Source organism: Pseudomonas sp. PSKL.D1, assembly GCF_028898945.1.
GTDB lineage: Bacteria > Pseudomonadota > Gammaproteobacteria > Pseudomonadales > Pseudomonadaceae > Aquipseudomonas.
On record NZ_CP118607.1, the window covers coordinates 5,413,465 to 5,471,135 of the forward strand.

At 62.0% G+C, this 57,671-nt stretch carries 45 protein-coding genes (1 of these 45 running past the window's edge); 20 read left to right on the forward strand and 25 right to left on the reverse strand.

All coding sequences use genetic code 11. From position 1 onward, the window contains the following. Positions 1–3: 3 nt before the first annotated feature. From PVV54_RS24360 to bioB, 9 genes are all read right to left on the reverse strand, one after another. A complete protein-coding gene (locus PVV54_RS24360) occupies positions 4–1,782 on the reverse strand; it encodes an acyl-CoA dehydrogenase C-terminal domain-containing protein (protein ID WP_274907637.1) in 1,779 nt (592 codons plus the stop codon). A 125-nt stretch (positions 1,783–1,907) separates the two neighbouring features. Beyond that, positions 1,908–3,191: a GGDEF domain-containing protein gene (locus PVV54_RS24365; protein ID WP_274907638.1), complete on the reverse strand. Its 1,284-nt coding sequence runs from the start codon at positions 3,189–3,191 to the stop codon at positions 1,908–1,910. Between the two features lie 252 nt (positions 3,192–3,443). Then, complete coding sequence (locus PVV54_RS24370; RefSeq protein WP_274907639.1) at positions 3,444–5,249, reverse strand: phenylacyl-CoA dehydrogenase; 1,806 nt, start codon at positions 5,247–5,249, stop codon at positions 3,444–3,446. Between the two features lie 298 nt (positions 5,250–5,547). Further along, positions 5,548–5,844 carry a pyrroloquinoline quinone biosynthesis protein PqqE gene (locus PVV54_RS24375; RefSeq protein ID WP_274907640.1) on the reverse strand — a complete coding sequence of 99 codons (297 nt, stop codon included), beginning with the start codon at positions 5,842–5,844 and terminating at the stop codon, positions 5,548–5,550. Between the two features lie 113 nt (positions 5,845–5,957). Beyond that, on the reverse strand, positions 5,958–6,638 hold the full coding sequence (bioD, locus tag PVV54_RS24380; protein WP_274907641.1) for a dethiobiotin synthase: 681 nt from the start codon (positions 6,636–6,638) through the stop codon (positions 5,958–5,960). 10 nt (positions 6,639–6,648) lie between these two features. Next, the gene (gene bioC / locus PVV54_RS24385; protein WP_274907642.1) at positions 6,649–7,467 is read right to left on the reverse strand and encodes a malonyl-ACP O-methyltransferase BioC; all 819 of its coding nucleotides are present in this window, start codon (positions 7,465–7,467) and stop codon (positions 6,649–6,651) included. Further along, a complete protein-coding gene (locus PVV54_RS24390; RefSeq protein ID WP_274907643.1) occupies positions 7,460–8,191 on the reverse strand; it encodes an alpha/beta fold hydrolase in 732 nt (243 codons plus the stop codon). Before PVV54_RS24390 ends, bioC begins: the two co-directional genes overlap by 8 nt. Further along, complete coding sequence (bioF, locus tag PVV54_RS24395; RefSeq protein ID WP_274907644.1) at positions 8,184–9,356, reverse strand: 8-amino-7-oxononanoate synthase; 1,173 nt, start codon at positions 9,354–9,356, stop codon at positions 8,184–8,186. The genes PVV54_RS24390 and bioF overlap by 8 nt, the downstream gene beginning before the upstream one ends. A 1-nt stretch (position 9,357) precedes the next feature. Beyond that, a complete protein-coding gene (gene bioB, locus PVV54_RS24400) occupies positions 9,358–10,416 on the reverse strand; it encodes a biotin synthase BioB (protein WP_274907645.1) in 1,059 nt (352 codons plus the stop codon). Between the two features lie 89 nt (positions 10,417–10,505). Here bioB and PVV54_RS24405 point away from each other — a divergent pair, with 89 nt between their 5' ends. The 4 genes from PVV54_RS24405 to rarD all read left to right on the forward strand — a co-directional run bounded on the left by PVV54_RS24405 (position 10,506) and on the right by rarD (position 14,063). Further along, the gene (locus PVV54_RS24405) at positions 10,506–11,243 is read left to right on the forward strand and encodes a ComF family protein (protein ID WP_274907646.1); all 738 of its coding nucleotides are present in this window, start codon (positions 10,506–10,508) and stop codon (positions 11,241–11,243) included. 26 nt (positions 11,244–11,269) lie between these two features. Continuing rightward, positions 11,270–12,034 carry a TOBE domain-containing protein gene (locus PVV54_RS24410; protein WP_274907647.1) on the forward strand — a complete coding sequence of 255 codons (765 nt, stop codon included), beginning with the start codon at positions 11,270–11,272 and terminating at the stop codon, positions 12,032–12,034. A gap of 102 nt (positions 12,035–12,136) precedes the next feature. Continuing rightward, a complete protein-coding gene (locus PVV54_RS24415) occupies positions 12,137–13,111 on the forward strand; it encodes a serine/threonine protein kinase (protein WP_274907648.1) in 975 nt (324 codons plus the stop codon). A gap of 64 nt (positions 13,112–13,175) precedes the next feature. Next, positions 13,176–14,063: an EamA family transporter RarD gene (rarD, locus tag PVV54_RS24420; RefSeq protein WP_274907649.1), complete on the forward strand. Its 888-nt coding sequence runs from the start codon at positions 13,176–13,178 to the stop codon at positions 14,061–14,063. Positions 14,064–14,174: 111 nt separating this feature from the next. On the opposite strand, the gene PVV54_RS24425 is transcribed toward rarD, so the two are convergent. Next, positions 14,175–14,693, reverse strand: coding sequence for a glycine cleavage system protein R (locus PVV54_RS24425; RefSeq protein WP_274907650.1), 519 nt, complete (start codon positions 14,691–14,693; stop codon positions 14,175–14,177). A gap of 455 nt (positions 14,694–15,148) precedes the next feature. Here PVV54_RS24425 and PVV54_RS24430 point away from each other — a divergent pair, with 455 nt between their 5' ends. Next, a complete protein-coding gene (locus PVV54_RS24430) occupies positions 15,149–17,326 on the forward strand; it encodes a malate synthase G (protein ID WP_274907651.1) in 2,178 nt (725 codons plus the stop codon). Positions 17,327–17,402: 76 nt separating this feature from the next. Here the strand turns inward: PVV54_RS24430 and PVV54_RS24435 are convergent, their stop codons facing one another. Beyond that, positions 17,403–17,852 (reverse strand): response regulator, encoded by a 450-nt coding sequence (locus PVV54_RS24435; RefSeq protein ID WP_274907652.1) that lies wholly within the window; start codon positions 17,850–17,852, stop codon positions 17,403–17,405. Positions 17,853–18,038: 186 nt separating this feature from the next. Here PVV54_RS24435 and PVV54_RS24440 point away from each other — a divergent pair, with 186 nt between their 5' ends. The 8 genes from PVV54_RS24440 (at position 18,039) to PVV54_RS24475 (ending at position 29,155) form a co-directional block, all read left to right on the forward strand. After that, positions 18,039–19,976, forward strand: a complete 1,938-nt coding sequence (locus PVV54_RS24440) for a putative nucleotidyltransferase substrate binding domain-containing protein (RefSeq protein ID WP_274907653.1) — start codon at positions 18,039–18,041, stop codon at positions 19,974–19,976. After that, complete coding sequence (locus PVV54_RS24445; RefSeq protein WP_274907654.1) at positions 19,973–20,683, forward strand: 3'-5' exonuclease; 711 nt, start codon at positions 19,973–19,975, stop codon at positions 20,681–20,683. Before PVV54_RS24440 ends, PVV54_RS24445 begins: the two co-directional genes overlap by 4 nt. 124 nt (positions 20,684–20,807) lie before the next feature. Then, the gene (locus PVV54_RS24450) at positions 20,808–21,326 is read left to right on the forward strand and encodes an RNA polymerase sigma factor (protein WP_274907655.1); all 519 of its coding nucleotides are present in this window, start codon (positions 20,808–20,810) and stop codon (positions 21,324–21,326) included. Beyond that, a complete protein-coding gene (locus PVV54_RS24455; RefSeq protein ID WP_274907656.1) occupies positions 21,323–22,279 on the forward strand; it encodes a FecR domain-containing protein in 957 nt (318 codons plus the stop codon). Before PVV54_RS24450 ends, PVV54_RS24455 begins: the two co-directional genes overlap by 4 nt. Positions 22,280–22,418: 139 nt before the next feature. After that, on the forward strand, positions 22,419–24,854 hold the full coding sequence (locus PVV54_RS24460) for a TonB-dependent siderophore receptor (protein WP_274907657.1): 2,436 nt from the start codon (positions 22,419–22,421) through the stop codon (positions 24,852–24,854). A 156-nt stretch (positions 24,855–25,010) separates the two neighbouring features. After that, positions 25,011–26,123, forward strand: a complete 1,113-nt coding sequence (locus PVV54_RS24465; protein WP_274907658.1) for a PepSY-associated TM helix domain-containing protein — start codon at positions 25,011–25,013, stop codon at positions 26,121–26,123. Beyond that, entirely contained in the window at positions 26,120–26,305 is a 186-nt protein-coding gene (locus tag PVV54_RS24470) for a hypothetical protein (RefSeq protein WP_274907659.1), read from the forward strand. The genes PVV54_RS24465 and PVV54_RS24470 overlap by 4 nt, the downstream gene beginning before the upstream one ends. A gap of 72 nt (positions 26,306–26,377) precedes the next feature. Continuing rightward, complete coding sequence (locus tag PVV54_RS24475; RefSeq protein WP_274907660.1) at positions 26,378–29,155, forward strand: dermonecrotic toxin domain-containing protein; 2,778 nt, start codon at positions 26,378–26,380, stop codon at positions 29,153–29,155. Between the two features lie 2 nt (positions 29,156–29,157). On the opposite strand, the gene PVV54_RS24480 is transcribed toward PVV54_RS24475, so the two are convergent. The 8 genes from PVV54_RS24480 to glnE form a co-directional block, all read right to left on the reverse strand. Further along, positions 29,158–30,594 (reverse strand): lipopolysaccharide kinase InaA family protein, encoded by a 1,437-nt coding sequence (locus PVV54_RS24480; protein ID WP_274907661.1) that lies wholly within the window; start codon positions 30,592–30,594, stop codon positions 29,158–29,160. Continuing rightward, a complete protein-coding gene (locus tag PVV54_RS24485) occupies positions 30,594–31,346 on the reverse strand; it encodes a lipopolysaccharide kinase InaA family protein (protein WP_274907662.1) in 753 nt (250 codons plus the stop codon). The genes PVV54_RS24480 and PVV54_RS24485 overlap by 1 nt, the downstream gene beginning before the upstream one ends. Then, positions 31,343–32,077: a lipopolysaccharide kinase InaA family protein gene (locus PVV54_RS24490; RefSeq protein ID WP_274907663.1), complete on the reverse strand. Its 735-nt coding sequence runs from the start codon at positions 32,075–32,077 to the stop codon at positions 31,343–31,345. Before PVV54_RS24490 ends, PVV54_RS24485 begins: the two co-directional genes overlap by 4 nt. Beyond that, positions 32,077–32,883 (reverse strand): lipopolysaccharide core heptose(I) kinase RfaP, encoded by an 807-nt coding sequence (gene rfaP / locus PVV54_RS24495; protein ID WP_274907664.1) that lies wholly within the window; start codon positions 32,881–32,883, stop codon positions 32,077–32,079. Before rfaP ends, PVV54_RS24490 begins: the two co-directional genes overlap by 1 nt. Next, entirely contained in the window at positions 32,880–34,004 is a 1,125-nt protein-coding gene (locus PVV54_RS24500) for a glycosyltransferase family 4 protein (protein WP_274907665.1), read from the reverse strand. Before PVV54_RS24500 ends, rfaP begins: the two co-directional genes overlap by 4 nt. Further along, entirely contained in the window at positions 34,004–35,062 is a 1,059-nt protein-coding gene (gene waaC, locus PVV54_RS24505) for a lipopolysaccharide heptosyltransferase I (protein ID WP_274907666.1), read from the reverse strand. Before waaC ends, PVV54_RS24500 begins: the two co-directional genes overlap by 1 nt. Next, positions 35,063–36,112, reverse strand: coding sequence for a lipopolysaccharide heptosyltransferase II (gene waaF, locus PVV54_RS24510; RefSeq protein WP_274907667.1), 1,050 nt, complete (start codon positions 36,110–36,112; stop codon positions 35,063–35,065). Between the two features lie 223 nt (positions 36,113–36,335). After that, positions 36,336–39,269, reverse strand: a complete 2,934-nt coding sequence (gene glnE, locus PVV54_RS24515; protein ID WP_274907668.1) for a bifunctional [glutamate--ammonia ligase]-adenylyl-L-tyrosine phosphorylase/[glutamate--ammonia-ligase] adenylyltransferase — start codon at positions 39,267–39,269, stop codon at positions 36,336–36,338. A gap of 383 nt (positions 39,270–39,652) precedes the next feature. On the opposite strand from glnE, the gene aceE reads away from it, so the two are divergent. From aceE to PVV54_RS24540, 5 genes are all read left to right on the forward strand, one after another. Next, on the forward strand, positions 39,653–42,298 hold the full coding sequence (aceE, locus tag PVV54_RS24520) for a pyruvate dehydrogenase (acetyl-transferring), homodimeric type (RefSeq protein ID WP_274907669.1): 2,646 nt from the start codon (positions 39,653–39,655) through the stop codon (positions 42,296–42,298). Between the two features lie 13 nt (positions 42,299–42,311). Next, positions 42,312–43,946 (forward strand): dihydrolipoyllysine-residue acetyltransferase, encoded by a 1,635-nt coding sequence (gene aceF / locus PVV54_RS24525; RefSeq protein WP_274907670.1) that lies wholly within the window; start codon positions 42,312–42,314, stop codon positions 43,944–43,946. Positions 43,947–44,203: 257 nt separating this feature from the next. Further along, on the forward strand, positions 44,204–46,885 hold the full coding sequence (locus tag PVV54_RS24530) for a putative bifunctional diguanylate cyclase/phosphodiesterase (protein ID WP_274907671.1): 2,682 nt from the start codon (positions 44,204–44,206) through the stop codon (positions 46,883–46,885). 127 nt (positions 46,886–47,012) lie between these two features. Next, on the forward strand, positions 47,013–47,681 hold the full coding sequence (gene msrA / locus PVV54_RS24535; RefSeq protein ID WP_274907672.1) for a peptide-methionine (S)-S-oxide reductase MsrA: 669 nt from the start codon (positions 47,013–47,015) through the stop codon (positions 47,679–47,681). Positions 47,682–47,684: 3 nt separating this feature from the next. After that, positions 47,685–48,299: a glutathione S-transferase gene (locus tag PVV54_RS24540; RefSeq protein WP_274907673.1), complete on the forward strand. Its 615-nt coding sequence runs from the start codon at positions 47,685–47,687 to the stop codon at positions 48,297–48,299. Between the two features lie 40 nt (positions 48,300–48,339). Here the strand turns inward: PVV54_RS24540 and rloA2 are convergent, their stop codons facing one another. After that, the gene (gene rloA2 / locus PVV54_RS24545; protein ID WP_274907674.1) at positions 48,340–48,840 is read right to left on the reverse strand and encodes a retropepsin-like aspartic peptidase RloA2; all 501 of its coding nucleotides are present in this window, start codon (positions 48,838–48,840) and stop codon (positions 48,340–48,342) included. A gap of 181 nt (positions 48,841–49,021) precedes the next feature. On the opposite strand from rloA2, the gene PVV54_RS24550 reads away from it, so the two are divergent. After that, on the forward strand, positions 49,022–49,909 hold the full coding sequence (locus tag PVV54_RS24550; protein ID WP_274907675.1) for an acyltransferase: 888 nt from the start codon (positions 49,022–49,024) through the stop codon (positions 49,907–49,909). A 200-nt stretch (positions 49,910–50,109) separates the two neighbouring features. Next, positions 50,110–51,459 (forward strand): APC family permease, encoded by a 1,350-nt coding sequence (locus tag PVV54_RS24555; RefSeq protein WP_274907676.1) that lies wholly within the window; start codon positions 50,110–50,112, stop codon positions 51,457–51,459. A gap of 123 nt (positions 51,460–51,582) precedes the next feature. Here PVV54_RS24555 and PVV54_RS24560 read toward each other — a convergent pair whose 3' ends face one another. The 5 genes from PVV54_RS24560 to PVV54_RS24580 form a co-directional block, all read right to left on the reverse strand. After that, a complete protein-coding gene (locus tag PVV54_RS24560) occupies positions 51,583–52,158 on the reverse strand; it encodes a DUF2780 domain-containing protein (protein WP_274907677.1) in 576 nt (191 codons plus the stop codon). A gap of 131 nt (positions 52,159–52,289) precedes the next feature. Next, positions 52,290–53,489, reverse strand: coding sequence for a formaldehyde dehydrogenase, glutathione-independent (gene fdhA, locus PVV54_RS24565; protein ID WP_012270123.1), 1,200 nt, complete (start codon positions 53,487–53,489; stop codon positions 52,290–52,292). Positions 53,490–53,727: 238 nt separating this feature from the next. Further along, the gene (purU, locus tag PVV54_RS24570; protein WP_274907678.1) at positions 53,728–54,585 is read right to left on the reverse strand and encodes a formyltetrahydrofolate deformylase; all 858 of its coding nucleotides are present in this window, start codon (positions 54,583–54,585) and stop codon (positions 53,728–53,730) included. Positions 54,586–54,597: 12 nt separating this feature from the next. Then, positions 54,598–55,230: a sarcosine oxidase subunit gamma gene (locus PVV54_RS24575; RefSeq protein ID WP_274907679.1), complete on the reverse strand. Its 633-nt coding sequence runs from the start codon at positions 55,228–55,230 to the stop codon at positions 54,598–54,600. A 70-nt stretch (positions 55,231–55,300) separates the two neighbouring features. Continuing rightward, positions 55,301–57,671, reverse strand: the 3' portion of a protein-coding gene (locus tag PVV54_RS24580) for a sarcosine oxidase subunit alpha (RefSeq protein ID WP_274907680.1). Its footprint extends 647 nt past the window's final position; the window shows 2,371 of its 3,018 coding nt (coding positions 648–3,018); its start codon lies beyond the right edge, outside the window; it ends in the stop codon at positions 55,301–55,303.

The following is a 57,671-nucleotide window of genomic DNA, read 5'->3' on the forward strand; positions in this document are numbered from 1 at the left end:
ACTTCAGAACTGCTCTGCATCCAGCAGGTACAGTGACTCACTGCCCGCTTTCACCGAAGCCACCAGCGAATCCACACGCGGCAACAACCGCGCATAGTAGAACCGCGCCGTCCCCAGTTTGGCCGAGTAGAACGCCTCGTCCCCCTCACCCGCCTTGGCCGCACGCGCCATCAATGCCCACACGTAGGCATACGCCACGTAACCGAAGGCATGCAGGTACTCCACCGACGCTGCACCGATCTCGTTCGGGTTGCCCTTGGCCTGCTCCAGCACCCACTCCGTCAGCCCGTCGAGTTGATCCAGATAGGCACCCAGCGGTTTGGCGAACTCTTCCAGGTCGCTACCGGCACTGGCGATGAACTGGCGGATTTCATCGGAGAACAGCCTGTAATAGGCGCCACCGCTGGCCACTACCTTGCGCCCCAGCAAGTCCAGAGCCTGAATGCCATTGGTGCCTTCGTAAATCTGGGTGATGCGCACATCACGCACCAGTTGCTCCTGGCCCCATTCGCGGATGTAGCCGTGGCCGCCGAACACCTGCTGGCCATGCACTGTGCACTCAAGGCCCAGGTCGGTCAGAAACGCCTTGGCCACCGGGGTCAGCAATGCGACCAACTCTTCACTGCGCTTGCGCGTGGTCACATCCTCGCTGTACTTGGCGCTGTCCAGCTGCATTGCAACGTAGGTGGAGAATGCGCGGCCACCTTCAATCAGCGCCTTCATGGTAAGCAGCATGCGGCGCACATCAGGGTGGACGATGATCGGGTCGGCCACTTTATCCTTGGATTGCGGGCCGGTCGGGGCGCGGCTTTGCAAACGGTCACGGGCGTATTCGACGGCGTTCTGGTAGGAGCGCTCAGCCGAGGCCAGGCCCTGGATACCCACCCCGAGGCGCTCATAGTTCATCATGGTAAACATCGCTGCCAGGCCCTTGTTCGGCTCGCCCACGATGTAGCCAACCGCCTCGTCGAAGTTCATCACGCAGGTGGCCGACGCCTGGATGCCCATCTTGTGCTCGATGGAGCCACAGTTGGCCGGGTTACGCGCTCCCAGGCTGCCGTCTTCGTTAACGAGGAATTTCGGCACCAGGAACAACGAGATGCCTTTAGGACCTGCCGGTGCGTCCGGCAACTTGGCCAGCACCAGGTGGATGATGTTTTCGGTGAGGTCGTGCTCGCCACCGGTAATGAATATCTTGGTGCCACTGACTTTGTAGCTGCCATCAGCCTGAGGTTCGGCCTTGGTGCGGATAATGCCCAGGTCGGTGCCCGCATGCGGCTCGGTCAGACACATGGAGCCGGCCCACACGCCGGCGTACATGTTTGGCAGGTACTTTTCCTTCAACGCCTCGCTGGCGTGGGCATTGATCGACAGGCAAGCGCCTGCGGTCAGCATCGGGTAAAGGCCAAAAGCCAGGCTGGAGGCGTTGACCATTTCCTCGACCTGGGCCGAAATCGACTTGGGCATGCCCATCCCGCCGAACAGCGGATCGCCGCCCACGCCCACCCAGCCACCCTCGGCGTAGGTGTTGTAGGCCTCGATGAAACCGGCAGGGGTACGCACCGTGCCGTTCTCCCAATGGCAGCCTTCTTCATCGGCTGCGCGGCTGAGCGGGGCAATGGTCTTGCCGGTAACCTTGCCGGCCTCCTCCAGCACGGCAATGGCCGTCTCGGCGTCAACAGCCTCGGCCAACCCGGGCAATTGCGCCCACTGTTCAGCCACGTTGAAGACTTCATTCAGAACGAAGCGCATGTCGCGCAAGGGCGCTTTGTAGTCAGCCATGACAACCTCTCGCTGGTCGGGTCGGGGGCGGTCTGTGCAGACCGCGGCACGGGGATGAAATCCAGTGTAACCGAACAACGTTTGCGAGACATAGGGTCATCACGCGACCGCATAGTCCGTTATAGTCACGCCGTACGAACAGCCCCGCGCCTAGACTGTTGACCATAGACCATCACGCAGTTCCGGCCTGCCCCCTTGGCGCTGTAGAGCGCCTGATCAGCGGATTTGAGCACTTCTTCCGGATTGCGATGCTCCACAAGGCGCTCGGCAATGCCGATACTGATGGTCACCGAAACTGTGCTTGAGGGCGTACCCGCGCGTCGTTGGCGGCCAGCGCTGTCGTCTTGCGGGCGGCTGTTCTGATCACGCAGGTGCATCGCGTAATTGGCAATCATTTCGCGCACTGCCTCCACGTGTGGCACGCACTCTTCCGCCGTCTTGCCGGCAAACACAAGGGCAAATTCTTCACCGCCGTAGCGGTAAGCACGCCCTCCGCCAGTGACCTTTGACAGCCGACTGGCAACCAGCCGCAGCACCTGGTCACCGACATCATGGCCATGGGTATCGTTGAATTTCTTGAAGTGATCCACGTCGGTCATGGCGATCACATAATTACGGCCCAGGCGCTGCATGCGCTCATTGAGTGCCCGGCGCCCCGGCAGCCCGGTGAGTTCATCACGGAAGGCCATCTGGTATGCCTCGTGAGACACCGCCGCCGCAATCATCAACATCACCTGGCTGCACATGATGTTCAGGGTAAATGGCAGGATGAACGTCTTGGGCAGCATCCAGAAAATGCCGATAAGGCCAATTACCTGTGCGGCGTGCAACGGCCTGGGTTCACGTAGGTACTGAACGACCAGCAGGATAAATACGCCCAGAAACACGGGGTAGACCATCTGGATCAAGCTCATCCACTGGCCATGCAACGCCGGCCAGCGGATTTCAGCCAACCAACTCAGCAACGCCTCGGGGAAGCTCTGCTCCAGCGCTACCGCAACGCTGCCCACGGCAAACAACACGGCAAAACGCGCAAGCAGGTCCTGGGCGAGGTGCGTGCGCTCCTGCCAGGCACCGAACAGGCCGTACAAAGCAGGTAGCAGCAGGCACACCAAATGGAAGATCACGGCTGCGTCTTCACGCACGCGGCCATTGTCACGGTAGAAGTCAGTCTGGGTATCGAGCAGGAAATAGGCGATGTACACCGTCACCATCAAGAACAGCTCGCGCTGACGACGGTAAACCGCGCAATACGCACCGCCCAGCAGCAGCACCAAGGTGGGCAGCACGTTGAACAAGGATGTGAAGAAGACACTGAGGTCTCTCACATAGGCCGCCGCAAGCCCTGCCAGCAGAAGAATCAGCGAAGGCAGAAAGTGGCTCGCGCGTACAGCGTTAAGACGAAACAAGGGAATCTCCGACCCGGCAGATCAGTAATGGCATTGTGCCTTTAGTTTTTCGGCAGCGCACATGAATACATGAATGCTTGGGGGAGTTAACGGCAGGGGAGGCGGAGGGCTTGAGGTTTTGTTGTGTCTGGATTTGTGCGGGGGGCTGCTGTGCAGCCCATCGCGGCAAAAGGCCGCTCCTACAGGGAATCGCGTTCCCATTGTAGGAGCGGCCTTATGCCGCGATGGCCTGCAAAGCAGGCCCAACCGCTTTTAAATCGAAAGACCGAAGTCTTCTTCTTTCATCGCCATCAGGTTGCCAGCACCGGACAGCATGGTGGCCACATGGGTGCGGGTACGCGGCAGGATGCGCTGGAAGTAGAAGCGCGCCGTCTGCAGCTTGGCGGTGTAGAACGCTTCTTCCGACGTACCGGCCGCCAGCTTCTCGGCTGCCAGGCGGGCAATGTCTGCCCAGAAGTAGGCCAGGCACGCATAACCGGAATACATCAGGTAATCCACAGAAGCGGCACCCACTTCTTCGCGGTCCTTCATGGCGGCCATGCCCACTTTCATGGTCAGCTCGCCCCACTCCTTGTTGATCGCGGCCAATGGCTCGACGAACTCTTTGACCGCCTCGTTACCTTCCTGCGCCTGGCAGAACTTGTGCACGATCTTGGTGAAGCCCTTGAGCGCTTCGCCCTGGGTCATCAGCACTTTGCGGCCCAGCAGGTCGAGCGCCTGAATGCCGGTGGTGCCTTCGTACAACATCGAAATACGGCTGTCGCGAACGTTTTGCTCCATGCCCCATTCGGCGATGAAACCGTGGCCACCGTAAATCTGCACGCCGTGGTTGGCGGCTTCGAAGCCGACTTCGGTCATGAACGCCTTGGCAATCGGGGTCAGGAACGCCAGCAGGGCATCGGCCTTCTTGCGCTCTTCTTCGTCCTGGCTGTACTTGACGATGTCCACTTGCTTGGCAGTGAAGTACACCATCGCGCGGTTGCCCTCGGCGAAGGCCTTCATGGTCAGCAGCATGCGGCGCACGTCCGGGTGGACGATGATCGGGTCGGCTGCCTTGTCCGGTGCTTTCGGGCCGGTCAGCGAACGCATTTGCAGGCGGTCACGTGCGTACTTCAAGCCACCCTGGAAGGCCACCTCGGCGTGGGCCAGGCCCTGCAGCGCAGTGCCCAGACGAGCGGTGTTCATGAAGGTGAACATGCAGTTCAGGCCTTTGTTGGCCGGGCCGATCAGGTAGCCGGTAGCGCTGTCGAAGTTCATCACGCAGGTGGCGTTGCCGTGGATGCCCATCTTGTGTTCGATGGAGCCGCAGCTCACGCCGTTGCGCTCACCGATGCCACCTTCAACGCTCGGCAGGAATTTCGGCACGATGAACAGCGAAATGCCTTTGGTGCCCGCAGGCGCATCCGGCAGGCGGGCCAGCACGATATGGACGATGTTGTCGGCCATGTCATGCTCACCAGCGGAAATGAAGATCTTGGTACCAGACACCTTGTAGGAGCCGTCGGCCTGTGGCTCTGCCTTGGTACGCAGCATGCCCAGGTCAGTGCCGCAATGCGGTTCGGTCAGGCACATGGTACCGGTCCACTCGCCGGAAACCAGCTTGGTCAGGTAGGTTTCCTGCTGTTCATGGGTGCCGTGCGCGGAAATGGTGTTCATCGCGCCATGGGACAGGCCTGGGTACATGCCCCACGACCAGTTCGACTCACCCACCATCTCGCTCAGGGCCAGGCCCAGCGACTCGGGCAGGCCTTGGCCGCCGTGGGCAACGTCGTGAGCCAGGCTTGGCCAGCCGCCTTCGACGAACTGCTCGTAAGCTGCCTTGAAGCCAGTTGGCGTCTTAACACCCGATTCGCTCCAGGTGCAGCCTTCCAGGTCACCCACGCGGTTCAACGGGGCCAGCACCTGCTCACAGAACTTCGCGCCTTCTTCAAGGATCGCATCGACCATGTCGGGCGTGGCGTCCTGGCAACCCGGCAGGCTCTGATAGTGCGCCTCGTAGCCGAGCAGCTCGTCGCGCACGAAACGAATATCACGCAAGGGGGCTTTGTAATCAGGCATTGCGATGAACCTCTGTGATGAGTCCGGTGGGGTGACCGCTGATACCGACCAGCTCTTGGTGGCTTTCGGTCAAACAGTTGTTTGAAACTTACGTTTAGCAGTGCCCGATGTCAAGGAGGGACGATGGTGCCATTTGCGCCGCGAACGATGGCGTTTATGCCGCCGCCAGAAATCTATGTGCGATATAACGCCTGTGGGAGCGGGTTTAGCCGCGAATGCGGTGGTAAAACCACTGGTGCATTCGCGGGTAAACCCGCTCCCACAGAGATTACCTGTGCAAAAATCGAGCGATGGCGGCTCAGGCGTAGGTGTCGATAAACCGGCCGAGCATTTCGTCGGAAGCCTTGGCAACCTTTGCGCCGAGTTCGACTTCCTGCTTGCCCAAGGCCAGCTGCACCGTGCTGGTGGCCAGGTCCATTTGCTGACTGCGGTCGACCGCACGCAGGCGCTCGGCCTGATAGTCGCTGGACTGGCTGGTGGCGGCGCGTTCCACGCCGTTGTTGGCGATCTGGTCGGCCGCCTGGTAGATACGGTTCTGCCCGGTCTGGATGGCGCTTAGGCCCGCGTAGTAGGCAGAGCTTCCGGTGATTTCCATGTCAGGACTCCATTGACGCTGGATGTGAACACCGCCAATTAAAGCAGGCCACGGTGCAAAAGGCCCGTTTAAATCCCTAATGGCTCAGTGCCATTTGATAGGCCACGGGCATTTCAGTCCAGCAAGTCGAGCTGAAGATGCTCCGCCACCGCTTCAGCGCTCGGCTGCTTGAGCTTTGGCACCCGCCCCAAACAAGGCGCTGGCAGGCGCTCTGCAAGGCTGGCCAGGTTTTCTTCAAGGCGCGAGGTACGCGGCTCGACGATGTTGGCCACCCAACCCGCCAGTTGCAGGCCGTCGCGGGCGATGGCTTCGGCACTGAGCAACGCGTGATTGATGCACCCAAGGCGCACCCCCACCACCAGTATCACAGGCAGTTTCAAGGCAATGGCCAGATCTGACAGGTTGGCATGATTGGACAACGGCACCCGCCAGCCACCGGCCCCTTCGATCAGGGTGAAGTCTGCCCCTTGATCCAGCACATGGCGCATGGCCTTGAGCAACGCTGGCACCTCCAGCGCCACCCCCGCCTCGCGCGCGGCCACATGGGGGGCAATGGCGGGCTCGAAGGCGTATGGGTTTACCTCTTCATACGCCAGTTGCAGCGAGCTCTGGTCGATCAGTGCCTGGGCATCGCTATTGCGCAGCCCCTTCGGCGTCACCGTGCAACCGGACGCGACGGGCTTGGCACCCAGGGTACTAAGCCCTTGCAACCGCGCCGCATGCAGCAGCCCGGCAGCTATGGTGGTTTTGCCGACGTCGGTATCGGTTCCCGCGATGAAATAGGCTTGGCTCATTTCACTTCTCTCATGCCCGTGGCTTGCGCAACACACCATAGACCACCTGATAGGTGGCTGGCAGCCCTTGAGGCTGACGGAAGCCTTCGTACGCCTGCAACAGGCCTTGCATGCGCGCCCGGCCGGTGAGCCCGGAGGGGCGCCCCGGGTTCAGATTGTGAGCGCCTAGCGCCTTCAATTCGTGGGTCAGGCTGCGTACATCCGGGTAATGCAGTACATGAGCGCGCCGCTCCAGGGCAACCTGCTCAAGCCCACTGGCCGCGCACAGGCGCTGATAGTCCTCGAAGCGCCGGAAGCGGTTGACGTGCACCATGCCGTCCACGGCTTGCCAACTGGCACGCAGTTCATCGAGAGTACCAACGCACAAACTGCTGAATGCCAGCACGCCACCTGGGCGCAACACGCGCAGGGCCTCGTCAAGCACGCCTGCGAAGTGGCCGCACCATTGCACCGCCAGGCTGCTGAACACCAGATCGACGCTGGTATCACGCAAGGGCAGGCGCTCGGCATCACCCGCCACGTGGAACTGCGCCCCGCCCTGTTCGGCACGGGCGTGGCGCAACATGCCCTCTGCGATATCCACCGCAACGCCGCTGGCTGGCGCAAAACGCTCGGCCAACACTCGGCTGAAATACCCCGTGCCACTGCCAAGGTCGAGCCAGCGTGTCGGCGCCAGCGCTTCGGGCAACCGGTCCAGCAGGCTGATGCCCACCGCCCGCTGCAAGGCCGCCACGCTGTCGTAGCTGGCCGCCGCACGGGAAAACGACGCCGCAACCTGGCGTTTGTCGGGCAAAGTGCCAGGCAGGGTTGGGCGGGAAAGGTCAGTCATCACCACTCTCATGCAGGAAACTCTTGATGCCCTCCGCCAGCTCCTGTGGATACTCCATCAGGAACGCGTGGGAGCTTTCTTCAACCAGGCCGACTTCAACGTCAGGCAGCAACTCGCTCAGCGCCTTGGCGGCTTCGGGCGGCACCAGTGCGTCGCTGCCGGCAAACAGGTGCAACTGCGGGCCAGCGTAGGCCTGCAGCGCATCCCGGGTATCCAGCTTGGCCAGCACTTCCAGGCCGGTGGCCAGGTAAAGTGGATCGGTATCCGGCACGCCGACGCCCAACTGGCGCAGCAGCGTCCGCGGTTGCTGCGCGCCGTCGCTGCAGAGGGTACGGAAGCGTTTGAGGGTTACCGAGGTGTGGCTGCGGCAACCATCGAGGAATGTGCCAAACGTGTCTTCGGCCATACCGAAGGGCCAGTCAGGGCGCGCCACGAAGCTGGGGTTGCTGGCCAGCGTGAGCAAACCGCAGCAATGATCGCCCCGCTTGCGCGCCAGTTCGCTGGCGAGCATGCCGCCGAATGACCAGCCTCCCAACCAGGTATCGGTGGGCAATTTTCGGTCGAGATGGTCGACCCAAGCCTGGACATCAGCGTCGGCAAGCTCCGGCAGCGGCATCAGTTCGATTGTCAGGCGGGCGTCCTGGGCCCGCAGGCTCGCGGCCAAAGGCTCCAGTGCGGCGGTGCCCAGCCCCCAGCCAGGCAGAAGGATCAGTCGGTTACGCATCGGCGGGCTCCAGTTGTGGATAACACTCGGCCAATGCATTCAACAATAGCTGTACCTGAGCTTCACTGTGGGCGGCACTCAAGGTTACCCGCAGCCGCGCACTGCCCGCCGGCACGGTAGGCGGGCGGATTGCCGTCACCAGCAGCCCCCGCTCGCGCAGCATGCTGGAGAGGCGCAGCGCCTGGGCACTGTCACCGATCACGATCGGCTGAATCGGCGTGGGGCTTTCCATCAGTTGCAGGCCGATCTGCGCGGCGCCCTCGCGGAACTGGCGAATCAAAGCCGCCAGGTGCTCGCGGCGCCAGGTTTCACGGCGCAGCAGCTCCAGGCTCTTGAGCGTGGCGCAGGCCAGCGCGGGGGGCTGGCTGGTGGTGTAGATGTAAGGCCGGGCAAACTGCACCAGCGCGTCAATCAGTTCTTCGCTGCCAGCAACGAAAGCGCCCGCAGTGCCGCAGGCTTTGCCTAAAGTGCCGATCAGCACCGGCACATCTTCCACGCCCAGGCCAAAGTGCTCGACGATGCCCCCGCCCTGGCTACCCAAGGTACCCAGCCCGTGCGCATCATCAACCATCAACCAGGCGCCGCGAGCGCGTGCCACTTGCGCCAACGCCGGCAAGTCGGCCAGGTCGCCGTCCATGCTGAACACGCCGTCGGTAACCACCAGTGTGTTGCCGGTGGCTTTATCCAGGCGATTGCTCAGGCTGGCCGCGTCGTTATGCAGGTATCGGCTGAAACGCGCACCGCTGAGCAGCCCACCATCGAGCAAGGAAGCATGGTTCAGGCGGTCCTGCAGCACGGTGTCGCCCTGCCCCACCAGCGCGGTAATTGCGCCCAGATTGGCCATGTAACCTGTGGAAAACAACAGCGCCCGCGGGCGCCCGGTCAACTCGGCAAGCGCCTCTTCCACCTGATGATGCGGCGTGCTGTGGCCGATCACCAAATGCGAGGCGCCACCACCCACCCCCCATTGCTCGGCGCCTTTCTGCCAGGCGGCGATCACGTCGGGATGATTGGCCAGGCCCAGATAATCGTTGCTGCAGAAGGCCAGCAGGCGCTGGCCATCAACCACCACCTCAGGCCCCTGTGGGCTTTCCAGCAGTGGCCGCTGCCGAAACAGGTCTGCGGCGCGCCGTTCGGCCAGGCGCGCCGTTAGATCAAAGCCCATGTCAGGCCGTTGCTGCGTTATAGAACAGCTCGCTGTTGCGTTGCTCCACCAATGCCTGCTCAATGGCAGCCTGATGCACCTCATCGGCGTGCTCTTCGCGGGCTTCAGGCTTGATGCCGAGGCGGGCAAACAGCTGCATGTCCTTGTCAGCCTGCGGGTTGGCAGTGGTCAGCAGCTTCTCGCCATAGAAGATCGAGTTGGCGCCAGCCATGAACGCCAGGGCCTGCATTTGCTCGTTCATTTGTTCACGGCCGGCAGACAGGCGCACGTGCGACTTGGGCATGAGAAGGCGCGCAACGGCCAGCATGCGGATGAAGTCGAACGGGTCGACATCCTCTTCCTCGGCCAGCGGCGTGCCGGCAACCTTGACCAGCATGTTGATCGGCACCGACTCCGGGTGCTCCGGCAGGTTGGCCAGCTGAATCAGCAAGCCGGCGCGGTCGTCCAGCGATTCGCCCATGCCGAGAATGCCGCCCGAGCAAATCTTCATGCCGGCATCACGCACATAGGCCAGGGTCTGCAGGCGCTCACTGTAGGTACGGGTGGTGATGATGCTGCCGTAGAACTCCGGCGAGGTGTCGAGGTTATGGTTGTAGTAGTCCAGGCCCGCTTGGGCCAGGGCCACAGTTTGCTCTTGGTCCAGCTTGCCGAGGGTCATGCAGGTTTCCAGGCCCATGGCCTTCACACCTTTGACCATTTCCAGCACGTAAGGCATGTCCTTGGCGGACGGGTGCTTCCACGCAGCGCCCATGCAGAAACGCGTGGAACCAATGGCCTTGGCCCGTGCGGCTTCCTCCAGCACTTTCTGCACTTCCATCAGCTTCTGCTTTTCGAGCCCGGTGTTGTAGTGGCCGGACTGCGGGCAGTACTTGCAGTCTTCCGGGCAAGCGCCGGTCTTGATCGACAGCAGGGTGGAAACCTGTACGCGATTGGGGTCGAAATGCGCGCGGTGCACGGTTTGCGCCTGGAACAGCAAGTCATTGAACGGTTGCTGGAACAGCGCCTTGACCTCGGCCAGGGACCAGTCGTGACGTGTTGTTGCAGTTGTGCTGGCGCTCATCGGCGTTTCCTTGTTTAGGCTGTAACTGGCGCCGGGACAGGAAAGCCCACCAGCGCATCACGGATAGCTCGCATAGTCATGGATGGCCTATGAACTGTCAACCCAAGCCAAAACAACTGGTTTACAACTGGCTAAATTTCGATCAGTCGTGTTTGCTGTGTGATGCGCGCGCAGCTCAGGCTTACCCGATGTGCATGGCTTGCGAGCAGGAATTGCCTTGGCTGGAGGAATATTGCCTGCGCTGCGCCCTGCCATTGCCGATGGCCGATCTGGTCTGCGCCCATTGCAGCCGGCGTGCTCCTGCCTTCGAGCAGGTCATTGCACCGTGGCATTACGGGTTTCCGCTGGACACGATGATCAGCCGCTTCAAACACAATCGCCAATGGCCGCTGGGCCGGTTGATGGCAGAAATGCTGAGCATTAACCTGCAACACCGCTTTGCCGATGGCTTGTTGAAGCCCGGGTTGCTGTTGCCCGTCCCCCTGGCCAAGCGTCGACAGCGCGAACGCGGGTTCAATCAGGCCTCGATGCTTGCGGGCTGGGTCTCAAAGTGCCTTGATATCCGGTGCGATGAACGGCTGCTGCTACGCACCCGCGACACACCTGCACAACAAGACCTCAATGCCCGAGCCCGCCAGCGCAATTTGCGTGGGGCGTTCTCGCTGGCTGATCAACGCTCCCTTGAAGGACTGCATGTAGCAGTAGTCGACGATGTAATGACCACCGGCGCCACCGCTCAGGCCATCGCCAACCTGCTGCGCAAGGCCGGTGCGGGCCGGGTCGACATTTATTGCCTGGCACGCACGCCAAAACCGGGGCAAGCTTGACCGGTCAGTCCCACAAAGGCGCCAACATGTCCCTGCCCGCACTGCTCACCCAACACATCGCCCGCCGCCCCCAGCGCATCGCCCTGCTCCAGCACATCGCCGAGCAAGGCTCGATCACCAAGGCGGCGAAGGCCGCCGGCATCAGCTACAAGGCCGCCTGGGACGCCATCGACGAGCTCAACAACCTCGCCAGCCAACCGTTGGTTGAGCGCAGCACCGGGGGGCGCGGGGGCGGTGGTGCGCGGTTGTCGGCCGAAGGTGAGCGGGTGCTGAGGCTGTATCAGCGGCTGCAAACGCTGCAGGCTCAAATTCTTGAAGCCGCAGAAGAATCCAGCGACCTCGACCTGCTCGGGCGGCTGATGCTGCGCACCAGTGCCCGCAACCAATTGCAGGGCCAGGTCAATGGTTTGCGGCGCGAGGGGCGGCATGATCGGGTTAGCCTGGCACTGGGCGGCGGGCTGGAAATCGAGGCGCTGATTACCCATGACAGTACGGCACGGCTTGAGTTGAGCCTGGGTAGCGTCGTTATTGCGTTGCTCAAAGCAGGGTGGGTGCAGTTGCTGGGGGCTGGCGATGAGGTCGAGCCTGGCTGCAACGTGCTGCCAACCACGGTCGAGGAAGTGCTGGACGATGGGCATGAGTCGGTTGAGGTGCGTCTGGCGCTGGGTAATGGGCAAACGCTGTGCGCATTGACTGAAAGGCCGTGGCTGGTGCGCGAGGGCGTGGGTATCGGTAGCCAATTGCGTGCGCAGTTTCATCCGTCCTATGTGCTGCTGGGCGTACCTGCCTGAGTCGCCCGCGTCGCGGCTGAAGCCGCTCCTACAGGGGCAGCGTCATGCTGGGGTGGACAATGTGGGTTACCATGCTCCAACGCCGCCCACCCCGGAGCAATCATGTCTCACCCCTTCGACACCCTCACCCCTGACCTGGTCCTGGACGCCGTCGAGAGCCTTGGTTTTCTCAGCGACGCGCGCGTCCTGGCCCTGAACAGCTACGAAAACCGCGTTTATCAGGTGGGTATCGAAGATTCACAGCCGCTGATTGCCAAGTTCTACCGCCCTGGCCGTTGGAGCAATGAGGCCATCCTTGAAGAACACCGCTTCACCGCCGAACTCGCCGAACGCGAAGTGCCCGTGGTGGCGCCGCTGCAACATGAAGGCCAGACACTGTTCGAACACCAGGGCTTTCGCTTCACCCTGTTCCCCCGCCGTGGTGGCCACGCGCCGGAGCCTGGCAACCTCGATCAACTCTATCGCCTTGGCCAATTGCTTGGCCGCTTGCACGCCGTGGGCTCGATGCGCCCCTTCGAGCACCGTGAGGCGCTGGCTGTGGACAACTTTGGCCATGCCTCGCTGAACACGCTGCTCGACGGCGGCTTCGTCCCCAAAGAGCTACTCCCTGCATTCGAATCGGTCGCCCGCGACCTGCTCAAGCGCGTCGAGGACGTTTATGCACGCACGCCCCATCAGGTAATCCGCCTGCACGGCGACCTGCACCCTGGCAACCTCATGCACCGCGATGAGGTGTACCACATGGTCGACCTTGACGATTGCCGCATGGGGCCGGCCGTGCAAGACCTGTGGATGATGCTTGCGGGCAGCCGCGAGGAGCGCCTGGGGCAGTTGGCCGAACTGATCGACGGCTACAACGAACTCCATGACTTCGACCCGCGAGAGTTGGCACTGATCGAGCCTTTGCGCGCCCTGCGCCAGCTCCACTACAGCGCCTGGCTGGCGCGCCGCTGGGACGACCCGGCCTTCCCACCAAGCTTCCCCTGGTTTGGCCAGCCACGTTACTGGGGCGACCAGATTCTCGCCCTGCGCGAGCAATTGGCGGCACTGGATGAAGCGCCGCTGAAATTGTTCTAGATGTGTCAGCAGCTCTGTCTACAATAGGCGTCGCTTTATTTAGCTTCCTAAGCAAGGATTCTGCATGCACGCCGCAAACCCGCGCCGCGGGTACATTCTTGGCCTTACCGCCTACATCATCTGGGGCTTGTTCCCGCTGTATTTCAAAGCCATCCAGAGCATCCCGGCGGTGGAAATCATCGTCCACCGGGTGCTTTGGTCTGCCCTGTTCGGCTCGCTGTTGCTGTTGGTGTGGAAACACCCTGGCTGGTGGCGCGAGCTGCGTGAAAACCCTCAGCGCCTGGCCATTCTTGCCCTGAGTGGCGCACTGATTGCCTTCAACTGGCTGACCTATGTGTGGGCAGTGAACAACGGCCGCATGCTCGAAGCCAGCCTGGGTTATTACATCAACCCGCTGGTAAACGTATTGCTCGGCATGCTGCTGCTGGGAGAGCGCCTGCGGCGCCTGCAATGGCTGGCCGTGGGGCTGGCCGCGCTGGGCGTGGCGCAGCAGGTGTGGCAAGCCGGCAGCTTGCCTTGGGTATCGCTGGCGCTGGCGTTGAGCTTTGGTTTTTACGGCCTGATTCGTAAAAAGGCGCCGGTCGCAGCGCTGCCTGGCCTAGTGGTGGAAACCTGGATGCTGGTGCCGCTGGCCGCGGGCTGGCTGCTGCTCAACCCCACCGCCATGAGCGCACAGGGCGCCTTCTATACCAGCAGCGAGGCGCTCTGGTTGATGGCGGCAGGGCCGGTGACGCTGGTGCCGTTGGTATGCTTCAACGCCGCTGCGCGCCACCTGCCCTACACCACGCTGGGGTTCTTGCAGTACCTGGCGCCTACCTTGGTGTTGTTACAGGCGGTGTTGTTGTTTGATGAGCACTTGTCGCTGAGTAGCCTGGTGGCGTTCATGTGCATTTGGGCGGGGTTGGCGCTGTACAGCGTCGATGCTTGGCTGAGCCTGCGCAAACGCGCCTGATCAAAAAACAATCAACACCTTGCAGGCCACGCCGTTTGTGGCCTGCAGCATGATCTCCAAAGGTTATCCACAGGGCCTTCCCCGTTAAATCGGGATAACCCTAAAAGTTGCTCAATCCTCTGGTCGCAGCTTCAGTTCCACCATCAAGTCATCCGCCAGGCTTTCCAGCTTGCGCTGCAAGTCGTCCAGCGACAGCGTCAACGGCAACGCCAGCAGGGCATCGGCAACGAAGAGCGGCTCGCTGCTCATCGGCGCCGGGCGTACCTCCGTGGTGAACCGCTCCAGGTTCACCCCCTGCTCTGCCAGCAACCGGGTAATGTCCCGCACAATCCCTGGCCGGTCATTACCGACCAGCTCCATTGCAATCGGCTTCCAGGTGCACGAAGGTTCGATACCGCTTTCCGCGATCAGCACGCGAATGTCATGCTTTGAAAGTTTCTCTAAAGCCTTCACCAGATCTTCGTAATTCTCTGCCGGCACCGCCACCCGCAAGATCCCGGCAAACTGCCCGGCCATGCGCGACATGCGGCTCTCCAGCCAGTTACCGTTATGGTCGGCAATGCACTGGGCAATGCGCTCGACCTGGCCGGCCTTGTCAGGCGCAATCACAGTGAGTACAAGATGATCCACAGGGTTTTCCTCTGTGCCGAGCCGCGCCAGGCGGCATGAATGCGGGGCGTCGCATCAGTATAGGCAAGGCGCGGCAACCTGCCGCAGGGCAATCCGCGCAATTAATCGTGTACTGTTTCAAGATTTATCTGGAACAATCCACCAGTTTTTTGCGAACATACTGTCTCCCAGCGTGACCCCAAGCGACCACACGGTCGCAGAGCGACGCTTTTAGTCTGATGTTCACCTGCCTGCTGCTTCATGTAGTATGCGTCGACGCGGACTACAAAACGTCGTTTCGATGTCTGCCAAGGCGCCTGTGAAAATACGCCAACCGCCCGCCAGCCCGTCTGGCGAGCCGCACCCAGCCGCGCTCGTAGCCACGAGGGCAAGCACTGGTGCCGTGTTTAGAGAAGCGCTACAGGCTTAATAAAGAAGAGCGAAAGCGAAATAGCTGAGCAGAGGTGAGGCAAGCAATGACTGGATACGTTCAAGTCGGTGGCCTTCAGGTCGCCAAGGTCCTGTTCGACTTCGTCAACAACGAAGCCATTCCGGGGACCGGCATCGTCGCCGAGCAGTTCTGGGCGGGTGCCGAGAAGATCATCAATGACCTCGCTCCCAAGAACAAAGCCCTGCTCGCCAAGCGCGACGAGCTGCAGGCCAAGATCGACGCCTGGCACCAGGCACGCAAAGGCCAGGCCCACGACGCCGTAGCCTACAAGAGCTTCCTCCAGGAAATCGGCTACCTGTTGCCACAAGCCGACGATTTCCAGGCCACCACCCAGAATGTGGACGAAGAAATCGCCCACATGGCCGGCCCACAGCTGGTCGTGCCGGTGATGAACGCACGCTTCGCCCTGAACGCCGCCAACGCCCGTTGGGGTTCGCTGTACGACGCCCTGTATGGCACCGATGCCATCAGTGATGAAGGTGGCGCCGAGAAAGGTCAAGGCTACAACAAGCTTCGCGGCGACAAGGTTATCGCCTTCGCCCGCGCCTTCCTCGACGAAGCTGCGCCATTGGCGGCCGGTTCCCACGTCGACTCTACCGCTTACCGCATCGAAGGCGGCAAGCTGGTCGTTTCGCTCAAAGGCGGCAGCAACAGCGGCCTGCGTGACGACGCGCAACTGATCGGCTTCCACGGCGATGCCGCTGCGCCAACCGCCGTGTTGCTCAAGCACAACGGCCTGCACTTCGAAATCCAGGTCGATGCCAGCACCCCGGTCGGTAGCACTGATGCAGCCGGCGTGAAAGACATCCTGATGGAATCGGCCCTGACCACCATCATGGACTGCGAAGACTCTGTCGCCGCTGTCGACGCTGACGACAAGGTCATCGTCTACCGCAACTGGCTGGGCCTGATGAAAGGCGACCTGGCCGAAAGCGTGAGCAAAGGCGGTAAAACCTTCACCCGCACCATGAACCCGGACCGCGAGTACGCCGCACCTAACGGTGGCAGCGTAACCCTGCACGGCCGTTCGCTGCTGTTCGTGCGCAACGTTGGCCATTTGATGACCAACCCGGCGATTCTCGATGCCCAAGGCAACGAAATCCCTGAAGGTATCCAGGACGGCCTGTTCACCAACCTCGTCGCCCTGCACAACCTTAAAGGCAACACCAGCCGCAAGAACACCCGCACTGGCAGCGTTTACATCGTCAAGCCGAAGATGCACGGCCCTGAAGAAGTGGCGTTCGCCGCCGAGATCTTCAGCCGCGTCGAAGACCTGCTGGGTATGGCACGCAACACCGTCAAAGTCGGGATCATGGACGAGGAACGCCGCACCACGGTCAACCTCAAGTCCTGCATCAAAGCCGCCGCCGAGCGCGTGGTGTTCATCAACACCGGTTTCCTCGACCGCACCGGTGACGAAATCCACACCTCCATGGAAGCCGGCGCCGTCGTGCGCAAAGGCGCCATGAAGAACGAGAAGTGGATTGGCGCCTACGAAAACAACAACGTCGACGTGGGCCTGGCCACTGGCCTGCAAGGCCGTGCGCAGATCGGCAAAGGCATGTGGGCCATGCCGGACCTGATGGCCGCCATGCTCGAGCAGAAAATCGCTCACCCGCTGGCTGGTGCCAATACCGCCTGGGTTCCGTCGCCGACTGCTGCAACGCTGCATGCCCTGCACTACCACAAGGTCGATGTACAGGCCCGTCAGCGTGAGCTGGCGTCCCGCACCCCGGCGTCGGTTGACGACATTCTGACCATCCCGCTGGCCGCCGATACCAACTGGTCGGCTGATGAAATCCGCAACGAACTGGACAACAATGCCCAAGGCATTCTTGGCTACGTCGTGCGCTGGATCGACCAGGGCGTGGGTTGCTCGAAGGTGCCGGACATCAACGACGTCGGCCTGATGGAAGACCGCGCCACCCTGCGCATTTCGGCCCAGTTGCTGGCCAACTGGCTGCGCCATGGCGTGGTCAGCGAGGCGCAGGTGCTGGAAAGCCTCAAGCGCATGGCCGCGGTGGTCGACAAGCAGAACGCTGGCGATGCCTTGTATCGCCCAATGGCACCGAACTTCGACGATAACGTCGCGTTCCAGGCGGCCATCGAACTGGTGATTGAGGGTGCCAAGCAGCCGAACGGGTATACCGAGCCGGTTCTGCACCGCCGTCGTCGCGAGTTCAAGGCGCGTAACGGGCTGTAAGGCCCCTTCGCGGATAAATCCGCTCCTACAGGTACAACCTGTAGGAGCGGATTTATCCGCGAATGCCTCCACACAATCACTCGATCCGTAACTCTCTCTTCACCAACCCCAGCAACTCCTCCAAATCCACCGGTTTCAACAAGAAATCCACCACCCCCAGGTGCATCACGTCCACCGCCTCTCTCGCCTTCACATCGTTGTCGCCCGACACCACGATGATCGACAACGCAGCCCGCTCCGACTCCCGGATCTGCCGGATCAGATCCATGCCGTCCTCGGGTTTCATGCGCAGGTCGGTAATCAACAACGCAATACGTGGTTCGTAGTGGAGTTTGAACATGGCATCCTGCGCACCGTCAGCAGTCATGCATTCGATGCCCCTGCTCTTCAGATACCACTTGAGCGCGTCCCTGTTCACCGGGTTGTCATCAACGACCAGAACCATCGGCCGAGGCGAAACGGGGGCACTCAAATTAGCCAAGGCCTTACGCTCGGCGTCACTCAGGATGTCGTCATGCTCAACCATGGCCGTCTCGTCAGAAATTAGTATTCACCCGTAGGACCACACCTTGTGACGTTGTTCACACCACCCTCATAGACTTACGTCCAATGGGCACCGCACGGTCTCCAGCCGACCATGGGGGCCGAGAACAACAAGGCCGGCACCTATATATAGATATATATAGTTCGGCGTAGCGATACGGTCAGTTTCATGAGCAAAAAGGACGCCTACAACCAGGTGGGCAGAACCGCCGTTCTGCAGAACATTCAGGGTACCCTGCAATTTCTGCAGCGCTTCCCGCCGTTCAATCAGATGGAGCACAGCCACCTGGCGTACCTGGTGGAGCAGTGCCAGCTGCGGTTTTATGCCAGTGGCGAGAGCATCATCAAGCCAACCGACGGCCCCGCCGAGCACTTTTACATCGTCAAGCAGGGCCGTGTGGTCGGTGAGCGCCAGCATCTGGTCAAACCGGGTGTGGAAACCACCTTCGAGATCGCCACGGGTGAATGCTTCCCGCTGGCTGCGCTGCTTGGCGAACGCGCCACCCGTACCGAACACCTGGCCGGTGAAGACACCTTTTGCCTGCAACTGAACAAATCCGCTTTCATCCGCGTGTTTTCAATGTCCGATGTGTTTCGGGATTTTGCCCTGCGCGGGGTCAGCAGCCTGTTGGACCAAGTCAATCAACAGGTGCGTCAGCGGGCAGTGGAAACACTGGGTACCCAATACTCGTTAAACACGCCACTGGGCGAGTTGGCCATGCGCCATCCGGTGACCTGCACGCCGGAGACATCACTGCGTGAAGCTGTGCGCCTGATGCATGAGCAGCAGGTTGGCAGCATTGTCGTGGTCGACCCGCAGCGCTTCCCGGTAGGCATTTTCACCTTGCGTGACCTGCGCCAGGTGGTAGCCGCAGCCGATGCAGACCTTGGTGCTTGTATCGAACACCACATGACCACCCGCCCGTTCTACCTGAGCCCGCAAGCCAGCGCCTTCGATGCGGCCATGGCCATGACCGAGCGGCACATTGCCCACGTGTGCCTGGTGGACAACCAGCGCTTGTGCGGCGTGGTGTCAGAGCGCGACCTGTTTTCCCTGCAGCGGGTCGACCTTGTGCACCTGGCGCGCACCATCCGCCATGCGCCGCGCCTGGACTCGCTGGTATCGCTACGTGGCGAGATCGGGCAACTGGTCGAGCGCATGCTCGCCCACGGCGCATCCTCGACGCAGATCACCCAGATCATCACCCTGCTCAACGACCATACCGTGTGCCGCGTGATCGAACTGGTGTTGGCCGAGCGGGGTGACCCTGGCGTGCCGTTCAGCTGGCTGTGCTTTGGCAGTGAAGGGCGCCGCGAGCAGACGCTGCACACCGACCAGGACAACGGCATCCTGTTCGAAGCAGCCAACAGCACCGAGGCCGAAGCCATCCGCGCCCGCCTGCTGCCGCTGGCCCAGCACATCAACCAGTGCCTGGCCCAGTGCGGCTTTACCCTGTGCAAAGGCAACGTGATGGCCGGCAACCCGCAGTTGTGCCTGTCCCGCACGGAGTGGGCGTTGCGTTTTGCCGGTTTCATTCGCGAGGCCAGCCCGGAAAACCTGCTGGGTTCAAGCATCTACTTTGACCTGCGCGTCGTCTGGGGTGATGAGGCAGGCTGTGAGCAACTGCGCCAGCGTATGCTCGAGCAGGTGGCAGACAACCGCATCTTCCAACGCATGATGGCCGACAACGCTCTGCGGCAACGGCCACCGGTTGGGCGCCTGCGCGAATTCGTGCTGACGCGCCAGGGCAACGATAAAGCGGCCACCCTTGATCTGAAGGTTCAGGGGCTAACCCCATTCGTGGACGGTGCGCGCATATTGGCGCTGGCCAACGGCATAGGCGCATGCAACACCCTGGAGCGCCTGCGCCAACTGGTGGCCAAGGGCGTGATCGACACGCTCGATGGTGCGGCGTACGAGGAGGCTTACCACTTCATTCAACAAACCCGCATGCAACAGCACCAGCGGCAAACGCGCGACAACCTGCCCTACTCCAACCGCCTCGACCCGGACAGCCTCAACCACCTGGACCGCCGTATCCTGCGTGAATCGCTGCGCCAGGCCCAGCGCCTGCAAAGCAGCCTGGCCCTGCGGTATCAACTATGAGCCTGTTCACTTGGCTGCGCCCGGCGGCCCCATTGCTGGACGATAGCCTGCGCCATCGCCTGGCCGGCATGGCCAAGGCCAAGCCGCTGGGTGTGTGTGCCTTGCGCGAACAGCGCTGGGTGGTACTCGACCTGGAAACCAGCGGCCTGAACGCCAGCCGCGATCAGGTGCTATCCATTGGCGCGGTGGCGATCGAAGATGGTGCCATCGACTTTTCCCAGCAGTTCGAACGCACCTTGCGTCGCCCACTGCACAAGACCAATGCCAGCGTACTGATTCATGGGCTGGGCCCCAGTGCACTGGCTGCCGGCAGCGACCCGACCGAGGCGCTGCTCGACCTGCTCGACTTCATCGGGGACAGCCCGCTACTGGCCTTCCACGCTGCGTTTGACCAGCGCATGCTGGGCCGAACCCTTAAAGAAAGCCTGGGCTACCGCCTGCTGCACCCGTTCCTTGACGTGGCCGAACTGGCACCGATGCTCAACCCTGATACGGTGCTGCGCGAAGCGGGCCTGGACGACTGGGTGGCGCGTTTCGGCCTGCAAGTGGACGAACGCCACCACGCCAGTGCCGATGCCTTGGTTACAGCTGAGCTGGCACTGATCCTGTTCAGCCAGGCCCGTCGCCAGCAACTGGACAGCCCCTTGCAACTGGAGCAACGGCTACGCGGCTGGCGGCGCCGCAATGCCCACAACCACGGCCTCTAAGGCTGAATTGGCCGCGCAACGATAATGGCATTCCGATAGGCGTCCATTGCGCCCCGCCCCCGTCCTCTGCAACAATCGCGAATAATTATCGTTAGTTAATGCATTGGTTCCGGGGGGACTCGGCTTGTCTTCTGCACAACGCCCACATGCCGAGTTGGTCGGTGCGCTGTATCGCGATCACCGCGGCTGGCTGCTTGCGTGGCTGCAACGCAGCATGGCCTGCCGCCAACGTGCCGAAGACCTGAGCCAGGACACCTTCGTGCGCCTGCTAGGCCGTGAACAACTGGACACTCCACGCGAACCCCGCGCGTTCCTGGCCGCCGTTGCCAAGGGGCTGATGTTCGACCATTTCCGCCGCGCCGCGCTGGAGCAAGCCTACCTGGCTGAGCTGGCCCGGATGCCGGAAGCCGAACAGCCCTCTCCCGAAATCCAGCATCTGATCCTCGAAGACCTCAAAGCCATCGACCGCCTGCTCGGCAAACTGTCGAGCAAAGCCCGCGCCGCTTTCCTGCACAACCGCCTGGACGGCATGGGCCATGCGGAAATTGCCGAGCGCCTGGGCGTTTCGGTGTCGCGGGTGCGCCAGTACATTGCCCAAGGCATGCGCCAATGCTACGTGGCCCTTTATGGCCAACCGACATGAACAACACGCCCGTTTCTGCTCAGGTGCTCGAAGACGCCATCGCCTGGAAGCTGAGCCTGGATGACAACAGCGGCACAGCCGACGAGCAAAACGCCTTCATGCGCTGGCATGCCGCCAGCGAAGAACACGCCCGCGCCTGGCGCCAACTGAGCGTGCTCGACCAGCGCGTCAGTGCTGCCGCGGGGCCTGCGCGCCAAGCGCTGGTGCAATCTCGGGTAAGCCTGCGCAGACGAATCGGCAAGGCTGGCAGCGGGCTGGCATGCATGCTCCTGCTGGGCTCGCTGCTGAATTGGGTCGGTGCTCCATCACTGTCGCCCAGCTACTGGCTGGCCGACCAACGCACAGCCACTGGCGAACTGCGAACCTTGCGCCTGGAAGACGGCACGCTGTTGAGCCTCAATACCCACACCGCCGTAGACATCGACTACGAAGGCGACCAACGCGTGCTGGTACTGCACCAAGGCGAAATTTCGGTGGAAACCGGCCACGAAGACCCGCGCCCGCTGCTGGTGCGCACCGACGATGGCCGCCTGCGCCCACTGGGCACGCGCTTCCTGGTACGCCGCGAGGCCCAGGGCACGCGCCTTGAAGTGTTGCAATCCTCTGTGGCCGCCATGCCGCTCAACAGCGGTGACGAGCAGGTACTGCGCGAAGGCCAGCAGGTGCTGATGAGTGCCAACGGGCTGAGCCGGGTCACGCCAGTGCCCGCCGGGGCCGATGCCTGGACCCGCGGCATGCTGGTGGTCGACAACGTACGCCTGGCCGATTTGCTGGCCACCTTGGGCAAGTACCGCAATGGGCATCTGGGTGTGGCGGATGAGATTGCCGACCTGCGCGTAACGGGCAGCTTCCCGCTGACCGATACCGACCTGGCACTGGCTTCGCTGGTACCGGCGCTACCGGTGAAAGTCGAGCAACACACGCCATGGTGGGTGACCGTCGTCCCCAGATAAAACACCTGGGAGGTGCTGAGTTGCCTGTGCTGGCCCCTTCGCGGGGCCAACCCTGAAAAAATTATCCATCCCCCCTGTCACTTTCCAAATCTCGCTCGGCAAGGAAGCAGTTAGCACTTATCCGTCGAGGAGCCGCTGCATGTCCCGTGCTGTTGATCGTATCCTGCGCCCAAGCCTGATGGCCTTGGCCATCGCTGTTGCCGCCCCATTGGCCAGCCCTGCCCTGTTCGCCGCCGAGCAGTCCGCCCCGCGTGCCTACAACCTGCCCAGCGCACCGCTGGCCACGACCCTGAACCAGATCGCCAGCCAGTCGGGTATTGCCCTGGCCATCGACCCGGCGCTGGTCAGTGGCCGCACGTCGGCACCGGTGAACGGCCAGTTCAACGGCCTCAGCGCCCTGCAGGCGGCCTTGCGTGGCACCGGCCTGCAGTTGCAGCAAAGCAGCGTCGGCAGTTACAGCCTGGTTGCCGTACCGGAAGACAGCGTTGCGCTGCCAGCCACTACGGTTGATGCCTCCAGCATCAGCGAAAGCGCCTGGGGCCCGGTAGAGGGCTATGTCGCAAAGCGCACAGCCGCTGGCAGCAAGACCGACACCGCGCTGGTTGAAGCACCCCGCTCCATCTCTGTTGCCACCCGCGAGCAGATGAACGACCGCAACGTACACAGCCTGGATGACGCCGTGCGCTACATGCCCGGCATCGTGTCGGCCAGTTTCGGCAGCGACACCCGCTACGACTGGATGCGCGTTCGTGGCTTCGAACCGACCCAGTTCCTCGACGGGCTGCCGCTGCCGCGCGGTGTGTACGCCAACCCGAAACCGGAAACCTGGAACCTCGACCGCCTGGCCCTGCTGCGCGGCCCGGCTTCTTCGACCTATGGCCAGACCCCGCCAGGTGGCCTGCTCGACATGGTCAGCCGCCGCCCGCAAGCCCAAAGCAGCCACGAAATCGAAGTGCAGTACGGCAGCGACAATCATCGCCAGATCAACTTCGCCAGCACCGGCAAGATCGACGATGAAGGCAGGTTCCTGTACGGCGTCAGCGGCGTGATCCGTGACAGCGGCACACAAATCGATCACATCGATAACAAGCGCTACAACATCGCCCCGAGCCTGACCTGGAACATCGACGACGACACCACGTTGACCTTGCTCACCCAGTTCACCCGTGACGATACCGGCGTCACCAGCCAGTTCCGCCCGATTCAGGGCACCAAGCTGGACTCGCCGTTCGGCAAGATTTCCCACCACAAGAACCTGGGCGACCCAGACTACGAGTTCTACGACCGCACTTACTACGCGCTGGGTTACGCCTTCGAGCACCGCTTCAACGATGTGTGGAGCTTCCGTCAGAATCTGCGCTACACCAAGTCGGACCTGGCCTTCCAGACCGTCACCGTCAACAGCTATATCCCGGGCCTGGCGGGCTACGAACTGGACGCAGACGGCAACATCGGCCGTGGTACCACCAACGTCGATGAAGACATCAGCCAGTTCGCGGTGGACAACAACTTCCAGGGCAACTTCAGCACTGGCGAGATCCAGCACACGCTGTTGATCGGCCTGGACCACCAGCGCAGTAACACCAACTACCTGTCAATCTTCGGCAGCGCCTCGAGCATCAACGTCAACAACCCGGTGAACACCGTGCCGATCGTTCGCCCGGACCGCTCCACTGCGTACTACGATTACGACCAGAAAACCCGCCAGACCGGCGTGTATGTGCAGGACCAGATGGCCCTGGGCAACTGGCGCCTGACCTTGGGCGGCCGTGAAGACTGGGTGCACACCGGCACCAAGTTCTTCAACAAGGGCGATGCCACCAACACCGAACGCGACAGCAACTTCAGCGGCAACGCTGCAATCAGCTACGTCTTCGACAACGGTTTTGTGCCCTACCTGTCGTATGCCGAGTCGTTCCAGCCAACCAGCAATGCCAGTGCCGACCCGGTCAACTCGTTCAAACCAACCGAAGGCAAGCAGTGGGAGCTGGGCATCAAGTATCAGCCACCGGGCTCCAACACTCTGCTGTCGGCAGCGGTATATGACCTGACCCAGAAGAACGTCTCGGTTACCAACAACGTCGGCAACGTGACTGTCACCAGCCAGACGGGTGAAGTGAAAGTACGCGGCCTGGAGCTTGAAGCGGTCTCGGATGTCACCGAAAACCTGAAGGTGATCGCCGCCTACACCCTCGCCAAATCCGAAGTTCAGGACGGCCTGTACAAAGGCAATCGCCTGCAACTGATGCCGAACCAGCAAGCCTCCGTGTGGGCTGACTACACCTGGCACAGCGGCGTGCTTGACGGCTTCGGCATTGGTGCAGGCGCGCGGTACACCGGCAACACCTACGGCGACCAGGCCAATACCTACCTGGGCAAGGCCAACGCCTACACCGTGTTCGATGCGTCGGTGCATTACGACCTGGGCCGCCTGAGCAACAGCCTCGAAGGCGCGTCGGTAGCGGTTAAAGCCACCAACCTGCTCGACAAGGACTACATTTCCACCTGCGACAGTTACTACTGCTACTACGGAGATGAGCGTAGCGTTGTTGCCAGTGCCACCTATAAGTTCTGAGGTAGCAGGGGGGGCGCGTTGCGCCCCATTCCGACCGGTCCGGCGCCCCGGCAAGGCTGCTCCCACAGGTAATTGCGTTCGCCTGTGGGAACGGCCTTGTGTCGCGAAAAGGCTGCGCAGCAGCCTCCAGGCCTTCAGGCAAAAACCGGAACCAAGATGAAAAGCGCCACCATCCGCCGCTGGTCCCTCATCCACACCTGGAGCAGCCTGGTCTGCACGGTGTTCTTGCTGCTGCTGGCCCTCACCGGCCTGCCGCTGATCTTCCATCACGAAATTGAACACCTGCTCGGCGAAGCGCCCGAACTGCGCGAGATGCCCGCCACTACACCGCACCTCAACCTCGACCAGCTCGAGCTGAAGGCAGAGCAACATCGCCCTGGCGAAGCCATGCAGTTCTTCGGCTACGACGAGGACGAACCCAACGGGGTGGTGGCCATCATGGCCGCAACCGCCGGCACCGAACCCAACGCCTCGCACACCTTCATGCTCGACGCCCGTACCGGAGAGGCCGTGGCCATGCCCGCCGCCAACGGCGGCTTCATGATGCTGATGCTACGCCTGCATGTGGACATGTTCGCCGGCTTGCCCGGCAAGCTGATACTGGCGTTCATGGGCGTGCTGTTCGTGCTCGCGATCGTATCCGGGACTGTGCTGTACGCCCCCTTCATGCGCCGTCTGAAATTCGCCACCGTACGCCACGAAAAGTCCACCCGCTTGCGCTGGCTGGACCTGCACAACCTTATTGGTATCGTCACGCTGGCGTGGGCGCTGACCGTAGGCGTGACCGGTGTCATCAACGCCCTCTCCGACCTGGTCATTGCCGCCTGGCGCAATGACAGCCTGGCAACGTTGGTTGCACCGTATCAGAACGCCGCGCCACTCACCCAGCGCGCCTCGGCCACACACCTGCTGGAAATTGCCGAACGGGCAGCACCCGGTATGCGCCCGGACTTCATTGCATTCCCCGGTACGCGCTTTTCCAGCGAGCATCACTACGCAGTGTTCATGAAAGGTTCCACGCACCTGACCTCGCACCTGCTGACCCCGGTGCTGATTGATGCGCAAACCCTGGCTGTGACTGCCGTTGGCGAACGCCCCTGGTACATGGATGCCCTGCTGTTGTCACAGCCCCTGCACTTTGGCGACTACGGCGGGCGCCCCATGCAGATACTCTGGGCGATACTCGATGTGCTGACCATCATCGTGCTCGGCAGCGGCCTGTACCTGTGGTGGGGCAAACAGCGCAAATCAAAAGAGGCACGCACATGAGCCACGCTTCGCAATCGACACGACGCATTTTCGCCTGGCCACTGCTGATAACCCTGCTTGGCTTGGCCGGGTTGTTCGCCGCGCTGCTGGGCGACGGTGGTTGGGACGTGCTGGCGTGGGTCGGGCTGGGCCTGCCTGCCGCCTTGAGCTTGCGGGCGCTGTTCGGGTACCGACGCGCCTGAACTAGCTATCTACCACCTGCCACACCGCGCTTTTTCCAGCATGGCCGTCTTTGACCTCAAAGGAGCGGCCACATGCTACCTCTCGAACAACTGGAACAGATCGATCAGCAGATCCATGCGCTCTTGCGCGGCATGACATTCGCCGAGGGGGCAACCTCCGTAACGCGCGCGCAGTTGCATGGCGATCTGGCCAGTTTCTGGAGCACCGCCAATAGCGACGGCGTAACCCCCAAACAACAACTGCAGACCCTGCGCAGCGCTCAACTGACGGCGGAGGTACGCCTGCGACTGAACGACCAGACCTTGACGCCCGAGCATGCAGCTCTGTTATCCCACTGCCTGGCTTTGCCCCTTGCCCCACAGCGCAGGCACCTGCCGATGGCCGAGCGCCCACAGCTCTATCGCGTGTTACTCGAAGGGCATTCCCCCAATTGGCGCAGCTATTTGCCAGGCGCCTTCGTGATCATCGCCGGGCTGGATGAAGCCCGCATGCTCAGCTCACAAGACCCGACCGGCGCGGCGCTGCTGTGTTGCATGTCCCAAGGAATCGAGGCATTCGACTCACTCGCCGACCTGCATCAGGAACTGAGCGAACGCCTGGAAGACCCCTTGCAGAGCCGGCCACTGCTGCACTTGTATGCGCAAACTGAACAAGCCGAGCGAGCACGCCAAGCAGAACGCCTGCGTTACGACTGGTTTGCCGACAGCCTGGTCGAAGCCCAGGTCGAATGCTGCATTGAGGCACAGCGGCAACGCCTTAGTGAGCCTGCCGTGTGGAACAGTGAGCCGGCCTCCCTGCACCAGAAGATCACCAAAGCACTGGCATTAGGCCCGGACATTGATTGCCAGGCACTGCTCAAGACCCGCTACTCGCAGTTGCTGGAGAAAAACCTGCCTAACTGGCTGCGAAACACCCCCACGCAAGGCCTGAGCCATATCATGCAAACCATGCAGGAACTGGTGGCTGCCGCCGAATTGGCTGCCGCGCCGGGAATACTCGACATCACAGCGTTCAAGAAGAAGCACGACCTGCTCAGTTGGGCAAAACTTCAGCTACGCAAGCGCCTGCGACAAGACCTGGCACTGGATTGCGACCCCGAACACATTCTGGTCAGCGTCGTGCTTGCACGCCAGACCGGCGCATTCGTGCACCCCTTTGCTACATCGCCCCTTGTAGCATCGCTAGGCCTGAGACGCGTCGGCGACAGCATGATCGAAATGGTCAAGATAACCCAATCCCTGGATCAGCTAGCCCTGCACAACCTGCCATGGTTTGATTTCGACTACTGGCTGACGGCGAAGGTGACCCATGAGAATGCCATCGCCCTGCCGGCCGGGCTGACGCCGGAGTATCTAAAGGCATTGGTCCGCGACCTTGATGTAGGCGGCAACTACAACCAATACCTGCAAACCCAACTAATCACCTCCAGAGCCGGGAAATGGCGGCTGCAGGCACATGTCCGGATCAACCGCGCCAAAATGCGCGCCGATCTTGCCAAGGCCCGTTATGCCGGGCATTTCGCAGATGATCCGTTTGAACATGGGTTTCACTGGGCTTCGGCAGTACTCGATCAACCTCACAATGGGCTACGTCCACCCGTCGCGGGTTACACCGTCACGGCCAGGCAACTGAAAATCATGGGGCACACGTTGCAGGGTGTGCTGCTGCTCAATACCACTACCTACAAGTCTCAGGCATGTGTGCTTTACACGCCCGACGCGCCGGACCGAAGGGCTTGGCGCCGTTTTCGCAATACCCGTGAACTGCTGCGCGCCATACGCAAAACGCCCGCTTTGTGCGAATACGTGGTAGAGCGATTACCCCTGTTACCTGCCACCGAAGTGCGACACCTGCTACAAAAAGGCAGGCTGGGGCCCAATCTGAAAACCCCGGAAATCTCGGACGACTTGTTCTATGCCTGCTACATGGCCGAAGCCCGCGCCCTGATTGCACAGGCTAATGCAGGCAGCAAAAGCACTTGGGAAGTCGACGCTCAATCAATCGTCAACCTGAGCTGGCGTATTGTCGACTTCGTTAGCCTGATGCTGCCCAGTTCAACCCTGATGACGCTTTCAATCGGGCGCATGGCCATCGACATCTGGGACGGGGTGCAAGCCTATAAACAAGATGATGTCGAGGGCATCATGCGCCACGCCTATGAAGCACTCAGCCACGCCAACGACGCTGCCGTCATTTACATCGGCTCTGGGCTGTTGCGCCGTTCACTACGTAGCATGCCCAAACAACCGCCATTGCCTTTGCCCAAGCGCTATGAAGTACAACCGGACAGGGCCCACCTGCGCTACCGTATCGACGGCATTTACGGTGAAGGCGTGTATGAGCAAGTGTCGCCGTTCGGCGGCCTGTCACAATATTTTGTGAAGGACAACGATGATCGCCATTACAAGGTGAGCTTCAATGGCGAGCGATGGAGTGCGATAGACCCTGAACAACCCGATGCTTATCTTCAACAGCCGCTGAAACGAAAGGCCGATGGCCAGTGGGTGATCGACTCACCCGTGCTCTGGTATGACGGTTTACCGGACCTGGTGCAGTTGCTGAACGACTGCTACCTGAGCGAGCCGCTGACCGGAACAGTGCTCGATGCAGAAAAAGGGCTTTATCAGGCTGATGACAATCAGTTGTACCTGTCATTAAAGCGCGGGCAAGTCAGTATTCGAAGGCACCTGTTATCAGGTCGCTATCACCTGCCGATTCCCGAAGCCAGCACAGCCGGTGTCGTACCTTGGGCTGTGCTGAACTGGGAGCGCAATGCGTGGCGAATTCGCGTGCGCCAGGCTGGCCGCAGCAGCGACTGGCTGACGCTGCCCGATTCACCACTCAAATAGAGCTACAGCTTGGGCAGCAGGCGGTCGAGACGCTGATGCAGGGCACTGCTACCCGGCCAGTTGCGCAGCAGCCGCGCCCGGTCACGGGCATATGCTGGGGCAAAGCTGAGCTGGGTGGCGTGCTGGCACATGGCATCCAGGTCGATCAACGACCACTGGCCGTCGTGCCAGAACAGGTTATGCCCTTTGAAATCCCCATGGCTGATGCGCTCGCGAATGAGCTGCTGCATCAGGTGCACCAGGGCATCAACTTGCTCTTCGGGTGCATCGCCGTTCTCTACGAATGGCGCGAAGCAGGCTGCCAGGTCTGGGCCGTCGACATACTCGGTCACCAGATACGCGCGGCTGCGCAGGCCCATCACCCGTTGCTCCAACACCGCCAGCGGTTTGGGCGTGGCGATGTCGAGGAATGCCAGGCGGTGGCCTTCGATCCACGAGTGCCAGGCACGGCTCGGGCGCCAGAAGCGCTTGAACCAATGGGCGGTATTCTTGATGTTGTAGCGTTTGAGTACCAGCTTGCGCCCGCCTACCTCGATACGCGCCACACTGGCCGCACCACCGGTCTTGAACAGATGGCCCTGTTCGATCAGCGCATCGGCCTGCTCCAGCACTGGAAGCATGGCGTCCACTTCATCACGGCGGATCGCCCGCAGCCCGGACAGGTTACGCTGCACACTGAACAACGAACACTCGCGGCCTGCTTTTTCCAGGTAGTCCTTCTGGCGCCAGTTGCGCACCTTGTCCACTTGCTTCTGCAGCGCTTCCAAGGGCAACGCATGTTCGGCATTGGCCAACAGGTAATGCACCAGCAGCTCTTCGATAAACGGCTCCAGGCGCTTGGGCAACTGGGCGAAGAACACACCGAGGTTTTCCAGCACACGCTGGCGCGACAACTGCTGGCCAGGCGTTTCGGCTTTGATGCCAGCGCCATCGATCAGGTACAGCTTGCCATCATGACGCAACAGGTTGTCCAGATGCAGGTCTTCCTGCCACAACCCTTTGGCGTGCATCTGAGCCACGGCAGTGAGCGCTTCGCCCAGCACCAAGTGCTGCTCATCGGCCAGCACCGGCAGGTTTTCCACCGCCGCCCAGGCATCCGCCAGGCTTTCAGCACCGTCGAGGAATTCGAACAGCAGCCAACCGCCTTCACCTTCCTTGAGGCCATCAGCCAGTAGTTTCGGTGTGGTCAGGCCCTGCTCGGCCAGTAATTTCACACCCTCAAGCTCGCGCTGGAAATGCCGTGCGGCATTACCACCTACCAACAGCTTGGCCAGCACGGGGGTGCCGCGCCAGACACCTGCGCCCACATAGCGCTGGCCCGGCAATACCCGCAGCAGGCTGAGCAGCTGCAACTCTGCGCCTCCAGCCGCGTCAGCCAACTCAATGGCCAACGGCAACGAAGGGCTACGCCCGGCTTGTTTCAGTTCGGACAAACGCATCAGCGGGCCTCTTTTTCACGACGGCGTTGCGTCAGGCGCTGCAGCCAGGTGTCGACCAACGAACTGTCGGCCGGTTGAGTCAGGTAAGCCGCCAGCAACTGGCGTACATCGGCCTCGCTCCAGGCGCGGGCCCGGCGCAACAGCGGCTCCAGGTCCTTGAGCCGGTCACGCATGCCGAACAGCAATGGCCGGGTCTTTTCAAGGTCGATCAGTTGCGCCTCCCAGCCTTCCCGGCGCTGACGCAGGAAGATGTGTTTGGGGTAGAAGCAGCCGTGCACCTGCCCGGCACTGTGCAACGTACGCGCCAGCTCACCGCAGGCCTTGAGGATGCCGTTGCGCTCAGCATCGGACTGCTGAGGCCATTGGGCCAGCAGGCTTTCCAGGTCGCTCCAGTCGTCCAGCGCACGCGTCAGCAAAATCGCGCGGTGCTGGCCACCCTGCTTGCGCTCGCCGTAAAACACGGCCTGCAGCGCGGGGATATGCAATTTCTGGTAACGGCTGATATTACGGAACTCGCGGGCAAACGTCGGCTCGCCAAACGGCCGATGCAGGGTACGGGTCAGGTAATCGCTCTGGCGCTTGAGGTAGTAGCCTTTGCCCTCCAGCTCCAGGCGATACACGCTGCTCCAGCCGCCACGGCCGGTATTGGGTTCGTCCACGGCGTCAAGCTGCAGTGCCCACAGGGCCTCGAAATCGTTCAAGCCATGGCGCTTGAGCAGCGCAAGGTCCGCACTGGCCAGGTAATCGGTCATTCCCTTCCCTCGAAGAAGCTCAGTACCTGGCGAATGCGCCGCTTGTCACGCGCGTTCAGGCGCTGACGCCCGCGGTACTGCAAATAGAAGCGCAGGCGCTGGGTGGCCGACAGGTGATACTTGGCAACCTTGTCCAGGCACGCCAAGTCCTTGATCAGCCGATGGCGCCACATGAAGCCACGCCAGAAGTCGCCGGTGGGGCAGTCGATGAAGAATAGCGTGCCCAGGTCATCGACCAGCAAGTTGCGCCACTTCAGATCGTTATGGGCAAAGCGGTGCTCGTGCATGGTCCGCGTGTGCCGCGCCAGCTGCTGGCTGACATGCTCCACCCAGGCGGGGTCAGCCAGGCGCGGGTCGCTCCGCTCGGCCAGCGCCGACAGGTCTTCGGTGCGTGGCAGCTCGCGGGTGATCATTGCCCCACGGCCAAACGCCAGGCCTTTGCGCTCTAGCCCCCAAGCCACCACCTCGGCGGTGGGGATGCCCCACTTGGCGAACTGCTTGAGGTTCTGCCATTCGGCCTTGATGCGCGGCCTGCCCAGGTAGCGACGCATGTGTTTGCCGGCCCCGGTGTAGCGCTTTACGTAATAATTAACGCCGTCGCGCTCCACCCGCACCACCTCGCTCAGCGGGTCGCGGGTCAGGCGTTCGCCCTGCAGGGCGAACACCGCATCAAGGCTGCCAAAGTCCGCCGCCAGGTGCTCGTAGCCTGGCGCCAGTGTCCAACCCGCCATCAGAGTGCATCCCCATAACGTTGCTTGCGGTCATAGAGCTTCTGCGCCTTGCGCTCGAGCCAGGCGAGCAGCGTGGCTTCGTCCTTCAGAACCTGGCGCAGCGGGCGCTGGAAGTAGCCACGCAGGAAGCGCAGCTTGTCGCGACGGGTAAGGCCGATATCCAGCGCCGAGAAGTACAGCGCGGCCAAATCCTTGTCGCGCCAGCGACGGCTGATTGTGGCCCGGGTTTGTGCGCGGTGCAGGTCAATCACCGACAGCTTGAAATCTTCCGGCGTCACCGGGTGGTCGGTGTGCAGCAGGAAGTGGCAGATATAGCAGTCGCGGTGGTTGACTCCGGCGCGGTGCATGCCACCGGTCATCTTGGCGACTTCGGCAATCAGAGCACGCTTCAGGCGTGGCGCGGGCGGCTGCTTGACCCAATCGATGCTGAAGTCTTCCAGGCTGATGGTCGGTGCCAACTCTTCGGTGACGATGAACGAGTGCTGCGTCGCCGGGTTGCTGCCGCGCTCGCCGTAAGCCACGGCGGTCATGGTTGGCACGCCCACTTCATGCAAGCGCTGGATGGCTTTCCACTCCTGGCCGGCACCGAGCACCGGCAGCTTGGCAGTGAGCAGGTTCTTGAAGATCTCGCCCCAGCCGATGCCACGGTGGATCTTGACGAAGAAACCCTCGCCATCGACCTCGGTGCGCAGCGTGCGGCGGCCTTCCAGCTCGCGGTAGACCTCGCCCTGCAGCGCCTCAACAGCCTCGAAGGCGTCCCGCCCGGCCCACAGGCGCTTGAAAGGTTCGGCCAGTATCAGCTTCATGCGGTCTCCTGCCCCAGGATCACGTCGGCGGCATGCTGCGGCATGCTGTAGAGGTCAGCCGTTTCGGCGAAGGCCAGGCCGTTTCGCGACCAGTCGGCGCGGGCCTGTGGTGCTTCGAGCATGCGCTGCAGGTAGCCGTTGAGCTGTTCCTGTTCAAACGGCTCATCCAGCACCAGGCCGCTGTCGGCTTCTGCAATGTAATGCGCGTAACCGCACACCTTGGACACCAGTACCGGCAGCCCGGCCACCAGTGCTTCGAGCAGTACGGTGCCGGTGTTCTCGTTGTACGCCGGGTGGATCAGCAAGTCGGCGCCCAACAGGAAGCGCGGAATGTCGCTGCGGCCTTTGAGGAACTGCACCTGCTCACCCAGCCCCAGCGTTGCGCTTTGCAGCTGGAACACTTTGGGGTCGTCCTGGCCAATCACCATCAGCTTCGTGCGCTTACGCAGTGCCGACGGCAACGCGGCCAAGGCCTTGAGGCTGCGGTCCACGCCCTTGGTCTTGAAGCCCGAGCCGATCTGCACCAGCAACAAGTCATCATCGCCCAGGTTGAATTCCTTGCGGAACTCGGCGCGGATTTCGGCTGCGTTGGCCGGTGCGCGACGGTCTTGGGAAATCCCCGGCGGCAGCAAGTGGAAGCGCTCCACCGGGGTGCCGTAATGCTTGATGAACAGCGGCTGCTGCACCTCGGAAATCATCAGCACTTCGGTGCGGGCATCCTTGGCAAACACCGCGCGCTCGTACTCGGCGAAGTGCCGGTAACGGCCCCAACGACGGTAAAGGCCGCCACGCAGGGTTTGCGCTTTGTCCTCAAAGCAGCCGTCGGCGGCGTAGTACACATCCAGCCCCGGCATCTTGTTGAAGCCGATCAGCCGGTCGACCGGGCGCTTGGCCAGGTCCGCTTCCATCCACGCGCTCAACTTCTCGTTGCGACGGTGGTTGAACAGCGCCTTTACCGGCGCCACCAGCACTTCGAAACCTGGCGGCACGTCACCTTCCCAGATCAACGTGTACACACGGATCTGGTGGCCGCGCTTCTGGCATTCCAGGGCAATGCGCATGAAATCGCGCTGCAGCCCGCCGAAGGGGAAATACTTGTAAAGCACAAAAGCCAGTTGCATCAACGAACATCCTCAGCCAGCAGCAGCGCGCTCAAGCGGCTCGCTACATGCTCGGGATTCAGGCGAGTGAAGCACAGCGGCCACTCGCGTTTCAGATCGAACCGGCGCAGGTCGTCGGCGCTCGGTTTATAGGTACATTTCTTCTGCAGGCACGGGGCGCAGGGGAAGTCGCTGGCCTGGTGAACCTGCACCCGTCCATAAGCGCCAGTCAGGCCCGGGTTGGTCGGGCCAAACAGCGAAATGGTCGGCACGTCCAGCGCGGCGGCCAGGTGGCCGAGGCCGGTGTCCACCGCCACGCACGCCTTGGCCGCTGCCAGCACTCGGGCGACGCCGGCAAGGTTCAATTTGGGGAGTACCTGGCAGTTGTTCAAGCCTTGTGCGATGCGCTCGGCACGCGCCTTTTCTGCCGGGTTGCCCCATGGCAGGCGCACCTGCAGTTTGCGTTGGCCCAACCGCTCGGCCAGCTCGCGCCAGTAGGCCTCGGGCCAATGCTTGGTTGCCCAGGTGGTGCCGTGCAGGAACACGACATAGGGCGCCGCAGGCGGCAGTTGCAGGCGGTCGAGGTCCAGGCCGTAATTACCGATGCCTTCCGGCAAGTCATAGGCCAGGGCCATGGCAAACAGTTGGCGCACGCGCTCTACCGCATGCTGGCCGACCGCTACCGACAAACGCCGGTCGTAGAAACGGCTGGCCAAGCCTTCGCGGGCCGAATAGCGGTCCAGCCCCGCTACCGGGGCCTTGACGTAGCGGGTCAGCCAGGCGGATTTGACCAGCCCCTGGGCATCGATCACCAGGTCGTAGGTGTGCTCGCGCAAGCGTTGCTTGAACGCCTTCCACTCGCCACTTTTGATGGTCTGCCAGATGTTCTTGCGCCAGCGGCGGATCGCCACCGGGATGACCTGGTCGACGGCCGGGTGCCAACTGGGGATCTCGGCGAAGCCTTCTTCCACCACCCAGTCGAAACGGATGCCCGGGATCGCGTGGGCCGCGTCGGTAAGCGCCGGCAGGGTGTGAATCACATCACCCAGCGACGAGGTCTTGATAATCAGTACCCGCACTTAATCGGCCTCGGCCACGGTGTCGATCAGGTTTGGTCCACCCAGGCTGTGCAAGGCGGCGATGACTTTGCCAGGCTCCAGCAGACGCAGGCAGTTGTAGTGGCCGAAACGGCAGGTGCGCTCGAAACACGGGCTGCATTCGATACCGGTACGCACCACTTCGACCTGGTCCGCCAGTGGCGGGGTGAAGCCGGGGGAAGTCGAGCCGTACACGGCCACCAGCGGGCGGTTGAGTGCTGCGGCCACGTGCATCAGGCCGGAGTCGTTGGACACCACGGCACTGGCGCAGGACATCAGGTCGATGGCCTCGGCCAACGAGGTTTCGCCGGCCAGGTTGCAGGACTCTTCACGGAACCCCGGGATCAGGCGGTCGCGAATCTGCTCGCCCACCGGGTGGTCGTTCTTCGAGCCGAACAGCCACACCTGCCAGCCCTGACGGATCATTGCATCGGCCACTTCGGCATAGTGCTCGGCGGGCCAGCGTTTGGCCTCACCGAACTCCGCGCCAGGGCACAGGGCAAGCACCGGGCGGTCCAGCTCCAGGCCAAACTTGGCCAGGGCGGCATCGCGGCTTTGCGCTTCAATCTGCAGGCTCGGGCGCGGGTAAGGTTGTGGCAGCTCCGTGCCCGGCGCGTAGGCCAAGGCCATGAAGCGCTCGATCATCAGCGGGTAGCGCGCCTTGTCGAGCTTACGCACATCGTTGAGCAGGCCAAAGCGCATTTCGCCGCGCCAGCCGGTGCGTTTGGGGATGCCGGCAAAGAACGGCACCAGCGCCGACTTGAGCGAGTTGGGCAGCAGGATGGCCTGGTCGTACTGGCCGGCCAGGGACTTTCCGATGCGCCGCCGCGTAGCCAGCTCCAGTGCGCCGTGGCCGAGCGGGAAGCTCAAGGCCTGACGCACTTCGGGCATGCGTTCGAGGATCGGCCGGCTCCACTCGGGGGCCAGCACATCGATCAGGCAGTCGGGGTGCTGCTGTTTCAGGCACTGGAACAGGGTCTGCGCCATCACCATGTCGCCGACCCAGCTGGGGCCAATGATCAGTATTCTCATGCTTAGTCCAGAAACGCTCGGGGAGGCTGCAGGCTGCGGTACAGCCTGGCCTCCCCTCTTTATATTCAGGCTATGTGGCGGACAGTGTACCACTCAGGCAGGCCCATGGCTGATCGCGGCCCCTGTGGGAGCGGGTTCACCCGCGAACACCGGCACAGCCGGTGCCATCCACCGCGGTGCCTTCTTCGCGGGTGAACCCGCTCCCACAGGGCCGAAGTAGCCTTCAAGCAAGGCCCAATTCACCCCAGATCCGCCGCACCTCGCGGCGTTCATCGGCAAACTGCGCCGCATCGATCACCCCGGCCTGCTTCTGCAAGGCCTGGCGGTGCGAAGCCGAGCGGAACGCCTTGTACACCTCACGCAACAGCACCGCGTCACTGGCCGGCATCAACCCTGCCTGCTCCAGCTCTTCCAGAATGCGGATGTTATCGGTCCATCGCAGTATGGCCGGGTGGTCATGCGACCAGGCCAAAGCGGCGTATTGCACCATAAATTCGATGTCCACGATACCGCCGGCGTCCTGCTTGATATCGAACGCCACGCCCGCGTCGAAGGCATTGCCGGCAGTACCCGCAGCGGTGGCCTTGGTGCCCAGGTTGTCGCGCATCTTGGCGCGCATTTCACTGACTTCGGTACGCAGTTTTTCGAGGTCGCGCGGCTGGCCGAGCACGTTGGCGCGTACCGCTTCGAAGGCAGTGGCCACCTGCTTGCAACCCACCAGTACGCGGGCTCGCACCAGGGCCTGATGCTCCCAGGTCCAGGCTTCGTTCTGCTGGTAGCGCTCGAAGGCATTCAGCGAACTCACCAGCAACCCCGACGCGCCCGAAGGCCTCAGGCGCATGTCGACGTCATAAAGCTGGCCCGAGTTGGTCTGGGTGGTCAGCAGGTGGATGATGCGCTGGCCCAGGCGGGTGAAGAATTGGGCGCTGTCGATCGGCTTGGCGCCGTCGGTTTCGGCATGCGGGTCGCCGTCATGGATGAACACCAGGTCCAGGTCAGAGCCATGGCCCAACTCAAGGCCGCCGACCTTACCGTAACCAATGATGATGAACCCCGGGTCGCACAGGCTGCCATCGCTGCGTTTGGGTTGCCCGTGACGGGCCACGGTCTGGCGCCAGGCCAGGGCCAGCACCTGATCCAGAATGGCTTCGGCCAGCCAGGTGAGGTAGTCGCTGACTTTCATCAACGGCAGGTTACCGCTGATCTCCGAGGCCGCCACACGCAGGCTATGGGCCAGTTTGAAGTGGCGCAGCGCCTCCATCTGCTGCTCCAGGTCATCCTCGGGGATGCGGGTCAGCCGCTCGCGCAGCTCGGCGGCCAGCTCCGGCGCCAGTGGCGGGCTGAACAGTCGGCCTTCATTAAGCAGTTCGTCGAGCAGCAGCGGGTACCGGGCGATCTGCTCGGCAATCCATGGGCTGGCGGCGCACAAGGTCAGCAGGCGGCGCAGCGCGCCCGGGTTCTCGGTCAGCAGCACAAGATAAGCCGAGCGGCGTGCCACGGCCTCGACCAGCGGCAATACCCGCTCCAGCACCAGGTCCGGGTTATCGTGCTCAACGGCCTGAGCCAGCAGCCGTGGAATGAATGCATCCAGACGCTCGCGGCCGATGCGCTGCATCGAGCGCAGCTGTGGGCTGGCGTGCAGCCCCATCAACCGTCGCAAGGCTTCGGCAGGCTGTTTGAAGCCCGCCTCCTCCAGTTGCCGGCACGCAGAGTCTTCATCCTGTACCTGTTCCCACAGCGGTGACCATTCACCGCCCACCACCAGCTCACCTTCACCCTCTTCGTCATCGGGGTCGGCAATGACCTGCCGGAAGTGCCAGTCCACACGCCCGCGCCAGTGCATCAATTGGTCGTGGAAGCTTTGCCAGTCAGCGAAGCCCAGGATGTAGGCCACCCGTTCGCGGTCGAGGTCGTTGTCCGGCAGCATCTGCGTCTGGCGGTCGCCAATGGCCTGAATCGCGTGCTCGGTGTACCGCAAAAACTCGTAACCTTCACGCATCTCGGCCACCACGGCAGGCGGCAGGTAGCCTTGCCCTTCCAGGGTGGCCAGCACCTTGAGCAGCGGCCGTTGCTGCAGGCTGAGGTCACGGCCGCCGTGGATCAGCTGGAAGGCCTGGGCAATGAACTCCACCTCGCGGATGCCGCCGGCGCCAAGCTTGATATTGTCGGCCATGCCCTTGCGGCGCACTTCCTGCTGGATCAACTGCTTCATGGTGCGCAGTGCTTCGATGGCGGAAAAGTCCAGATAGCGGCGATAAACGAACGGTCGCAACATTTCCTGCAATTGCGCGCCAGCGGCCTGGTCACCGGCCACCACCCGCGCCTTGATCATGGCGTAGCGCTCCCAGTCACGGCCCTGGTCCTGGTAATACTGCTCCAGGGCATTGAAGCTGAGCACCAGTGAGCCGGCCGAACCGTATGGCCGCAGGCGCATGTCCACGCGGAACACGAAACCATCCACGGTCACCGGGTCGAGTGCCTTGATCAGGCGCTGGCCAAGCCGAGTGAAGAATTCCTGATTGTCCAGCGAGCGCTTGACCCCTTCCGTCTCGCCGCCCTCGGGGAAGGCGAAGATCAGGTCAATGTCCGACGACAGGTTCAATTCCACCGCGCCCAGCTTGCCCATGCCCAGCACTACCATATGCTGCGGCTGCCCGCTGCGGTTGCCGACCGGCGTGCCAAACTGCTGGCAGTGGCGCGGATACAGCCACTGATAGGCTTCGTCGATGGCCGCGTCGGCGAGGTCCGACAGGTCGCGACAGGTTTCGCCCAGCTCGGCCTGGCGGGTGATATCGCGCCAGATGATGCGCAGTTGCTGGCGATTGCGCTCGCGGCGCAGGTTGCGCGCCAGTTCGTCCTCGGTTTGCGCGGCCTGGGCTGCAGCGGCGACATGCCCACGCAACTCGCCGGGGGCATAGCGACGCTCCATCTCACCGCTGGCCAACAGGGCGAACAGCATGGCCGGCTCGCGCTGGGCCTGGTCGAGCACAAAATCGCTGGCGGCGGCCACCTGATCGAATTGCTGCCGCTGAGCCGGGCTCCAGGTAGCTACATCAAGGTCAGGCTGGCCAGCCAGCGCATCGAGCAAAAACTGCTGGTTACGCGCGACCAACGGTTGCAGGGCGGCAGGCAATTCGGACGGCAAAGGCAGGCGCATGGTCTATCCTTGATCGGCGTGAAAGTGAGGGGAAAAAGCGGCCACGGGGATGCTGGACCACGGTTGGACTGTCATACAAAAGTTGGAAATAGCTGAAAAAAACGAATCATTGGCAAGAATCATCAAGAACCACCCGTCAGCGGCACCCCGCCAACCAACATGAACGTTTTTCCTCACAAGCGAGGGTGCGACCAAACGTCGCATTTATGTAGTTTTACTACTACCCCGAACGTGCAAAAGCATGAAATGCGAAAGCAAATGTAGTAAAACTACACGCCGCCGGTTCATACCCCGGTAATCCAAGAATTCACGACGTCTGCCCATAAGGCCAGTCGCAAACTCAGGCCCCCGATTCTGGTGGCCTTTCCGCCCTGGAGCAAGCCATGCAAGACCTCGATCCAATCGAAACCCAGGAATGGCTGGATGCCCTGGAGTCGGTCCTCGACAAAGAAGGCGAAGACCGCGCTCATTACCTGATGACCCGCATGGGCGAGCTGGCCACCCGTAGTGGCTCCCAGCTGCCATACGCGATCACCACGCCATACCGCAACACCATCCCTGTCACCCACGAAGCACGCATGCCTGGCGACCTGTTCATGGAACGCCGCATTCGCTCGATGGTGCGTTGGAACGCCCTGGCCATGGTCATGCGCACCAACCTGAAAGACTCGGACCTGGGCGGACACATCTCCAGCTTCGCCTCCAGTGCCACCCTGTATGACATCGGCTTCAACTACTTCTTCCAGGCCCCGACCGAAGAACACGGCGGCGACCTGATCTTCTATCAAGGCCACGCATCGCCAGGCGTTTACGCCCGTGCCTTCATGGAAGGCCGCATCAGCGAAGAGCAGATGAACAACTTCCGTCAGGAAGTGGACGGCAACGGCCTGTCTTCGTACCCGCACCCATGGCTGATGCCTGACTTCTGGCAGTTCCCGACCGTTTCGATGGGTCTGGGCCCGATCCAGGCGATCTACCAGGCGCGCTTCATGAAGTACCTGGAAGCCCGCGGCTTCATCCCGGCCGGCAAGCAGAAAGTCTGGTGTTTCATGGGCGACGGCGAGTGCGACGAGCCGGAATCCCTGGGTGCAATCGCCCTGGCCGGCCGCGAGAAGCTGGACAACCTGATCTTCGTCATCAACTGCAACCTGCAGCGCCTCGACGGCCCGGTTCGCGGCAACGGCAAGATCATCCAGGAACTCGAAGGCGTGTTCCGTGGCGGTGGCTGGAACGTCAACAAAGTCGTTTGGGGCCGTTTCTGGGACCCACTGCTGGCCAAGGACACCAACGGTGCCCTGCAGCGCCGTATGGACGAAGTCATCGACGGCGAGTACCAGAACTACAAAGCCAAAGACGGCGCGTACGTTCGTGAGAACTTCTTCAACACTCCAGAGCTCAAGGCCATGGTCGAAGACCTGTCCGACGACGAGATCTGGAAGCTCAACCGTGGCGGCCACGACCCGTACAAGGTCTACGCGGCTTACCACCAGGCTGTTAACCACAAAGAACAGCCGACCGTCATCCTGGCCAAGACCATCAAGGGTTACGGTACCGGTGCCGGCGAAGCCAAGAACACCGCGCACAACACCAAGAAGGTCGACGTCGACAGCCTGCGTCACTTCCGTGACCGCTTCGACATCCCTGTCAAGGATGCCGACCTGGAGAACCTGCCGTTCTTCAAGCCGGAAGAAGGCTCCGCCGAAGCCAAGTACCTGGCCGAGCGCCGTGCAGCCCTGGGCGGTTTCGTACCTCAGCGCCGCGCACAGAGCTTCAGCGTGCCAACCCCACCGCTGGAAACGCTGAAAGCGATCCTGGACGGCTCGGGCGACCGCGAAATCTCCACCACCATGGCCTTCGTGCGTATTCTGGCGCAGCTGGTCAAGGACAAGGACATCGGCCAGCGCATCGTCCCGATCATTCCGGACGAAGCCCGTACCTTCGGTATGGAAGGCATGTTCCGCCAGCTGGGCATCTACTCGTCGGTCGGCCAGCTCTACGAGCCAGTCGATAAAGACCAGGTGATGTTCTACCGCGAAGACAAGAAGGGCCAGATCCTCGAAGAAGGCATCAACGAAGCCGGCGCCATGTCGTCGTTCATCGCTGCCGGTACTTCGTACAGCTGCCACAACCAGCCGATGCTGCCGTTCTACATCTTCTACTCGATGTTCGGCTTCCAGCGTATCGGCGACCTGGCCTGGGCCGCTGGCGACAGCCGTACCCGTGGCTTCCTGATCGGCGGTACCGCCGGCCGTACCACCCTGAACGGTGAAGGCCTGCAGCACGAAGACGGTCACAGCCACATGATGGCGGGCACCATCCCGAACTGCCGCACCTACGATCCTACCTACGGCTACGAGCTGGCGGTGATCATCCAGGACGGCATGAAGAAGATGACCGAAGAGCAACAGGACATCTTCTACTACATCACCGTGATGAACGAATCCTACCAGCAGCCAGCCATGCCGGCCGGTGTCGAGGAAGGCATCATCAAGGGCATGTACCTGCTGGAAGAAGACACCCGCGAAGCCGCGCACCACGTACAGCTGATGGGCTCCGGCACCATCCTGCGTGAAGTCCGCGAAGCCGCGAAGATCCTGCGTGAAGAGTTCAACGTCGGTGCCGACGTGTGGAGCGTCACCAGCTTCAACGAACTGCGTCGCGACGGCCTGGCCGTGGAACGCGCCAACCGCCTGAAGCCTGGCCAGAAGCCACAGCAGACTTACGTCGAGCAGTGCCTGAACGGTCGCAAAGGCCCGGTCATCGCCTCCACCGACTACATGAAGCTGTTCGCCGAGCAGATTCGCCAGTGGGTACCGAGCAAAGAGTTCAAGGTCCTGGGTACCGACGGTTACGGTCGCAGCGACAGCCGCAAGAAGCTGCGTCACTTCTTCGAAGTCGACCGCCACTTCGTGGTGCTGGCTGCCCTGGAAGCCCTGGCTGACCGTGGCGAGATCGAACCCAAGGTTGTCGCTGACGCCATCGTCAAGTTCGGTATCGACCCGGACAAGCGCAACCCACTGGACTGCTGAGGAGTATTTTTAAGTGAGCGAACTCATTCGCGTACCTGACATCGGCAGCGGTGAAGGTGAAATCATCGAGCTGTTCGTCAAGGTCGGTGACCGTATCGAGGCTGACCAGAGCCTGCTGACCCTGGAGTCCGACAAGGCCTCCATGGAGATCCCGGCCCCCAAGGCCGGCGTCATCAAAGAGCTGAAGGTCAAGCTGGGCGATCGCCTGAAAGAAGGCGACGAGCTGCTGGTGCTGGAAGCCGAGGGCGCCGCTGCGGCGCCTGAGGCTCCGGCCGCGGCCGCCCCGGCTCCAGCGGCTGCCGCTCCGGCGCCGGCTGCCGAAACCGCCCCTGCCCCGGCCGCAGCCCCGGCTGCCGCCAGCGTGCAAGACATCCACGTGCCGGACATCGGCTCGTCGGGCAAGGCCAAGATCATCGAAGTGATGGTCAAGGTCGGCGACACCGTCGAAGCAGACCAGTCGCTGATTACCCTGGAGTCCGACAAGGCTTCCATGGAGATCCCGTCGCCTGCTGCTGGCGTGGTCGAAGAAGTCCTGTGCAAGCTGGAAGATGAAGTCGGCACTGGCGACCTGATCTTCAAGCTGAAGGTCGCAGGCGCTGCCCCGGCTGCTGCTCCGGCCCCGGCCGCTGCACCTGCCCCGGCCAAGGCCGAAGCCCCTGCAGCCGCGCCTGCCGCTGCTCCAGCTGCTGCCCCTGCTCCGGTTGCAACTGCACCGGCTGCCGGCAGCAACGCCAAAGTGCACGCTGGCCCAGCCGTTCGTCAGTTGGCCCGTGAATTCGGCGTCGACCTGGGTGCAGTTGCTGCCACCGGCCCGCACGGCCGTATCCTGAAAGAAGACGTTCAGGTTTACGTCAAGTCGGTCATGCAGAAGGCCAAGGAAGCACCGGCAGCCGCTGGTGCTACCGGCGGCGCCGGCATCCCGCCGATCCCGGTCGTGGACTTCAGCAAGTTCGGTGAAGTGGAAGAAGTGGCCTTGACCCGCCTGATGCAGGTTGGTGCTGCCAACCTGCACCGCAGCTGGCTGAACGTGCCGCACGTGACCCAGTTCGATTCCGCCGACATCACCGAGCTGGAAGCCTTCCGCGTTGCGCAGAAGGCCGTGGCCGAGAAGGCTGGCGTCAAGCTGACCGTACTGCCACTGCTGCTCAAGGCCTGCGCCTTCCTGCTCAAGGAACTGCCGGACTTCAACAGCTCGCTGGCGCCAAGCGGCAAAGCTGTCATCCGCAAGAAGTACGTGCACATCGGCTTCGCTGTGGACACCCCGGACGGCCTGCTGGTCCCTGTGATCAAGAACGTTGACCAGAAGAGCCTGCTGCAACTGGCTGCCGAAGCCGCTGCGCTGGCCGAAAAAGCACGCACCAAAAAGCTGTCGGCCGACGACATGCAAGGCGCTTGCTTCACCATCTCCAGCCTCGGCCACATTGGCGGCACCGGCTTCACGCCGATCGTCAACGCGCCGGAAGTGGCGATCCTGGGCGTCTCCAAAGCGACCATGCAGCCGGTCTGGGATGGCAAAGCCTTCCAGCCGAAGCTGATGCTGCCGCTGTCGCTGTCCTACGATCACCGTGTGATCAACGGCGCTGCCGCCGCGCGCTTCACCAAGCGCCTGGGCGACGTGCTGGGCGACATCCGCACCATGCTGCTGTAACGCAGCCCGCTGCCCCTGCTTGCAGGGGCAGTACCCTTTTCGAGCTGCCACGCTCGTACCTCAACCCCGTCATTTGGCGGGGCTTTTTTTTGCCAGCTACAACCCCAAATTCTCAGGTTGAATTACAGTTTTCCGCCCCGAGGCCGAAAACATATACATGACACCCCAATGGCCGCTTGCCAGCCTCGGGGACATGATGCAACCTTGCCAGATGCGCCGCCGCCCAGGCCGCGTCTCCCTCTTCAAGCGAGCCTTCGATGAAAAGCCAACCCGATGCCGCCAGCCGTGTGGCGGCCGAGGTCGTCACGCAGCTTCCCGTGCCTTCGCGGCTCGGCATGCTGCGTTTCGAACGGCTCAACGAAGCCTCGTGGTCGATGCTTTACCTCGACCCGGCTTGCGAACGCCAGTTCGGGGTACCTGCCGCTGACTTGTGCGCATTGATCGACTCGCCGTATGCGAGCCTGATGGAGCCCGAGACCCGCTACCGCCTGCACGATGAAATCCAGCAGCAGCTGAACGGGCGCGGTTACTACCGTGTGCGCTACACCCTGCATACCCAGTCGCTCTCCTTGAGGCTGCTGGAAGCCGGTGAAGCCTACAAGCAGCACAACCGCCAGCTTTTGCGTGGTTTCCTCACCGTACTGGACGATGAAAGCGACGCTGAGGACGCCAACGAGCTGGAATCGCGCAACAACCGGTTGCAGCTGGCGCTGCAAATGAACCAGCGCGCCCAGGAAGAACAACTCGAGCACCTTGACCGTGTACGTGGCCAGCAAGACTTGATCCTGCGCCTGGCGCGACAGCGTTACAGCGCTGAAAACTCGCTGCTTGAAGCCGCCGAACTGATCACCCGCAGCGCCTGTGAAATCTACAAGGTTGACTGCGCCAGCATCTGGCACCTCGAAGATCAGCGCCTTGAGCCTATCAGTGCCTGGTTCAGCCGTGAGCAGGCGCACCGCTTGCCAGCCCCGATCGATGCCAGCCGCTTCCCGGATTACCTCGAAGCCCTGCACGCCAGCCGCGCGATCGATGCCCACAACGCCAACCACGACCCGCGTACCCGAGAACTGGCCGAAACCCTGCTCGGCGACAACAACGCCATGCTCGATGCCAGTATCCGCGTGGATGGCCAGGTGGTAGGCGTGCTGTGCCTGGAACAAACCGGCCAGCCCCGGGCCTGGCAGTCAGATGAAATCGCCTTTGCCGGTGAATTGGCCGACCAGTTCGCCCAGGTCATCACCAACCACAACCGCCGTACTGCCGCCAGCGCGTTGCACCTGTTCCAGCGCGCGGTAGAGCAAAGTGCCAGCGCTTTCCTGCTGGTGAACCGTGATGGCGTGGTCGAGTACGTAAACCCAAGCTTTACCGCAATTACCCAATACAGCACCGAGGAAGTACAGGGCTTCCACCTGGCGGAACTGCCAGCGCTGGAAAACCTCAGCGAACTGCTGTTCGACTCGCCATCCAGCCTGGCCATGGGCAATAGCTGGCAAGGCGAGTTCAAAAGCCGGCGCAAAAGCCTGGAGCCTTACTGGGGTCAGTTGTCGATCTCCAAGGTCTACGGCGATAACCGCGAACTGACCCACTACATCGGCATTTACGAAGACATCACCCAGAGCAAGCTGGCCCAGCAGCGCATCGAGCGGTTGGCCTACACCGACAACCTGACCAACCTGGGCAACCGCCCTGCGTTCATCCGCAGCCTCGACGAGCGCTTTGCCCGTGCAGGCGATAACCCGATCTGCCTGCTGCTGGTGGACATCGACAATTTCAAGCGGATCAACGACAGCCTCGGCCACCAAACCGGTGACAAGCTGCTGATCAGCCTGGCGCGCCGCCTGCGTAACAGCCTGGGTGCAAGTGACATCCTGGCTCGCTTTGCCAGTAACGAGTTCGCCGTACTGCTCGACGACACCAGCCTGGAAGACGGCCAGGGCGTGGCCCAGCAACTGCTGCGCACCCTCGACAAACCCATGTTCGTCGACAACCAGCTGATCAACGTCACCGCTTCCGTAGGCCTGGCATGCGCGCCACTGCATGGCAGCGACCCGACTTCACTGATGAAAAATGCAGGCCTGGCCCTGCACAAGGCCAAGGCCAACGGCAAACATCAGGTGCAGGTGTTTACCGAAGTGCTCAATGCCGAGGCCAGCTACAAGTTGTTCGTCGAAAACAACCTGCGCCGCGCGCTGACACAGAACGAGCTGGAGGTGTTCTACCAGCCCAAGCTGTGCCTGCGCAGTGGTCGTCTGCTGGGCCTGGAAGCGCTGCTGCGCTGGAACCATCCCGAGCGCGGCATGATCCGCCCGGACCAGTTCATCAGCGTGGCCGAAGAAACCGGCCTGATCATTCCGATCGGCAAATGGGTGGTGCGCCAGTCGTGCCGCATGAGCCAGCAATTGCGCGAGGACGGCATGGGCAATTTGCACGTGGCCATCAACCTTTCGCCCAAGCAGTTCTCCGACCCCGACCTGGTCGCCTCGATCGGCTCGATCCTCAAGGAAGAAGCCCTGCCCCCGCACCTGCTGGAGCTGGAGCTGACCGAAGGCCTGCTGCTGGAAGCCACCGAAGATACCCACCGCCAGCTCGACGAGCTGAAAGCGCTGGGCCTGACCCTGGCCATGGACGACTTCGGCACCGGTTACTCGTCGCTCAGCTACCTGAAAAAATTCCCGATCGACATCATCAAGATCGACCGCAGCTTCATCAACGAAATCCCGGACAACCAGGACGACATGGAAATCACCTCGGCGGTAGTGGCCATGGCGCACAACCTGAAGCTCAAGGTGGTGGCCGAGGGTATCGAGACGCCCGAGCAGTTGGCGTTCCTGCGTCGGCACCGGTGCGATGTGGGGCAAGGTTACCTGTTCGACCGGCCAATCCCGGGCAGCGAACTTTCCGAGAGGCTGAAGCGCTATCCGCGCGGCCCAATGGACTGACATCAGCGTCAGGGTCGGGCACTATAGAGTCCATCCGGCCCTTCGCGGGCAACCTCGCCCCTTGTAGGAGCGGATTCATCCGCGATGGCCCCACCCCTATCCCACAGAAAAACACAGAGGAACGGCCATGGTCCTGCGTTCTGAAATCCTGGTGAACAAAAACGTCATGCCTACCGCGGAACAAGCCCTGCCCGGCCGCGAAACCCCGATGACCCTGCCCGAGTTCCACTACGTGTTCGAAGGCACCCCACTGCTCGGCCCGTTCTTCGAAGGCAGCATCGACTTCGCCATCTTTGGCCTGGGCTGCTTCTGGGGCGCCGAGCGCCGCTTCTGGCAGCGCGAAGGCGTGGTCAGCACCGTGGTCGGCTACGCCGGCGGCTTTACCCCCAACCCCACGTACGAAGAAGTCTGCTCAGGCCTGACCGGCCACACGGAAGTGGTGCTGGTGGTGTTCGACAAGGACAAAGTCAGCTACCGCGAGCTGCTGGCCATGTTCTGGGAGCTGCATAACCCGACCCAAGGCATGCGCCAAGGCAATGACGTGGGCACCCAGTACCGTTCGGCCATCTACTGCACCAGCCCCGAACAACTGGAGCAGGCCAAGGCCAGCCGTGACGCCTTCCAGGCCGAGCTGAACAAGGCCGGCTTCGGCGAAATCACCACCGAGATCGACCAGGCCCCGACCGTGTACTTCGCCGAGGCCTACCACCAGCAGTATCTGGCCAAGAACCCGGACGGTTATTGCGGTATCGGTGGCACCGGTGTCTGCCTGCCGCCAAGCCTGCAAGGGAACTGAGCCATGATCCTGTTCCATTCACCATTGTCGCCATTCGTGCGCAAGGTCATGGTCGTGCTGCACGAGACCGGCCAGCTTGATCGTGTCACCTTGCTGCCGGTGAACATCAGCCCGGTGAACGGCGACGAGGAACTCAACCGCGACAACCCGATCGGCAAGGTGCCGGCCCTGCGCCTGGAAGACGGCACCGTGCTGCACGACAGCCGGGTAATCTGCGAGTTTCTGGACCTGCAGCATGTCGGTACGCCACTGCTCCCGCGTGAAGGTTCGGCACGCTGGCGGCGCATGACGCTGATGGCACAGGCCGACGCAATCATGGATGCATCGGTTTCGTCGCGTTACGAAAGCTTCCTGCGCCCCGAGGACAAGCGCTGGGACGGCTGGTTGAACGCACAAAGCGAGAAGATCAGCCGCAGCCTGGCCAACCTGGAACAGGAACACCTGGCGGAGCTGGCTTCCGGGTTTGACCTGGCGGCGATTGGCGTGGCCTGCGCCTTGGGGTATCTGGACCTGCGTCAGCCGGAGTTTGGCTGGCGTGAGCGCCAGCCTGGGCTGGCCGCCTGGTATGCCCAGGTGGCTGAGCGGCCGTCAATGATCGCCACAGCCCCTCCAGCCTGACCTATCCACCGCTCCTACGTTGGGGCCAATCCGTTTCAAATCAGCAATCAGGCTTATCAGCGGTAAACTTCTTCGCAGGGTTTACCGCTGCCTTGAACTCGCGCAGGGCCTTGGCGCCGATCAACAGCGGGTAGTTGAAGCTGCTGCGGTCAACCAGGTTGACCTCCACGGTACGCTTCACATCGCCAAGGCACAGCTCAAGATCGACCACCGGGCGCTTGGAGATCTCCGGCGCATCGCCCTCTTCCTCTTCATCCGCACGATTCTTGATCTTGCTGATGCGCGCCAGCTTGTGCTCATACACCTTGCCGTCGGCGTCCTTGGTCGCCAGGCGGAAGCGTACCCATTCATCGCCATCACGGGTAAACAACTCGATGTCCTTGGCCGACAGCGATGCGGTGTAGGCGCCAGTATCCATCTTGGCCTTCAGGGTTTCGCCCAGCTCAGGCAGGGCGATGTTCTCGTAACGGCCATACAGCGTAGGCTCGGCGGCCATAACCGGCAGCGCCAGTAGCGACAACAGGGCAAGCAGAGATTTCACAGGGCAGGCTTCCTTGAAAAGGGTCAGTGCTTAGACTGCACTGGCAGGATAGGTTCGCTGTCACAAGGTTAAACAACATAATGTGAAACATTTGTCTGTGCCGCCGGGCATTGGACATTTGGCGTAGGGCACCGCCCTGCTTATCATTGCCAACCGTTTTTCCCACAACAAGAGTTTCTTTATGCGTCGCCTGCTGATCGGCATTCTCACGACCACCCTGCTGCTGCTCAACACTCTGGTGATGATCGGGCCGCTGCTGGTCTTCGCCCTGCTCAAACTGGTACTGCCAGGCCGGTGGCGTGACTATGCGTCCGCAGCAGTGATGTGGTTTGCCGAAGCCTGGTCGGAAGTCGACAAGGCCATTTTTGCCCTGTGCATTCCCACCCAATGGGACATTCGTGGTGTCGAGAACCTGCGCAAGGACACTTCTTACCTGGCCGTCAGCAACCATCAGACATGGGTCGACATCCCGGCACTGATCGAAAGCCTCAACCGCCGCACGCCGTTCTTCAAATTCTTCCTCAAGAAGGAGTTGATCTGGGTTCCGCTGCTGGGCCTGGCCTGGTGGGGCCTGGATTACCCGTTCATGAAGCGCTACAGCAAAGCGTTTCTGGAGAAGCACCCGGAGCTCAAAGGCAAGGATCTGGAAATCACCAAAGCCGCCTGTGAGCTGTTCAAGCGCCAGCCGGTGACCGTGGTCAATTACCTTGAAGGCACAAGGTTTACCGAAGCCAAGCACCGCGAACAGCAGTCGCCGTATCGCTACCTGCTTAAACCCAAGGCCGGCGGCGTTGCCTTCGTGCTGGCGGCGCTGGGCGAACAGCTGGATGCCCTGCTGGATGTGACCATCGTGTATCCGGGCAACAAGGCACCGGGGTTCTGGGACTTGCTCAACGGCAGTATCAGCCGGGTGATTATCGACATTCAGGTGCGTGAACTGGACCCTGCACTGTGGGCTGGGGATTACGAGAATGATCCTGAATTCCGCCAGGCTGTGCAGGCGTGGGTGAACCAGTTGTGGGTTGAGAAAGATGAGCGCATCGAGCAGTTGCGTGGCGAAATGAGCTGATCGCGGATAAATCCGCTCCTACAGCTTGAACCCCTGTAGGAGCGGATTCACCGAGACGTCGGACCGCCGCGATGGCCTCAGTACTCTTCCCAATTAAAACCCTGCCTAATAATCCACATAAGGATTACTTTTTTGTAACAACCCACCCAAGTGGATAAAAATCGACCAAAGCACAACTACAAAAATGCCTGGATCGATCAATGGCCAATCAACCTAGCTCCGCCCCCGCCCAACTCCGCCGCGTTCTGGGCCTGCCCGCCCTGGTGTTCTTCGGCCTGGTGTACATGGTCCCGCTGACCATTTTCACTACTTACGGCATCGTCACCGAAATTACCGGTGGCCGCACCGCCGGGGCTTATCTGGTCACCTTGCTGGCCATGCTGTTCACCGCCGCATCTTACAGCTTCATGGTCAAACGCTTCCCAGTGGCGGGTTCAGCGTATTCCTATACCAGCATGGCATTTGGCCCGAATGCGGGCTTCCTTGCTGGCTGGTCGCTGCTGCTCGACTACCTGTTCCTGCCGATGATCAATTACCTGCTGATCGGCTTGTTCCTGAATATCGCTTTCCCGCAGGTTCCCGCCTGGGCCTTCGTACTTGCCACAATTGCCCTGGTAACGCTGCTCAATGTGGTTGGCATCAACTCGGTAGCGAAGACCAGCAACCTGATTGTCGGCGCACAGATCGTCTTCATTGGGGTGTTCGTCGCGTTGTCCTGCAAGACCGTTGCCGGCCAGCCGCTGGACCTGCTCTCGCCCTTGCTGGGCGATGGAACCAAACCTGGCTTCAGCCACCTCATGGCTGGCGCGGCGGTGCTGTGCTTATCGTTCCTCGGGTTTGATGCCGTTTCGACATTGGCCGAAGAGTGCCGCGATGCACGTCGTGACGTTCCACGGGCCATCATCCTTACCACCCTGTTTGCCGGCCTTCTGTTCACCTTGCTGGCCTACGTCAGCCAACTGGTACTGCCAGGCAGCAGCTTCGCCAACGCCGATGCCGCAGCTAACGAGGTCATGTTCAAGGCCGGCGGCCAGTTCCTCACCAATTTCTTCACAGCTGCGTACGTTGCTGGCAGCCTGGGTTCGGCGCTGGCCTCGCAGGCGGCAGTTTCGCGCATCCTGTTCACGATGGGCCGTGACAAGGTACTGCCGCAACGCAGCTTCGGTTACCTGTCGCCGCGCTTCGGCACACCAGTGGTAGCCGTTCTGTTGGTCTCGGCGTTCTCGCTGCTGGCTCTGGTGATTGACTTGGCGACCCTTGCCTCACTGATCAGCTTCGGCGCATTGGTGGCATTTTCGGCAGTTAACCTGGCGGTGGTGAAAACGCATTTGATGAATGACAACAGCCAGCGCCACCTCAAAGGCCTGTTGCAGTACGGGATGGTTCCACTGGTCGGCCTGGGGCTGACCCTGTGGCTGTGGACCAGCCTGTCCGCGTTGACGCTGGTTATTGGCCTTTGCTGGTTTGCGCTGGGCCTTGCTTACCTCGCCGCACTCACCTCAGGCTTCCGCCGCCCGGTGGGGATGATGGACTTTTCCGAACCCGCCTGAATGACTCGGCCCTTGTAGGAGCGGATTCACCGAGACGTCGGACCGCCGCGATGAAGGCATTGCGGTACATGGCACCGGCGTTGCCGGTGATCGCGGCGGTCCGACGTCTCGGTAAATCCGCTCCTACACCGAGGGTTGGGTCAACGGTGCCGGGGTAGTCCACAGGCTACCCAGGTTTTGCAGCAGCGTCGCGGCGATGCCCTGTTGGCCCAAATACTGGAGGATCAGCGGGGCAAACTGGCCGATCATGCCAGTATCCATCCCCAACGCCTTGAAGGCGTTGTCCAGATCGGTGGTGCTCTTTACGTCGTTACCCAGTGCCTTGCTCAGCGCCGATGGGTTTTCGCTGCTCTCGCCCAGCAAATCGCCCAACCCGCTCAAGCTGCCCAACGCATTGGCACCAGAAAGCAGATCAAGCCCCGGTACAGCCTTGGTCAACTGCCCGTAGTCGTCGCTGCTCAGGTTGTTACGCGCCAGCCCCAGCATCGCCCCTGCCCCGCCAACAGCCTGTTCAGGAGTAATGTTCAGCTCACTGCCAAGGGTGTTGAGCAGGTTGGCCTGCCCCTCGGGCGCCTGCACCTGGCCCTGCTGCTTCTGGGTTTGCATGGCCGATACGGCATTGGCCGCATCGCTGAGGTTAAAGGCGAACACCGGGCTCGCGGCCAGGGTCATCAGGGTTGCCAGGGTGAATGCTTTCATCAGGAGGGACCTCGTCGGCCGGAATGGCCGGGGAAACGAGGCTTTGGACTGGAGGGCCGTAAAAATGTTCCGGCCTGTCATCGGCCAACTTGCAGTACAACGCCCCCGTTCGGGGGCGTTGCTGGCGAAGGTTAAGCCGCGCCCCACATCTTGTGCGGGTCAATGACGAATTTCTTCGGCACGCCGGCATCGAACTCGCCATAGCCTTCAGGCGCCTGGTCGAGGTTGATCACCTGCACGCCCACCACTTCGGCGATGTTGATGCGGTCCCACATGATCGCCTGCATCAACTGGCGGTTGTACTTCATGGTCGGGGTTTGCCCGGTGTGGAAGCTGTGCGACTTGGCCCAGCCCAGGCCGAAGCGGATGCTCAATGCACCGATCTTGGCCGCGGCATCAACAGCACCCGGGTCTTCGGTGACGTACAGCCCCGGGATACCGATGCTGCCGGCCACGCGGGTTACTTGCATCAGCGAGTTCAGCACGGTGGCCGGCGCCTCATGCTTGGCACCCTCATGGCCATGCCCACGGGCCTCGAAACCAACGGCGTCGACAGCGCAGTCCACTTCTGGCTCACCAAGGATGTCGACGATCTGCTCGTGCAGTGGGGTGTCCTTGGACAGGTCGACCACTTCGAAGCCTTGGGACTTGGCGTGGGCCAGACGGGCCGGGTTAAGGTCACCGACAATGACGCAGGCCGCGCCCAGCAGGCGAGCCGAAGCGGCGGCAGCCAGGCCAACCGGGCCTGCGCCAGCAACGTAGACGGTGCTGCCTGGGCCTACACCCGCGGTCACGGCACCGTGGTAGCCGGTGGGCAGAATGTCGGACAGGCAGGTCAGGTCACGGATCTTCTCCATGGCCTTGTCGCGCTCGGGCAGTTTCAGCAGGTTGAAATCGGCATATGGCACCAGCACATACTCAGCCTGGCCGCCGGTCCAGTCACCCATGTCGACATAGCCGTAGGCACCACCGGCACGGGCCGGGTTGACGGTCAGGCACACACCGGTGTGCATCTCTTTGCAGGAGCGGCAGCGGCCGCAGGCGACGTTGAACGGTACCGAAACCAAATCGCCGATCTGCATGCGCTCGACGTCGCTGCCCTTCTCGACAATCTCACCGGTGATTTCGTGGCCCAGAACCAGGCCGACCTGGGCAGTGGTGCGGCCGCGGACCATGTGCTGGTCGGAGCCGCAGATGTTGGTGGAAACTACCTTGAGGATCACGCCGTGCTCGATCTTCTTGCCGCGTGGATCTTGCATTTTCGGGTAGTCGATCTTCTGCACCTCGACCTTGCCGGCGCCGAGATACACCACTCCACGATTGCCAGACATGCTCTTACCTCGCTTGATTTGTATTTATGCAGCGTTGGTTGAAGCGCCGCCATCCATGGGCGGCATGTGTTTCTGGAATGCAGGAATTGTGGGCCGGATGGGCGTGGGGGCAGTGACTGGATGCGACAGGGGGATGCCTTTTAACGGCAGGTATAAATGCGTTGGCCCCATCGCGGATAAATCCGCTCCTACAGCCCGTGTAGGAGCGGATTTATCCGCGATGGGGCCAGCACAGGTGTTACAAGACTACAGTCCGATTGGCGTTAAGGAACACTCGCCGCTCAATGTGATAACCCACCGCCCGCGCCAATGTCAGGCATTCGATATCCCGCCCCTTGGCAATCAGGTCTTCCGGGTAATGGCTGTGGTCCACCACCTCGACGCCTTGGGCAATGATCGGCCCTTCATCCAGGTCGTTGTTGATGTAATGCGCAGTGGCACCCACCATCTTCACGCCCTTGTTGTAAGCCTGGTGGTAAGGCTTGGCACCTTTGAACCCCGGCAGCAACGAGTGGTGGATGTTGATCGCCCAGCCATCCAGGCGGCGGCACAGCTCGGGCGACAGCACCTGCATATAGCGAGCAAGGATTACCAGCTCAGCCCCGGTTTCCTCGATCACCTGCAGCACCTTGCGCTCTTGCGCAGGCTTGTCGTTCGGGTCCAGGGCGAAGTGGTAGTAGGGAATCTTGTGCCAATGCGCCAGTGGTTCCAGGTCAGGGTGGTTGGACACCACCGCAACCACGTCCATGCCCAGCTGGCCAATGCGCTGGCGATACAGCAGGTCGTTCAGGCAGTGGTCGGCCTTGGACACCATGATCACCACCTTGGGGCGGTGATTGGGTGCTGTCAGCTCGAACGCCATGCCGAACGCTTCGCTGCGCTCGGCGAGGCCGGCCCGGAAGCCCGCCTCGTCAAAATCGTCCGGCTGGCGGAACTCCACACGTATGAAGAAGCGCCCCGACTGCCGGTCGTCAAATGAGTGGTGCTCCGTAACGTAGCAACGCTGCTCGAAGAGGTAACGCGTCACCACATCAACGGTGCCGAGCATGCTCGGGCAGTCGGCGGTGAGAATCCAGGTATCCGGTGCCCGACTCATGCTCTGTTCTCCTTAGGCTTCGATGCTCAGGCCATATTCGGCCGACGCGTCCTGCAGCCACAGCCACCAGTAGTCGGAGAAGCTGCGGCGAATCACCAGCTCCCAGGTGTCTTCAGCGGTGCGGCGGATCACCAGTTGCGACTTGGCAAACACAGTGCCGACCGCCTTGCCGACCGGGAAGTTGTTCGGGTGCACGTCATAGCTGGTGGACTTCATCAGCACTTCGCGCACGTTCGGGCCACGCAGCTCCAGCAGGCTCTGCCCGCCGCTGACGTTGACCACCTGAATGTGCTTGCCTTCAAGGGCCGCACGCAGCTTTTGCTCGGTCTCGAATTCCTGGCCACCCGGGACGATCAGCAGCCACTCATCGGGGCCCATCCACTGCAGCGACATTTCACCATTTGCGACCACGGTCAGTGCCACTGGCAGCTCCAGGCCCAGGGCCTTGTGCACGCCTGCAGCGAACTGCGGATCGTGACCGTCACCACGAATGGTCAGGTGCCCCAGGAATTTCTTCTCGCGCAGGATCACGCCTGCGTTCTTGCGGCCTTTGCCAACCAGGCTGGCCAGGTCGGCGTGGTGCAGTGGCGACTGGGCCTTGGCGTCAGTGCCGGGGTTTTGCTGGAAGACGTTGATAGCGCTCATTTCTTACCTGCCTTGAATTCTTGTTCGCCAGGGCAGCAGCAGCCAAGGGCTGCCACTGCCAGCCGGGGCCTTAGACGTTCTGCCGCTCACCCTTCGGATCGAAGAACACCGAGGACACGATCTCCGCTTCGATCACGCTGCCATCCGCCTGCGGCGAGTAAACACGCTCGCCCATGCGCTTGAGGCCGCCCTTGACCACACCCATGGCGAACGAATAGCCCAGGGAGTTGGCCGCGTAGCTGGAGGTGACGTGGCCGACCATGTCCATCGGGATCGGCTGTTTCGGGTCAAACACCAACTGGGCGCCTTCAGGCAGCCACTTGGTCGGGTCGACAGGCTTGAGGCCAACCAGCTGCTTGCGGTTTTCGCGCACGCAGTCTTCGCGGTTCATGCCACGCAGGCCGATCCACGAGAACGGCTTGTTGCGGCCTACGCACCAGCTCATGTTCAGGTCGTCCGGGGTCATCGAGCCGTCAGTGTCCTGGCCTACGATGATGAAGCCCTTCTCGGCACGCAGTACGTGCATGGTTTCGGTGCCGTACGGGGTCAGGTTGTACTTCTTGCCTGCCTCGATGACCTTTTCCAGCACGCCCATGGCGTAGTTGGCCTGCACGTTCACTTCGTATGACAGCTCACCGGTGAACGAGATACGGAACACACGGGCCGGTACGCCACCAACGGTGCCTTCCTTCCAGGTCATGAACGGGAAGGCGTCCTTGTCCAGGTCGATGTCGTCGGTCAGCTCGCTGAGCAGCTTGCGGCTGTTGGGGCCAGACAGGGTCAGGGTGGCCCAGTGGTCGGTGACCGAGGTGAAGTACACCTTCATCTCCGGCCATTCGGTCTGGTGGTACAGCTCCAGCCACTGCAGTACGCGGGCGGCGCCGCCGGTGGTGGTGGTCATGTAGAAGTGGTTGTCGCCGACGCAGGCGGTAACACCGTCGTCAAAGACCATGCCGTCTTCCTTGCACATCAGGCCGTAGCGGGCCTTGCCCACGTCCAGCTTGGTCCAGGCGTTGGAATACACGCGGTTGAGGAACTCGCGGGCATCCGGGCCCTGGATGTCGATCTTGCCCAGGGTCGAGGCGTCCAGCAGGCCCACGCTGTCACGCACGGCCTTGCATTCGCGGGCCACGGCGGTGTGGATGTCTTCACCGGCTTTAGGGAAGTACCACGGGCGCTTCCACTGGCCGACGTCTTCGAACTCGGCACCGTTCTTCACGTGCCAGGCATGCAGGGCGGTGAAGCGCACCGGCTCGAACAGGTGACCACAGTGACGGCCGGCTACCGCGCCGAAGGTCACCGGGGTGTAGTTCGGGCGGAACATGGTGGTGCCCATTTCCGGGATGGTGATGCCGATCGAACGTGCGGCAATCGCCAGGCCGTTGATGTTGCCCAGTTTGCCCTGGTCGGTGCCGAAGCCCAGCGCAGTGTAACGTTTTACGTGCTCGACCGACTCAAAGCCCTCACGGGTGGCCAGTTCGATACCGGCGGCGGTCACGTCGTTTTGCTGATCGACGAACTGCTTCGGCCCTTTGGTGCCCTTGTCGTGCGGCACCTGGAACAGCGCCACGGTGGCCTCTTCCTTGCGCGCAACGGTTTTCGGCAGGGTGCCGGTGGTGGCTTTGAAGCCGGCCTCGGTGGCTGCGCGCACGCCGCCTTCAAACCCGTCGGCAATAACATCGCCCAGCGCGTAAACGCCATTGATGCCGCCTACACACTCGCGCTTCTGCGGCGCATCACCCGGCACGAAGCCAAGGATGTCCTCGCGCCACACCGGGCGACCGCCCAGGTGCGAAGCCAAGTGCACGATCGGGCTGTAGCCACCCGAAGTGGCAATCAGGTCGCACTCGAGGGTTTCGCCAGGGCTGGTGACTTTGTGCGCCTGCACATCGATGGCGGCCACGCGGGCACCGGTGACGTGCTTGCTGCCCTTGGCTTCGACCACGGCGCTGGAGGTGAGAATGCGGATGCCTTTGGCACGGGCTTCCTCTACCAGCGAACCACGCGGGTTGTGGCGGGCGTCGGCGATGGCAACCACTTGCAGGCCAGCGTCGTGCCAGTCGAGCGCGGCGCGGTAGGCGTGATCGTTGTTGGTCGACAGCACCAACTTGCGGCCCGGTGCCACGCCATAGCGGCGCACGTAGGTGGAAACGGCACCGGCCAGCATGTTGCCCGGCACGTCGTTGTTGCCGTACACCAGCGGGCGCTCGTGGGCACCGGCAGCCAGTACCACGCGCTTGGCGCGAACGCGGTGAACGCGGTGGCGCACCTGGCCGATCGGGGCACGGTCGCCCAGGTGGTCGGTCAGGCGCTCGTGAATGGTCAGGAAGTTGTGGTCGTGGTAACCGTTGACCGTGGCGCGTGGCAACAGGGTCACTTCCGGCAGGCCTTCCAGCTCTTTGATAACCCCGTTCACCCAATCAGCGGCAGGCTTGCCGTCA

Coding starts and splice junctions, on each gene's coding strand:
- PVV54_RS24490 (WP_274907663.1), bottom strand. CDS start 32,077: ATGGCGGGTTGGACACTGGCGCCAGGCTACGAGCACCTGGCGGCGGAC.
- PVV54_RS24480 (WP_274907661.1), bottom strand. CDS start 30,594: ATGCGTTTGTCCGAACTGAAACAAGCCGGGCGTAGCCCTTCGTTGCCG.
- purU (WP_274907678.1), bottom strand. CDS start 54,585: ATGAGTCGGGCACCGGATACCTGGATTCTCACCGCCGACTGCCCGAGC.
- fdhA (WP_012270123.1), bottom strand. CDS start 53,489: ATGTCTGGCAATCGTGGAGTGGTGTATCTCGGCGCCGGCAAGGTCGAG.
- PVV54_RS24575 (WP_274907679.1), bottom strand. CDS start 55,230: ATGAGCGCTATCAACGTCTTCCAGCAAAACCCCGGCACTGACGCCAAG.
- msrA (WP_274907672.1), top strand. CDS start 47,013: ATGGTCCTGCGTTCTGAAATCCTGGTGAACAAAAACGTCATGCCTACC.
- bioD (WP_274907641.1), bottom strand. CDS start 6,638: ATGAGCCAAGCCTATTTCATCGCGGGAACCGATACCGACGTCGGCAAA.
- PVV54_RS24405 (WP_274907646.1), top strand. CDS start 10,506: ATGAACTGTCAACCCAAGCCAAAACAACTGGTTTACAACTGGCTAAAT.
- PVV54_RS24485 (WP_274907662.1), bottom strand. CDS start 31,346: ATGACCGATTACCTGGCCAGTGCGGACCTTGCGCTGCTCAAGCGCCAT.
- PVV54_RS24460 (WP_274907657.1), top strand. CDS start 22,419: ATGTCCCGTGCTGTTGATCGTATCCTGCGCCCAAGCCTGATGGCCTTG.
- PVV54_RS24415 (WP_274907648.1), top strand. CDS start 12,137: ATGTCTCACCCCTTCGACACCCTCACCCCTGACCTGGTCCTGGACGCC.
- PVV54_RS24375 (WP_274907640.1), bottom strand. CDS start 5,844: ATGGAAATCACCGGAAGCTCTGCCTACTACGCGGGCCTAAGCGCCATC.
- PVV54_RS24390 (WP_274907643.1), bottom strand. CDS start 8,191: ATGCGTAACCGACTGATCCTTCTGCCTGGCTGGGGGCTGGGCACCGCC.
- PVV54_RS24445 (WP_274907654.1), top strand. CDS start 19,973: ATGAGCCTGTTCACTTGGCTGCGCCCGGCGGCCCCATTGCTGGACGAT.
- PVV54_RS24465 (WP_274907658.1), top strand. CDS start 25,011: ATGAAAAGCGCCACCATCCGCCGCTGGTCCCTCATCCACACCTGGAGC.
- PVV54_RS24435 (WP_274907652.1), bottom strand. CDS start 17,852: ATGGTTGAGCATGACGACATCCTGAGTGACGCCGAGCGTAAGGCCTTG.
- PVV54_RS24440 (WP_274907653.1), top strand. CDS start 18,039: ATGAGCAAAAAGGACGCCTACAACCAGGTGGGCAGAACCGCCGTTCTG.
- PVV54_RS24560 (WP_274907677.1), bottom strand. CDS start 52,158: ATGAAAGCATTCACCCTGGCAACCCTGATGACCCTGGCCGCGAGCCCG.
- rarD (WP_274907649.1), top strand. CDS start 13,176: ATGCACGCCGCAAACCCGCGCCGCGGGTACATTCTTGGCCTTACCGCC.
- PVV54_RS24470 (WP_274907659.1), top strand. CDS start 26,120: ATGAGCCACGCTTCGCAATCGACACGACGCATTTTCGCCTGGCCACTG.
- bioB (WP_274907645.1), bottom strand. CDS start 10,416: ATGAGCGCCAGCACAACTGCAACAACACGTCACGACTGGTCCCTGGCC.
- bioF (WP_274907644.1), bottom strand. CDS start 9,356: ATGGGCTTTGATCTAACGGCGCGCCTGGCCGAACGGCGCGCCGCAGAC.
- PVV54_RS24430 (WP_274907651.1), top strand. CDS start 15,149: ATGACTGGATACGTTCAAGTCGGTGGCCTTCAGGTCGCCAAGGTCCTG.
- aceE (WP_274907669.1), top strand. CDS start 39,653: ATGCAAGACCTCGATCCAATCGAAACCCAGGAATGGCTGGATGCCCTG.
- PVV54_RS24360 (WP_274907637.1), bottom strand. CDS start 1,782: ATGGCTGACTACAAAGCGCCCTTGCGCGACATGCGCTTCGTTCTGAAT.
- PVV54_RS24550 (WP_274907675.1), top strand. CDS start 49,022: ATGCGTCGCCTGCTGATCGGCATTCTCACGACCACCCTGCTGCTGCTC.
- PVV54_RS24455 (WP_274907656.1), top strand. CDS start 21,323: ATGAACAACACGCCCGTTTCTGCTCAGGTGCTCGAAGACGCCATCGCC.
- glnE (WP_274907668.1), bottom strand. CDS start 39,269: ATGCGCCTGCCTTTGCCGTCCGAATTGCCTGCCGCCCTGCAACCGTTG.
- rfaP (WP_274907664.1), bottom strand. CDS start 32,883: ATGAAGCTGATACTGGCCGAACCTTTCAAGCGCCTGTGGGCCGGGCGG.
- PVV54_RS24540 (WP_274907673.1), top strand. CDS start 47,685: ATGATCCTGTTCCATTCACCATTGTCGCCATTCGTGCGCAAGGTCATG.
- waaF (WP_274907667.1), bottom strand. CDS start 36,112: ATGAGAATACTGATCATTGGCCCCAGCTGGGTCGGCGACATGGTGATG.
- PVV54_RS24530 (WP_274907671.1), top strand. CDS start 44,204: ATGAAAAGCCAACCCGATGCCGCCAGCCGTGTGGCGGCCGAGGTCGTC.
- PVV54_RS24555 (WP_274907676.1), top strand. CDS start 50,110: ATGGCCAATCAACCTAGCTCCGCCCCCGCCCAACTCCGCCGCGTTCTG.
- PVV54_RS24475 (WP_274907660.1), top strand. CDS start 26,378: ATGCTACCTCTCGAACAACTGGAACAGATCGATCAGCAGATCCATGCG.
- PVV54_RS24370 (WP_274907639.1), bottom strand. CDS start 5,249: ATGCCTGATTACAAAGCCCCCTTGCGTGATATTCGTTTCGTGCGCGAC.
- PVV54_RS24410 (WP_274907647.1), top strand. CDS start 11,270: ATGTCCCTGCCCGCACTGCTCACCCAACACATCGCCCGCCGCCCCCAG.
- bioC (WP_274907642.1), bottom strand. CDS start 7,467: ATGACTGACCTTTCCCGCCCAACCCTGCCTGGCACTTTGCCCGACAAA.
- PVV54_RS24500 (WP_274907665.1), bottom strand. CDS start 34,004: ATGCAACTGGCTTTTGTGCTTTACAAGTATTTCCCCTTCGGCGGGCTG.